Consider the following 56,323-nt stretch of genomic DNA (forward strand, 5'->3'; position numbering starts at 1 on the left):
CTGCGGCGTCGCGGCCGACGTCCATCAGGGCCACGACGTTTCCCTGGTCTCCGTCTGGACCAATCTCGTGGTCTGGACGGACGGGTTCGCCTACCGCTGGTGGACGGGGAAGATCTCAGCGAAGACGGGCCGCCGCTTGTACCGGGTCTACGGCGTGGACAACCCGATCACCGTCGCCCACCGCGTCGCTCAACGGTACGAAGAACTCCGCAAGGCTTCCCACTGGTCCAAGGGCGTCGCGGAGCGTACGTCGTGATTCTGCTCGACGAGTGCTTGAGTCCGCATGTGGCGATGCCGCAGCGAGATCACACCCGTCTGGACTGGCGAGAGCCGTACCCGACGCTCGAACGGGCACGCTCAGTGGCCTGGACCTGCTGGTGCCGTGCCACGGTCTACGAACTGTGCGAGGGCAGCGGCCGAGCATTCGTTCGGCGAACCCTCCAACTCGATGACGGCCATAAGGTCCACGAGACCTCCACCTGGCCGCTCAGCAAAGCGCGGGTGATATGGACGGCGTTGCTATCCGGAAGAGCCCGGTGAGACGGACATGGCGGCGCGAGATCTGGAGGGACCTACATCGCCACGCCTCCAGCAAACAGAAATATGACCGTTCGCTTTTCGAATGGACCGATTACCCTAGGCGGCCGATCGAGGCCGTGATGATGAATGTGTGGCCAGCCGACTCACCTTACATGCCTCAAGTGTCCTTATTTGTGCCACCTCGACTCTACTCAAGCCATGTGCGATGATACATATATTCGCTATACACAACTCTCGCTGACTATATCTGACCAAGAATCAGCACTCGGGACGATCAATAATGTCGATCATGAGATCACGGGCGATCACTCCGATGCCATCACGGGAATCAACGTAGCCAACTTTGCCGCAACGCTGCTAGAACGCAGCCGTCGACTGCGGGTCTTGGTGTGCTGCCAGTAGGCGTAGCGGTAGACGCCCATACGGCCTCGGCGCACGCTCAGAACGTCGGCCTTGCTGCCCTCGATGGTCATGAACAGTGCCGAGTTGGGAGTGACGCGGCCTGCGGTGCGTTCGGCTTCGCTGGCGACAGTGACGTATTCCCATCCCTGCTTGGCAGGGTTGTACGTGGGGCTGAGCAGGTCTTCGCGCTCTGAGCCGCCCATGAGGATGAGGCGCCGATCCGGAGTGGGGCGAACGAAGGTGCCCCGGCCGTGGGCGACGGTGAGCAGTCCTTCCCCGATGAGCTGGGCGACGGCCTTGCGGATCGTCGGGCGTGAGGTGGCGTACTCGTTGGCGAGGAACGCTTCGCCGGGGAGTGCCTATCCTGGCTGGTAGTGGTCTTGAACCACGTCTGAACGCAAGAGGTCGGCGATGATTCGCCACCGGGCGGCGCCCTTGCCATCGGTCATGCCGAGTTCCCCTCGGGCTCCAGCGTTCCGGGCCCGATCGTGGTCGCTGTCACTCAGAACTCGCGCTCTTTACGCGTCTCGTCATCGGCACTGGTTTTGGTGACCACCACGGCACCTGGCCAGCGAACGGGAACCCGCACACCAAATCACAGGTGTCCGTCGGTCAGGCGGCGTGTGGCTCGAAGCAGACCGAACCCAGATCATGACCGGAGGTGAGACGGACGTCGGCGTTCAGTGCCTCGGCCAGATGCCGCAGCAAGGCGATCGTCGGCGCGGTCCCACCTTCCTCGATGCACTCGATCTCGTCCTCGCTCATGCCCGCACGCTCAGCCAGCTCCGCCACGGTCAGCCCAAGCGCGCTACGCCGGTCGTACAACGCCTTACCAAACGCCAGCGCTTCACGAATCATGATCCGTTCGGGATCCTCGGCCTGAGATTCGGGCCGCACCCAGCGGGTGTGATAACCAGTCATCACGCCTGCCTCTCATAGATCTCGGCTGCCGGCCCATGATGGTCGTGTTCGCAGGTCTTCTGTGCCCGGACCGCCCTGTCGATCTGCCGCTGATCATGCTGCTTCGTCTTATGGAAAACTGTGAGCAACACAATCGTCCTACCCGGAGTACACCAGTACGTCACCCGAGCCGCAACATCACGCAGGCGGACACGTAGCTCCCAGACCGGCCCTGGCCGGGACGTACGGTCCACGATCATCCACCGTCGTCCGCCCCCGTCCGACGTCGCTGTCACCCAGTTGGTTACCCAGAACTGGCACTCTCCGCAGGCCTGCGCGGCTCCTCCGCCCAGACATCCCGCCCGTTGCTCCACAGTTCGGAGGCGTGGTAGCCGAACCGGTCGAACAGCCCCTCGTCCTGGTAGCGGCGTGGGTGAACCATCGGCGATGATCCCCGTGTTTACGGCGCAAGCGGACTAATCAATCTTGTGAAGAGGTTTTCCAACCCGACTGAAGCTCAGTCCCAGATATGAGCCAGGAGTTATATTCTGAAGATGACCTGGGAGATCGTCCTGCTGGAACCCGTGGAGTCCTGGTTCCTCAAACTCTGTGAGAGTGATCCGGGCTCGGCGGCCCTCGTCGAGAAGGCGATCGACCGGCTCGCCGAGGTCGGCCCCGCCCTCAGACGCCCCTTGGTGGACACGTTGGAGGACGACGACCTGAACAACCTGAAGGAGCTTCGTCCAGGGTCACGAAGGCGGTCAGAGATTAGAATCATCTTCATCTTCGATCCCGACAGAGAAGCGGTCTTCCTCGTGGCCGGAGACAAGGCAGGCAAGTGGTCGCGCTGGTATGACGAAGCGATCCCGCTGGCCAAGTCCCGCTACACGGAGTACCGCGCGGAGAAGAAGGCCGAGCAGACCAAGGAGGACAGGCGATGAGCCCTGCGCGCCGCTGGCAGGAGGTCAAGGCTGAGGCCCACCGGCTCCACCCCGAGCTGGCCACTCCCGAGCGACAGGCTGCCGCTGAAGCCGAACTGGATGCGTACGTGGCGGGGTATCACCTGAAAGAGCTGCGTAAGTCGCTGGGCAAAACCCAGGTCGAGGTCGCTGCCGCGCTCGGCATCTCCCAGTCACGGGTCTCCCAGATCGAAAACGGCGACCTCGACGCCATGGAGCTGGAAACTCTCCGGGCCTACGCGGCCGCGCTGGGCGGACACGTCGAGGTGACGATCAGTGTCGGCCCACACTCCGTCAAGGTCGCCTGAGATTGGCCGAGCCCATTCGAGACAGCTGCCCAGCAGGGACATCCCGCGTATGAAGGCGACATCTGTCCAACCGACGTTGCGATGCGCATAGCGGGCAAAAAGAGAACCCCTGACCTATCAACGCAGGTCAAGGGCTTGTGGTGGGCACTACTGGGTTCGAACCAGTGACATCTCGCTTGTAAGGCGAGCGCTCTACCGCTGAGCTAAGCGCCCGGGGAAATCCCGTTGGACAGACGGGATAACACTTTACGGCACCCGGGGGGACTTCAGTACATCGAGAGACCACGTGGTTCCCGCGTCGGCGAAGCCCGCGGCGCGCCAGCCGAGGAGGGCGGCGCCGAGCATGCCGGCGGACATGCCGAGGGCGGCCTGGCGCAGGGGTGGGGCCTGGCGGAAGGCGAGGCGTTTCTGGAGGCGTTCGGCCAGGGGGTCGGAGAGAAGGGTGCCCGCTTCGGCGAGGCCGCCGCCGAGGACGATGGCGGAGGGGTCGAGGAGAAGCGTGTAGGAGGCCAGGGCGAGGGAGAGCGCCTCGACCGCTTCTCCCCAGATCTCCGTGGCGAGAGGGTCACCGGAGGCGGTCAGGGTGGCGACCCGCTCGGCGGTGACGGAGACGGCGCCGGAAGAGGAGGCGGCACGGGTGGAGTAGCGGCGGGCCACGGCGGAGGCGGAGGCGTAGGTCTCCAGGCAGCCGATCTGGCCGCAGGCGCACGGCTCGCCCTCCGGGAAGACCGGGATGTGGCCGATCTCGCCGCCCCAGCCCGCACTCCCGCCGTACGGCTCGCCGTGCAGGATCGTGGCGCCCGCGATGCCGGTGCCGATGGGCAGGAACAGGAAGTCGGAGAGTTCGCGGCCGGCGCCGAGGACACTCTCGGCGAGGCCGCCGGTGCGGACGTCGTGCCCGAGCATGACGGGGACGTCCAGCGGGACGAGGTCCGTCGCCGGGACGTCGCGCCAGCCGATGTTGGCGGAGTAGAGGGCCGCCTCGGCGGTGACCAGGCCGGGTACGGCGAGGCCGACCCCCTCAGGGGTGCCGCCCCCCGCGGTGGCGAGGTCGTCGATGAAGGACCTGATCGTCGCGATGACGGCCGCCGGTCCCCTGTCGCGCGGGGTGGCGCGCCGGTCGGTGCGGACGATCTCGCCGGAACGGGTGACGAGGCCGCCCTTCATCGATGTTCCACCGACGTCAAGGGCAACAACGAAGGAGCTCATGCACCTGTCCAGCGGCTCGAAGGGGCGGGGCCGAGCCCGACCCTAGCGCACGCCGGAAACGCCGGAACGGAGGGATCTCCCCCAGCGGAAAAGGGATACGTGGGCGGTACCGGCAGGCCGCGCGTCACCCGGAGGAATCGCCCGGGAAGCCTGCCTCATCTGGCGGCCGGGACACGTGGGCGGTATCGGCAGGCCGCGGATCGCCCGAGGGGGCCGCCCCATCTGACCGGGACACCGCCCCCGGGATGGACTCAGAGCGGCGGCGACGTCGAGCCGGTCGACGGCGATGTTCGATGCCCAGACAGCCAAGGGCCTCAGGGAACCCGGCGCAGGACCCTGGCCAGGGCGGCCTCCACCTCGTCGGCCAGGCCGGGCGCGTAGGAGGCGGCCAGCCTGCCGTCGCCCCGCGCCGGGCGTACCGAGCCGCAGGAACGGCACTCCACCTCGCCCAACCGGCAGATGAGCGCGACGGAGCCGCACGTCGAGCAGGTGTCGAGGTCGGCTTCGTGGGTGCGCCGGCAGTCCGGGCAGACCAGCACCAGCGTCTCGTCGCGCACTCCGCGCGTCCACGGACTGGCACCACGGATCGGGTCGGTCTGCCTGGCCCCGCAGGAGAAGCAGGGCATGATCGCCTCCGAGAGGTCGGACCGGCAGGCGCCTCGCGAGCGGGCGTCGGCCGGATCACCGCTTAGGGAAGTTCGGCGAGCGCCTTGTGGTACTCGGCGATGTCGCGGGCCCGTGAGACCGGGTTCACGACGCGCCAGCGAACCACACCCTCGCCGTCGATGATGAAGGTCCCGCGTCCCGCGTAGCCCTTCTCGTCGTCGAATACACCGTATGCCCGCGCGACCTGTCCGTGCGGCCAAAAATCGGAGAGCAGCGAGAAGGTGTAGCCCTTCTGATCCGCCCACGCGCGCTGAGCGAAGATTGAATCAACTGAGATCGTGAGAATTTTAACTTCTTCCGGCATGTCGGGGCCGAACTCGTCGCGGAGGGCGTCGAGTTCGTTGCCGCAGACGCCGCTGAAGGCGAGAGGGTAGAAGATCAGCACGATCTTTTTGCCCCGAAGCCCGGAAAGCTTGACCGGGGTGCCGTGCTGGTCCCTCAGCTCGAAGTCGGGGGCCTGGTCACCCACCTCGATCACCATGATCGGGGATCCTTTCCTCGGCTGACGGCAGGCGTCATCATCCTGCCGTACGGCCCGCGCGAGCCGTACGGCAGGGCGGACCCTTAGCGGCGCGCCTTGGGCGTCGCCAGACGCGTCCCCGACCAGTCGGGAGCGGCACTGATGCTGCTGGTCTGCGAAAGACCCGCAGTGGTCGCGTCTTCCCCGATGTCGCTCGGCTCCACGTGCCCGTCCCGGCCGGCTTTGGGAGTGAGCAGCCAGATCTGGCCGCCGTCGGTGAGGTTGGTCACCACGCTGCTCAGGGCGTCGAACAGATCGCCGTCACCGTCACGCCACCAGAGCAGCACGACGTCGACGACGTCCTCGAAGTCTTCATCGACCAGCTCGTTACCGGTCAGCTCCTCGATGGAGTCGCGCAGATCGTCGTCGGTGTCCTCATCCCATCCGACCTCCTGCACCACCTGACCCGGCTTGAGGCCGAGTCGTTCGGCCAGGCCGCGTTCGCCCTGCGCCTGACCCGCGGTCGCGCTCACGTTTGTCCCTCCTGCTTGAATGGCCCCGCAATCACACGGTGCTCAGAGTGCTTCGGCACAGTCCACACGCTGTGACCCTCAGTCGTCAACGGTCGCCACGGCAACGACTGGGCTACGTATGAATTAGTCCGACAAAAATGACAAACGGACCTGGCGTTCCAGATTGTCGACGTTGAGATCCACCACGGCGATGGACTGCCAGGTTCCCAGTGCGAGCCGCCCGGAAAGAACCGGGACGGTGGCGTACGGCGGAATGAGGGCGGGCATGACATGCGACCGTCCATGCCCTCGTGATCCGTGCGCATGCCTCCATCTGTCGTCGGCCGGAAGCAGACCCTCCAGGGCCGCGAGCAGATCGTCGTCACTGCCTGAGCCCAGCTCCAGCAGCGCGACCCCCGCGGTCGCGTGGGGCACGAAGACGTTCAACAGGCCGTCGCCCCCACATGACCGGACGAAGCTCTCGCACTCGGAGGTGATGTCGTGCACCCGCTCTCGGGAACCCGTTACCACCTCGATCGTCTGAGATCTCACATAACCGATCCTACGATCCATCGTGAGCTGCGATGACGACCGCACCCGGTCCCGGGGACGGCGGGCGCTCCCCGCCGCCATCCGATCTTCGTCGGCGCGGAGACAAGATCGCCATGTCCGGTTCCTGGAATGTCCGCGTCTGGACCGTTCCCCCGGCGGAAGAACCCGAGGTGTGGTTTCCGGACACCCCGGCCGGATGGGGCATGTCCCGGTCATCGGGGCGGACGACGGCCCGGTACGTGCCGGCCGCCGGCCGCTCCCGACCGGTGGACGAATCGTTACCAGTTCGGCACGGAACATCACCGCCCCGGGCGCTCACCCCTGCCTCCACCCCCCGTTCCTTCCGCCACCCCTGCCTCCTTCCGCACCCCCTTCTCTCCGCGCTTCCACCGTGAGAGGAAGGACGGAGGGCGATCCCGTCGCCGCCGATCTTCCATCGAAGGCCGTGGCCGACCCTCCACCTGAGGCCACAGTCGATCTTCCACCGGAAGAGGTAACAGAAAAATAGTGAGAAACAGGGCGAAAGCCGGGGCGGGAGGCGCTCTCCGCGCTTCGGAGAAGCCTCGCGAGGCCCTCGTGAGCCCTCGTGAGCCCTCGTGAGGTCCTCGCGGGACTCCCGCGGGGTTCTTGCAGAGATCCTTCAAGGACCTCACAGCGGTTCTCCAGAGGACCCTCGTAGAGTCCCTCGAAGGATCTCGTGGAGCCCCGGGAGACCCCACGAAACAGGCGGCAGGGCGGGCCCGGCGGCGGGTCCCGGATTCCTAGGGGGTGGGAGCCTGTAAAAAAGGGGGAACCTCGATGTAACCTTTGGTGGCGATTCGTCCTACCATCGGTGGTCTAGGCCACTTTCGTATCACTGCCAGCAGGGATCTCCTGGTTACCGGTAAGTAGAGATGCACTTTCCGGGGTAAGCGACCAGGATGGAAGACGACCTACACCAGACAAAAGTCCATCCTCGGAAGGCGAGACCCAGTGGCTTCCGGACGCCAGCGTTTCTCGATCATCAGCGACGGCCTACCCAGCCAGCTTCCTGATGTCGACCCCAGCGAGACCCAGGAGTGGCTCGAGTCGCTCGACAACGTCATAAAGACGGAAGGTCGCACTCGGGCCCGTTATCTGATGCTCCGGCTCTTGGAGCGCGCCCGTGAACACCAGGTCGGGGTGCCCGGCCTGCGCAGCACCGACTACATCAACACCATCCCGCCGGAGCGCGAGCCCTGGTTCCCCGGCGACGAGTACGTCGAGCGCCGGATCCGCGCCTACACGCGCTGGAACGCGGCCGTGATGGTGACCCGGGCCAACGCCCGCACCAACGTCGGTGGGCACATCGCCACCTACGCCTCCGCCGCGTCCCTCTACGAGGTGGGCTTCAACCACTTCTTCCGGGGCAAGGACCACGGCGAGTCCGGCGACCAGGTCTTCTTCCAGGGCCACGCCGCGCCGGGCATCTACGCACGCGCCTTCCTTGAGGGCCGCCTCAACGAGGGTCAGCTCGACGCCTTCCGCCAGGAGCTCTCGCACGGGTTCAAGGGGCTGCCCTCCTACCCCCATCCGCGCCTGATGCCCGACTTCTGGGAGTTCCCCACGGTCTCCATGGGCCTCGGCCCGATCGGGGCGATCTACCAGGCCCGGTTCAACCGCTACCTGCTGAACCGGAAGATCAAGGACACCAGCCGCAGCCACGTATGGTGCTACCTCGGCGACGGCGAGATGGACGAGCCCGAGTCGCTCGGCGCGATCGGCCTGGCGGCCCGTGAGGAGCTCGACAACCTCACCTTCGTCATCAACTGCAACCTGCAGCGGCTCGACGGCCCGGTGCGCGGCAACGGCAAGATCATCCAGGAGCTGGAGTCCTACTTCAGGGGCGCCGGCTGGAACGTCATCAAGGTCGTCTGGGGTCGCGACTGGGACCCGCTGCTCGCGGCCGACGTCGACGGCGTGCTGGTCAACAAGATGAACACCGTCCCCGACGGCCAGTTCCAGACGTACTCCGTCGAGACCGGCGGATACATCCGCGAGAACTTCTTCGGTGACGACCCGCGCCTGCGCAAGATGGTCGAGCACCTGTCGGACGAGGACATCCGCAAGCTGTCGCGCGGCGGCCACGACTACCGCAAGGTGTACGCGGCCTACAAGGCGGCCCGCGAGCACGTCGGCCAGCCGACGGTCATCCTCGCCCAGACCATCAAGGGCTGGACCCTCGGCAAGGACTTCGAGGCGCGCAACGCGACGCACCAGATGAAGAAGATGTCGAAGGCCGACCTGAAGGAGTTCCGCGACCGGCTCTACCTGCCGATCCCCGACTCCGCCCTCGAAGGCGACCTCCCCCCGTACTTCCACCCGGGCGAGAACGACCCCGAGATCCAGTACATGAAGGAGCGGCGCGCGGCCCTGGGCGGTTTCCTGCCCAAGCGCGTGATGCGCGCCAAGCCGGTCAAGCTTCCCGGCGACGCCGCGTACGCGCAGCTGAAGAAGGGCTCCGGCAAGCAGAACGTCGCCACCACCATGGCGTTCGTCCGCCTGCTCAAGGACCTCATGCGCGACAAGGAGATCGGCCACCGGTTCGTGCCGATCATCCCGGACGAGGCGCGCACCTTCGGTCTCGACGCGATCTTCCCGACGGCGAAGATCTACTCGCCGCACGGCCAGACGTACGAGGCGGTCGACCGCGAGCTGCTGCTGTCGTACAAGGAGTCGACCGAGGGCCAGATCCTGCACGAGGGCATCAGCGAGTCGGGCTCGATGGCGTCCACGATCGCGGTCGGCTCGTCGTACGCCACGCACGGCGAGCACATGATCCCGATCTACATCTTCTACTCGATGTTCGGCTGGCAGCGCACCGCCGACCAGATGTGGCAGCTCGCCGACCAGATGGGCCGGGGCTTCCTGCTCGGCGCCACCGCCGGCCGCACCACGCTGAACGGCGAGGGCCTGCAGCACGAGGACGGCCACACCCCGCTGATCGCCTCGACGAACCCGGCGGCGATCTCGTACGACCCCTCGTGGGGGTTCGAGGTGGCCCACATCGTCAAGGACGGCCTGCGGAGGATGTACGGCGAGCAACCGGAGAACGTCTTCTACTACCTGACCGTCTACAACGAGCCCTACCTCCAGCCCGCCGAGCCCTCGGACCTGGACGTGACGGGCCTGCTCAAGGGTCTGTACAGGTTCGCCGCGGCTCCGACCGTGTCCGGGCCGAAGGCCAACATCCTGGCGTCCGGCGTGGCCGGGCCGTGGGCCGTGGAGGCCCAGCGGATGCTGGCCGAGGACTGGGGCGTGGCGGCCGAGGTGTGGTCGGCCACCTCCTGGGCGGAGCTGCGCCGCGACGCGCTCGCCGCCGAGGAGCACAACATGCTCAACCCCGAGGCCGAGAAGCGCGTGCCGTACGTCACGCAGGCGCTCTCGGCGGCCCAGGGGCCGTTCGTGGGCGTGAGCGACTACATGCGGGCGGTCCAGGACCAGATCGCCCAGTGGGTTCCCGGTGACTGGAGCTCGCTCGGCACCGACGGCTTCGGCCTGTCGGACACCCGGTCGGCGCTGCGCCGCCACTTCCACGTGGACGCGGCCTCGATCACCCTGGCGGTGCTCACCCAGCTGGTCAACCGGGGCGAGCTCGACCAGGAGGTGCTGGGCGACGCCATCTCCATGTACCACCTGAAGAACGGCGTCACCGAGGCCGCGGGCGCCGAGAGCAACGACACCCAGTCCATGGGAGTTTGATCGTCCCCGGGCGGGTTCTCCTTTTCCATGGAGGGCCCGCCCGGTTAGTGTTGAACGCTCCCCCCGGCGAACGATTCCAGGGGAGAGCTGTTTCATGGCAAGAATCCTTAGAGCGGCAGCGGCGGTCACGGCCCTGTCAACCGTGCTCTCCGCCTGCGGTGGCGGTTCCGGCGGGGACGGTGCCGGCAGGGGCGGTTCCGTCGAGGGCGGTGTGGTCTCGGACACCTCGGGACCGGTCGCCACCCCGACGACAACGGCGACAACGGCGACAACGACAGCCACCCCCGCGGAGACGATCGCCTGGGGCCCGTGCACCGACATCAAGCGGCCCGGCGGTGAGACCCCCGCGAAGCCGGACCCCGCGCAGCAGTGCGGGAAGATCAAGGTCCCGCTCGACTACGCCAAACCGGACGGCGAGTCCATCGAGATCGCCGTCATCCGCGTCAAGGCCACGAATCCCGGCAAGCGGATCGGCTCGCTGGTCTTCAACTTCGGCGGCCCCGGCGCCTCGGGCGTCGACACCATGGCCCAGGCCGCCAAGGCCTTCACCACCCTGAACGGCCGCTACGACCTGGTCAGCTTCGACCCACGCGGGGTCGGCCGCAGCTCCGGTGTCCAGTGCGGGGACAGCGCGGTGATAGAGCGGTTCACCGCGATGGACACCCTGCCCGCCAACGAGACCGAGCGCGCCAGGAGCCGGGAGACCACCAAGGAGTTCGTGACGGCCTGCCAGCGGACCTCGGGCCGGCTGCTGCCCTACATCGGCACCGTGAACGCCGCCGCGGACATGGACCGCCTCCGCGCGGCCCTGGGCGAGAGGCGGCTGAACTACTTCGGCATCTCGTACGGGACGCAGCTCGGCGCGGTCTACGCGACCAGGTTCCCGAAGAACGTGGGCCGGTTCGTGCTGGACGCCCCGCTGGACCCGAGCGTGACCCTGGCGGCGCGCACGATGGTCCAGACGAAGGGGTTCCAGCACGCCTACGACGCCTTCCTGAAGGACTGCGCGAAGCAGCCCCGCGAGTGCGAGATCGGCGGCGACGCGACCATCGCCGACAAGAACGTCATGAAGCTCATGGACGAGCTGAACGACAAGCCGCTCAAGGTCGGCAAGCGCCTCCTGACGCAGGGGCTGGCGGGCACCGGCATCGCCGCCGCGCTGTACTCGCGGATGACCTGGCCGCTGCTGGACCAGGCGCTGGGCCAGGCGATGAAGGGCGACGGGCGGATCCTGCTGGCGCTGGCCGACAGCTACAGCGGCCGCCAGCCCGACGGGAGCTACACGACACTCATGAGCAGCTTCCCCGCGATCAGCTGCGCGGACACCGCGGAGCGGCCCACCCCCGCGCAGCTGACCGCGCTGGAGGACGAGACGCTGAAGGTCTCCCCGCTGTTCGGCGGCGCGGGGATGGGCCTGATCTGCTCGATGTGGCCGACCCCCGGCAACGACGAGGCCAGGCGGATCAACGCCACGGGCTCGGCGCCGATCCTGGTGGTCGGCGGCACCGGCGACCCCGCCACGCCGTACGAGTGGGCTCCGAAACTGACGGCGGAGCTTCGGACCGGCGTGCTGGTGACCTACAAGGGCGAGGGGCACGGCGCCTACCTGTCCGGCAACGCGTGCATCAAGAAGATCATCGACGCCTACCTGATCGACGGGAAGGTCCCGGACCGGGGGATCGTCTGCACCGGCTCGTGACGCCGCCTCTCCCGCGACGCGGCCGCCGCTGAGACGCGACCCGCCGCCGAGACGCCCGGCGGATCCTCGCCGGGCGTCTCGGCGGGCCTCCGTACGGGGTGTACGGGGTGCCCCGGCCTCGGAACAGAGCCCGGACCAGCGCCCGGTCCCGAACCAGGCCTCCTGGCGGGACGACCCGGCCCCGAAGCGGAGGAACCCCAGCCGGCCTCCGGGCGGGACGGCCCGGCCGCGGAACGGGCGGATCTCAGCAGATCTCCAGGCGGGGCAGCTTGGTCTCGAAGCGGAAGCCGACCCTGCCCAGGTGTTTTTCGAGCAGGCCCTTCATGGTCCCGTCCGCGTACATCGCGGTGATCGCTTCGTTGATCCTCCGGCAGGCCACCGGGTCTCCGGACCTGAGCGCGACGCCGTACCTCTCGGTGGTGAGCCTGAGCCCGGCGATCTCGAACCTGACGTCGCGCAGCCGGGCACCGAAGCCGGCGATCAGCAGGTCGTCGCCGACCATGGCGTCGGCGCGCCCGTCGGCCACCTGGGACGCGCACTCCGCGGAGTCCGGCCCCCGCACGTCGACGAAGTCGACGCCCTTCTCGCGGATCATCGTGCCGGTGGTCTGGCCGGGTGACAGGCAGATCCTCTTGCCGCGCAGGTCCTTCAGCGTGTCGATCCTCGCGCTGGCGCGGGCGAGCACGTCGCGGTGGGCGATGTAGTACGGGCCCGCGAAGGCGACACGGCCACGGTCGGCGCCGTCGATCGAGAAGTTGGCGATCACGAGGTCGACCCTGCCCTTCTCCACGTCCCTCTCGCGCTCACCGAACCCGACGGGAACGAACCTGAGCCCGCCGTCGGGCACCTCCAGAGCGGTGGCGAGGTGGGCGGCCACGTCGGCCTCGAACCCCCGGGGCGGGTCCTCGCCCAGCGAGATCCCCGGCAGGCCCTTCCTGAACCCCACCCGGAGCCTGCCGGTGTCCCTGACCCGGTCGAGCAGGGGCGAGCCGGTGGAGACCTTCGCGGTCGGCGTCGGTGAGGACGTGGACGGAGCCGCCGACGGCTGGGCGACCGGCGGGCGGGTGGGCCCGGCCCCCTGCGCGACGCCGAACCTGGCGGCCAGCAGGGCGCCCGCCACCCCGAGGACCGCGATCCCGGCGGCGATCGCGGCGACGGTCGCGGACCGGCGCCGCGTGGGCCGGGCCGGCCTCTCCTGCCTCTCCGGCCTCTCCGCCCGCGTCAGGTCCCCGGTGGCGGCCTGCGCGCCCTCGGCCAGCTCCTCCTGCGAGGCCTCCGGGGTCTCCGTCTCGTCCACCTGGTGGCCGAGCAGGCGTTTCAGCAGCACGTCCGAGGTGGGCCTGAGCCTCTGGTCCTTGTTCAGGCAGGCGGCGACGACGTCGCGCAGCCCGTCGGGCAGGCCGCTCAGGTCGGCCTCGTGGTTGATGACCCGGTTGAGCGTCGCCACGATCGTGTCGCTCCCGAAGGGGGCCCTGCCGGTGGCGGTGAAGACGATGGTCGAGCCCCAGGCGAACACGTCGGCGGGGAACCCCACCCGCTCCCCGGCGATCTGCTCGGGCGCCATGTAGGCGGGGGTGCCGACCGCGCGGGTGGTGATCGTCCCGCTCTCGTCGATGATCTTCGCGATGCCGAAGTCGACGACGCGGGGGCCGTCGGTGGCGAGCATGACGTTGTCGGGCTTGAAGTCGCGGTGCGCGATGCCCGCGTGGTGGATGGCCGTCAGGGCCGTGGCGGTGCCGACGGCGAGGCGGTCGAGCGCCTCCCCGGCCAGCGGCCCGTCGCGCTCGACGATCTCGCGCAGCGAGGGACCCTCGATCAGCTCGCTCGCGATGTAGGGCGCCTCGCCGTCGAGCTCGGCGGCGAGCACCCGGGCGGTGCAGAAGGCGGCCACCCTGCGGGCCGCCGCCAGCTCGCGGGCGAAGCGGGAGCGCGCGTGGGTCTCCTCGGTGAAGCGCACGTGCAGCAGCTTGACGGCGGCGCGCTCGCCGTCCTCGGACTCGCCGAGGTAGACGACCCCCTGCCCGCCCTCCCCCAGCCTGCCCCTGAGCTCGTACGCCCCCAGTCGCGGCGGGTCCCCCGGCCGCAACGGTCTGATCTCCGGCACCGCGGACCCCTCGTTCCCTGTGCTTTGCCAGAACATTACACACCAGGACGGCGGCGATCGCCCTCCCCACCGGACGGCGGACGTAAAGACGAGTTAAGCGAATTCGCTTAAGGAGTGTTTAATAGGGTCTTCGTTATACCTGTTCCCACACGAAGGGAATGGCGATGAACAAATACGTGACAGTGGCGGCGGTCATCTCTTTCACGGTGCTGGCCGGGTGCGGGGGGACGGAGGGCGCGAAGGTCGCCTCCGCCGGGGAAGCGGCCACCACGGCCGCCCCCTCCGCCTCGGCCTCCGCGTCGTCGCAGGCCGACGGGCTGAAATTCGCCCAGTGCATGCGGGAGAACGGGGTCGACATGCCCGATCCCGAACCGGGCGCCGGCAACGTGATGCTGCGCGGCAAGACCGACGACGCGACCCTGAAAAAGGCGTCGGAAGCCTGCCGGAAATACAATCCGATCGGTTCCGGAAAGAAACTGATGAGCGACCCGAAAGCCCAGGACGCCGTCCTGAGGTTCGCCCGGTGCATGCGGGAGAACGGGGTCGACATGAAGGACCCCGACTTCTCGGGGGGCGCGGTCCGCATGGGGGGCGAGGGGATGGACCCGGAGTCGCCGCTGACGAAGAAGGCCATGGAGGCCTGCCAGAAGCACCTGCCCGGCGGTCTCGGGAAGCGGCCGTGAGGCGGGGCGAGGTCCTCGCCGGGACGGCCGCGGCGGTCCTCCTCGGCGCGGGGGGCGTGGCGGCGGTCGCGCTGACCGGCCAGGACGACGTCCCCGCCGCCGCCTCGGCGGCCCCGGCCACGGTGGCGGAGATCACCCGCTCGGACCTGGTGGACACCAAGGCGGTGGACGGTGTGCTCGGTTACGCGGGCCGCAGGGAGCTGCCCAACCACGCCCCCGGAACGGTGACCCGGGTCAGGAAGGAGGGCGCCGTCGTGCGCCGGGGCGGCTGGCTCTACCGGGTGGACGGCAGGCCGGTGATCCTCATGTACGGCGACATACCGATGTATCGCACCCTGTCCTCCGGGATCGGCGGCAGGGACGTCGAGCAGCTGGAACGCAACCTCAAGGCCCTCGGCCACGACCCCGGGACCGTAGACGGCGACTTCTCCTGGCGGACCGAGCGGGCCGTACGGGAGTGGCAGGAGGAGGCGGGCCTGGCCGAGACCGGCACGGTCGGCGCGGCGCAGGTCGCGGTCGCCTCGGGCCCGGTCAGGGTCGCCGAGGTGGTCGCGGAGGCCGGGGCCCCGGCCGGGCGGTCCGTGGTGACCACGACGAGCACGCGCAGGGTCGTCCACGTCGACCTCGACTCCGGCGACCAGCGGCTCGCCAGGATCGGCGCCCGGGTGACGGTGGACCTGCCGGGCGGCGGCGAGGGCAGGGGGCGGATCACCTCGGTCGGCACGGTCGCCGAGCCCGCGCGGCAGAACGGGCAGCCGACCGGCGAGTCCACCGTCGACCTCGACGTCACCCTGGACGACCCCGGCGACCTCGGCCGCCTCGATCAGGCCCCCGTGACGGTGAACCTCCGCAGCGAGCGGCACGCGGACGTGCTCTCGGTGCCGGTCGAGGCCCTGCTCGCCCTGCGCGAGGGCGGGTACGGCCTGCGCCTGGCGGACGGCCGGATCGTCCCGGTCGAGACCGGCCTGTTCGCGGCGGGCCGCGTCGAGGTCTCGGGGAGCGGTCTCGCCGAGGGGATGAAGGTCGAGGTCCCGCAGTCATGAGCCGGAACCTCGACCGACCGTCTCACCTCACCGCGGGGAACTCCGCCGCACAGAGCCCCGCCGTGCAGGAACCCGGCACACAGAACCCCGTCGCGCAGCACTCCAGCGCGCGGGACCCCGTCGCGCAGGAACCCGGCGCACGGGACCCCGGCGCACGGGACCCCGGCGCGTGGGACCCCGGCGCGTGGGAACCCGCCTCCCGGGCTCCTGCCGTACGGGCCGGGCGACGGCCGGTGATCGAGCTGTCGGGGGCGGAGAAGAGCTACCCGGGCGGGGTGCGCGCCCTGCGGGGGGTGGACCTGCGCGTGGAAGCGGGCGAGCTCGTCGCCATCGTCGGCCCCTCGGGATCGGGAAAGTCGACCATGCTCCACCTGATCGGCACCCTCGACCGTCCCTCGGCCGGAACCGTCCGCATCGCCGGGCACGACGCGGGAACGCTCCCCGACAGGGAGCTGTCCGCGCTGCGCGCCCGGCACATCGGCTTCGTCTTCCAGCGGTTCCACCTGGCCGCCGGGGTCAGCGCGCTCGACAACGTCGCCGACGGGATGCTGTACGGCGGCACCCCGCGCCGGGAACGCCGGGAGCGGGCCGCCGAGGCGCTCGGGCGCGTCGGTCTCGGGCACCGGCTGGCCCACCGGCCGCACGAGCTGTCCGGCGGCGAGTGCCAGCGGGTCGCGGTGGCCAGGGCGGTGGCCGGAGGACCGTCGCTGCTGCTGGCCGACGAGCCGACGGGGAATCTCGACAGCTCCTCGGGCCGGGACGTGCTGGCGATCCTGCGCGAGCTCAACGCCTCCGGCACCACCGTGGCGATCATCACCCACGACGAGGAGGTGGCCGCCGCCGCCCCGCGCCGCGTCAGGCTGCGCGACGGCGTGATCGTCGCCGACGAACGGCCTCTCGGCGCGACCCGCGCGCCCCGTACGGAGAACGCGAGGGACGCGGGAAGCACAGAGGGCACGGGAAGCACGGGGAGCACGGGGAGCACGGCATGAGCGCCGGGACCGGGCGTGACCTGGTGCCGGGGCGGCTCGGCTGGGCGGACCTGCTGCGGGTCGGAGCGTCAGGGTTGCGGACCCGGACGGGGCGGGTGGTGCTGTCGGCGCTCGGCATCGCGCTCGGCATCGCCACCATGGTCTCGGTCGTCGGGATCTCCTCCTCCGGCAAGGCCAGGCTCCTCGACGAGCTCGACCGGCTCGGTACGAACCTGCTCACCGTCACCCCAGGCCAGACCCTCTTCGGCGACAAGGCCGCGCTGCCGGAGAGCTCGGTCGCCATGGCCGCCGGGATCGGCCCCGTGACGAGCGCGAGCGCCACGGGCGACACCGGCGAGAGCGTGCGGCGAAGTCCCGCGATCCCCCGGGAGCGCACCGGCGGGATCGCCGTCCGGGCGGCCTCGCCGGACCTGCCGGCCACGCTCCAGACCCGGGTCGAGCGAGGTGTCTGGCTCAACCGGGCGACGGGGGAGCAGCGGGCGGTGGTGCTCGGAGCGGTGGCGGCCTCGCGGCTGGGCCTGCGCGAGGTGGGCGACCAGGTCTGGATCGGCAGGCAGTGGTGGACGGTCGTCGGCGTCCTGGCTCCCTCGCCGCTCGCCCCGGAGATCGACCGGTCCGTGCTGACCGGGTTCGAGGCCGCCCGTACCCACCTGGGCTTCGACGGTCACCCGACCACGCTCTACACCCGCTCGGCCGACGAGGCCGTCGGCGACGTACGGGAGGTGCTGCCCAGGACCGTCAACCCGGAGAACCCCGAGGAGGTGGAGGTCAGCCGGCCGTCCGACGCGCTGGTGGCGAAGGCGGCGGCCGACGGGGCCCTCACCGGCCTGCTGCTCGGCCTCGGCGGGGTGGCGCTGCTGGTCGGCGGGGTGGGGGTGGCCAACACCATGGTCATCTCGGTGCTGGAGCGCCGGGGGGAGATCGGGCTGCGGCGCTCGCTCGGCGCCACCAGGGGCCAGGTGCGCGCCCAGTTCCTGGCCGAGTCGCTGTTGCTGTCCGGCGCGGGCGGCGCCGCGGGGGCGGTGCTGGGGACGCTGGTGACGGTCGGGTACGCGGCCGTGGGCGGCCTGCCCGCCGTGGTTCCCCCCTGGGCCCTGGCGGGCGGTGTCGGGGCGACCCTGCTGGTCGGGACCGTCGCGGGGATCTACCCCGCGATGCGCGCGGCCCGCATGTCGCCGACCCTCGCCCTCAGCACCGCCTGAACGCCCCGCCCTCTCTCCCGGGTCCCTTTCCCTCGTTTTCCCTCGTTCCCTCCCCCGCGCCCCACGGCCGCGTCCCAGATCGGGCAGGAGGTCGGGGAGCGGGGCGCGGGGAGGGGGCGGGGACGGACGCAGGCTGGGGAGAAGGGACCACGGGAGCGCGGAGAGCGGTCGGGGGCGGACGAAAGCCGAGGAGAAGGGAGCGGTCAGGGACGGAGGACCAAGGCCGAGGAGAAAGGACCGTGGGAGCGGCTGGGACGAGCAGGTGCGGGCGGCCCTGACCGAAGACCCCGGGCCCTTTATCCGATGTTTAGCCGCAGGAAAGCAGGATGACGCCATGCGAGTGCTCATTGCGGAGGACGAGCGGGTGCTCGCCGACATCGTGGCGACCGGCCTGCGCCGGGAGACCATGGCGGTGGACGTCGTCTACGACGGCGACGCGGCGCTGGAGCGGGCCGCGGTCAACGACTACGACGTGATCGTGCTGGACCGGGACCTGCCGGTGCTGCACGGGGACGAGGTCTGCCGCCGCCTCGTGGCCGGCCGGGTCCCCGCCAGGATCATCATGCTGACCGCCGCCGGTGACCTGGGCTCGAAGGTGGAGGGCCTGTCGATCGGCGCCGACGACTATCTCACCAAGCCGTTCGACTTCCCCGAACTGGTCGCCCGGCTGCGCGCGCTGGCCCGCCGGTCCTCCCGGTCGGTGCCGCCGGTGCTGAGCAGGGCGGGCATCACCCTGGACCCCGGCCGCCGCGAGGTCTTCCGCGACGGCCGGTACGTGGCGCTGAGCCCCAAGGAGTTCGCGGTGCTGGAAATCCTGATGCGCGCCGACGGCGGCCTGGTCAGCGCCGAGGACCTCCTGGAGAAGGCATGGGACGAGAACATCAGCTACTTCACCAACTCGGTCAGGGTCACCGTGATGACCCTGCGCAAGAAGCTCGGCGCCCCGCCGGTGGTGGAGACGGTGACCGGGTCGGGATACCGGCTTTGACCTCGCGGCGCGTCTCGGTGCGGCTGCGCCTGACCATGGTCTACGGCAGCCTGTTCTTCGGGGCGGGGGTCGTGCTCGTCGGGGTCAACTACCTGTTCGTGCGGGACGTGCTCTCGCGGCCCGTGAAGATGACCTTCCAGGGGATCCCGGAGGCACTGACCTCCCTGAACCCGTCGAAGCCGTCCGTGGCGGTGCCGATCCCCAAGGACACGCTCTTCCTGCGGGCCATCAGCGACGTGCGGGCCCAGTACCGCGAGGACGTGATGGGGCCGATGCTCCAGTGGTCCCTGCTGGCGGTCGCCGTCGTCGGGGTGGCCGGGCTCGCGATCGGCTGGATCGTGGCCCGCCGGGCGATGGCCCCGCTGCAGACGATGACCGAGGCGGCCCGCCGCCTGTCGGAGAGCACCCTGCACGAGCGGATCGCCCTGGGAGGTCCCCGCGACGAGATCCGGGACCTGGCCGACACCTTCGACTCGATGCTGGAACGCCTCGGCCACGCGTTCGACAGCCAGCGCAGGTTCGTCGCCAACGCCTCCCACGAGCTGCGCACCCCCCTGGCGATCAACCGGGCGCTGCTCCAGGTCTCCATGACCGACCCCGAGCTGCCCCGGCAGGTCAGGACGGTCGGCACCGAGCTGCTGAACGCCAACGCCCGCCAGGAACGGCTGATCGAGGGGCTGCTCCTGCTCGCGCAGAGCGAGCGCGAGCCCGCGGAACGCCTGCCCGTGGACCTCGCCGAGCTCGCGGGAAGCGCGATGACCTCCGTTCCCGAGACGACCGCCGACCTGCGCCCGGCTCCGGCGGAGGGCGACCCGGTGCTCCTGGAACGGATGATCGGCAACCTGCTGGACAACGCCGTGAAGTACAACGACGAACGCGCCCTGGTCGTCCTGCGCACCCACACCGACCGCTGGGGAAGCGTCGTCACCGTGGAGAACACCGGCCGCGTCGTCCCCTCGGGCCGGATCGAGGGCCTCTTCGAGCCGTTCCGCCGCCTCGACCGCGACCGCACCGGCTCCGCCGGGGGCGCCGGCCTCGGCCTGTCCATCGTCCGCGCGATCGCCCGGGCCCACCGCGGCTCCGCCGAGGCCCGCCCCCGCCCCGGCGGGGGGCTGGTGGTCACCGTACGGCTGTGATCCCCGGCACCGGCGATTTCCGGTTAAAGATCCGGCGATGGTTGAACAGACAAAACCACCTCGATAACCTGTGGCGACGCATCTCATTGGAGCTCGATGGCCGCACGACCACAACACCCACTGGCCTCACCTCAGAACCCCTCGGGCAAGACGCCCCCGAAGTCCTCGGGTTTCAAGGCCTCAAAAGCGGTCACCATCACCGGGATCGGTGTCGTCTCCCTGCTCCTGATCGGTTACTGCTCCGCGCAGGAGGACTACGAGGAGGTGGGCGCCGAGTGCGTCGACCTCAACAGCCGCCAGCCGGACGGCACCTACGCGGTCGTGGACGAGGACCACTGCGACGACGACAGGCACTACTACGGGTCACGGGGCGCCTACGGCTGGTACTACGGTGGCCTCAGGTCCGGCACCCACATCCGGCAGGGCACCACCGTGCGGCCCTCGGACGTCCACATCACCAGCCGTAAGGGCACGGTGATCCAGCGGGGTGGCTTCGGCGGGCGCGGCGGGTCGGGCGGCGGAAGCTGATCCGGTCCGATGAGCAGCAGGTGAGCAGGAGATGAGACGCGAGACCTCGCTCCCCCGCGACGACTGGGAGAGCGTCATCGAGGGCCACGGCCTGGCCTACCACCGCTCGGCCCATCCCGCGGGCCTCGACCGCCCGTACTGGGACGAGGCCGTCCAGTACGTCTTCTCCATGGACGAGGTCCTCGACCTGGAGAACCAGGTCGAGGAACTGCACAGGATGTGCCTGCACGCCGTGGAGCACGTCGTCGCCAAGGGCCGCTACGCCGACTTCGCGATCCCCGAGTGGCTCGCCCCGGAGGTCGCCGCCTCCTGGGAGCGGAACGACCCGCACCTGTTCGGCCGTTTCGACCTGCGCTACGACGGGACCGGCCCCGCCAAGATGCTGGAGTACAACGCCGACACCCCCACCAGCCTCCTGGAGAGCTCGGTGGTGCAGTGGTTCTGGCTGCGCGACCGCTACCCGGACGACGACCAGTGGAACTCCATCCACGAGCGGCTGATCGCCAGGTGGCAGCAGATCTCGACCGGCCTGCCCACCGGGCCCACGCACTTCGCCTGGACCAACATGGACGAGTCGGGCGAGGAGGTGATGACCCTCGCCTACCTGCAGGAGACCGCGGACCAGGCGGGGCTCAAGACCGTCGCGGTGGCCATGGAGGACATCGGCTGGGACGACCTCAACCTCCGCTTCGTCGACGTGGAGCGCAGGGTGATCCGCTCGCTCTGCAAGCTGTATCCGTGGGAGTGGGCCGTCGCCGACCCGTTCGGGACGCGGGCGGTGCGCCAGCAGGTCTCGACGACCTGGATCGAGCCGCTGTGGAAGATGCTGCTGTCCAACAAGGCGCTGCTCGCGGTGCTCTGGGAGCTGTACCCGCAGCACCCGAACCTGCTGCCCGCCTACCTCGACGGTCCCCGCGACATGTCCTCGTACATAGTGAAGCCGCTGCTCGGCCGCGAGGGCGCCAGCATGCGGATCGTCACCCCCGGCGAGCACGTCGAGACCCCCGGCGGCTACGGCGCCGAGGGATACGTCTACCAGGAGTTCCAGGCGCTGCCCGTCTTCGAGGGCTGGCGCCCCGTGCTCGGCGCCTGGGTCGTCCACGACGAGGCGGCGGGTGTCGGCATCCGCGAGACCTCGGGGTTCATCACCGACGACACGTCGTCATTCGTCCCGCACCGCATCGAACTCTGAGTCCCGAAAAGAGAGACGACACATGAGTCCCACCCCCGTGCCGGCCACGCCGCCCGCGCTGCCCGACGTGACGGTCTCGCTCGCCGAGACCCTCGGGCGCGGCGCGCTCGCGATCGTCTCGTACGCCGCGCTCGGCGTGATCCTGCTGATCATCGGTTTCTACGTGATCGACCTGGTCATCCCCGGCAAGCTCAGCAGGCTCATCAAGGAGGAGCGCAACCCCAACGCCACCCTGCTCACCGGCTCGGGGCTGGCGGCCGTCGGGCTGATCGTGGCGGCCTCCATCTGGTCCTCGGGCGGCGCCCTGCACGAGGGCCTGCTCGCGACGTTCGTCTTCGGCCTGGTCGGCATCGCCGTGCAGACCGTGGCGATGGTCGCGTTCGACAAGGTGGCCGGCATCTCGGTGCGCGAGCTGGTCACGGAGACGGACCTCCAGCCGGGCGCCCGGCTGCTGGCGGTCACCCACCTGGCCATCGGCCTGATCACCGCCGTCGCGGTCATCTGAGCCCCGCGCCCCTCGTTCCGTACGCTCGCGCCCCGAGGGTGTACGGAACGGGATCGCGGCGACGCGCGTGACCCCGCTCGTGCGGGACGTACAAGATCGGGGAGCGCACGCTGTCCGTAACCGCGGCTGGCGCATCTCGCGCGACCTGGCACTCTTAGTGGCGTGAGGGAGCGGAGCGAGCGAGGGTTCAGGCACAGTCACGTCGCGACCGGGGAGGACGGGAGTGATCTCGACTCCGACCGGGTCAGGGAGGACACCACCCGCCGGCTGGAGCGGGCCATGGGCACACTGGGCACGGCGGCGATGTCCCGGATGGACGACCGGCTCATGTGGTTCCGCGCCCTGTCGGCCGAGGACAGGTCCTGGGTCGGGCTGGTGGCCCAGGCCGGGATCGCCGCGTTCGTGGAGTGGTTCCAGCACGCCGGCGAGGGCCGCCCGACGCCCAGCATCGAGTTCTTCGGCACCGCGCCCCGGGAGCTGAAGCGGTCCATCTCGCTGCAGCAGACCGTCGACATCGTGCGGGTCGTGGTCGAGGTGGTCGAGGCGCAGACCGGGGAGCTGGCCGCGCCAGGCGGGGAGGACCAGCTCCAGCAGGCGATGCTCCGCTACACCCGCGACGTCGCGTTCGCCGCCGCGCAGGTGTACGCGCGGGAGGCCGAGGCCCGCGGGGCCTGGGACGCGCGGCTGGAGGCGCTGATCGTGGACGCCCTGGTCAGGGGTGAGGTCGACGACGGCCTGCACTCGTGGGCCGCCGCGCTCGGCTGGACCTCGGCCCCCGTCGTGGTGCTGGCCGGGCAGACACCCGACGACGACCCTCAGGCGGTCATCGACGCGCTGCGCGACCGGGGCCGCAGGTCGGGCCTGGACATGCTGGCCGGGGTGCAGGGCGACCGGCTGATCGTGATCGTGGGCGGGGCCGACAGCGTCGCCGCGGCGGCCAGGCACGTGGTGCCGCGCTTCGGCGCCGGCCCGATCGTGATCGGGCCCGAGGTGGCCGACCTGCACTCGGCCGCCAGCTCGGCGCGGGCGGCGATGGCCGGGCTGCGGGCCGCCGCGGGGTGGCCGGACGCGCCCAGGCCGGTCCACGCCGAGGACCTGCTGGCCGAACGGGCCATCGACGGCGACGGCGACGCCAGGGCACAATTGATCGAGAACGTCTACCTGCCGCTGATCGGCACACCGCTCCTCGACACCCTCGCGACCTACCTGGAGCAGGGCACCTCCCTGGAGGCGACGGCCCGGCTGCTGTTCGTCCATCCGAACACGGTGCGCTACCGTCTTCGTAAAATCACGGAGTTGACCGGCTACCAGCCGACCGAGGGGCGGTCCGCCTTCACCCTCCAGGTGGGGCTGATCCTCGGGCGTCTGTCCGAAACGCCGGTAACCTAGAGCTCTTTACTTAACCTTTGTGAAACTCTCGCTGTAGCTTCCCTACAAAGAAGTAGGGACAAACTTCGTCTGGATCTCTATCCATGTAGTGAACCTCTACAGGGCAGGCTGGATTTTGTGCTCGTCATCGTCGCTCCGGGCCAGGGTGCCCAGACTCCAGGCTTTCTCAGTCCATGGCTCGAACTCCCGGGCGTGGCCGATCGGCTGACCGCTTGGTCGGAGCTGGCCGGCCTCGATCTGATCGCCTACGGGACCACCGCCGACGCGGACGAGATCCGTGACACCGCCGTCGCGCAGCCACTCCTCGTGGCCGCCGGGCTGGCCGTCGCCGAGGTTCTCGGGGCCTCCCCCGACATCGTCGCCGGGCACAGCGTGGGCGAGTTCACCGCGGCCGCCCTCGCCGGAGTGATCACCCCCGAGCAGGCCGTCGACCTCGTCCGCGAGCGCGGCCAGGCCATGGCCAAGGCCTCGACGATCACCGAGACCGGCATGTCCGCCGTCCTCGGCGGCGTCGAGGAGGAGGTCCTCGCGGCCGTCGCCGACAAGGGGCTCACCCCCGCCAACATCAACGGCGCCGGGCAGATCGTGATCGGCGGCACGCTGGAGCAGCTGGCCGCCTTCAAGGCCGAGCCGCCCGCCCGCGCCCGGGTGATCGCGCTGTCGGTCGCCGGCGCGTTCCACACCGAGCACATGGCCTCCGCGGCGAGCCGCCTGCGCGAGGCCACCGCGGGTCTCACTCCGGCCGACCCCTCCGTCACGCTGCTGTCCAACAGCGACGGCGCGGTGGTCACGAGCGGCGCCGAGTTCATGGAGCGCCTGGTCACCCAGGTCGCCAACCCGGTGCGCTGGGACGCCTGCATGGCCACGATGACCGAGCGCGGCGTCACCACGATGATCGAACTTGTCCCCGGCGGCACGCTCACCGGCCTGGCCAAGCGTGCCCTGCGCGGGGTGACTACCGTCGCCCTGAAGACCCCCGACGACCTGGCGGCCGCGAGAGCGGCCCTTGAGTCGCATGAGGAACGGTGATCGACGCATGAAGATCTCACAGGGCGCGCCGGGCGCGAAGATCCTGGCCTTCGGTCACTACCAGCCCTCCAACGTGGTCACCAACGACGACCTGTCGGCGACCATGGAGACCGACGACGCCTGGATCCAGAGCCGCGTCGGCATCAAGGAGCGCCGGATCGCCCCGGACAGCGAGTCCGAGATCGACCTCGCCGTGCAGGCGGGCGGCAAGGCCCTCGCCGCGAGCGGCCTGGCGGCCTCCGACATCGACCTGGTGATCGTCGCCACCTGCACGCTGGAGACGCAGATCCCCAACGCCGCGGGCCGGGTGGCCACGCGGCTCGGCATCGACGCCCCCGGCGCGTTCGACGTCAACACCGCCTGCTCGGGCTTCTGCTACGCGCTCGCGGTCGCCAACGACGCGATCCGCGCGGGCTCGGCCACGCACGTGCTCGTCGTCGGCACCGAGAAGCTCTCCCAGTGGATCGACTGGACCGACCGGGCCACCGCGGTGATCTTCGCCGACGGCGCGGGCGCCGCGGTCGTCGGCCCCTCCGACACGCCGGGCATCGGTCCCGTCGTGTGGGGCAGCGCCGGCGACAAGTTCGACGCGATCATCATCAAGGACCGCGACTCCTTCCTGCACCAGGAGGGCCAGACCGTGTTCCGCTGGGCGACCACCGCGCTTCACCCCATCGCCAAGGAGATCTGCGAGCGTGCCGGGGTGGACCCGGCCGACCTCGCCGCCTTCGTACCCCACCAGGCGAACCTCCGCATCATCGAGTCGATCGCCCGCAAGCTCGGCGCGGACAACGCCGTCGTCGCCAAGGACATCGTCCTGGCGGGCAACACCTCCGCCGCCTCGATCCCGCTGGCCCTGTCCCGGATGATCGAGCGCGGCGAGGTGCGGTCGGGCGGCCTCGCCCTGCTGCTGGGCTTCGGCGCGGGCCTGACCTACGCGGGCCAGGTCATCGAGATCCCCTGAGGCCCCCCGAAAAAGCTTCCGCGCGGCCCCGCCGTACGGGAAACCAGAAGAAACCGATCGCAAGGAGAACACGCGACATGGCTCTGACCGAGCAGGAGATCCTCGCCGGCATCGGCAAGATCGTCAATGAGATCACCGGGATCCCGGCCACCGAGGTCACCCCGGAGAAGAGCTTCGTCGACGACCTCGACATCGACTCGCTGTCCATGGTCGAGATCGCCGTCGCCGCTCAGGACGAGTTCGGCGTCGAGATCCCGGACGACCAGCTCAAGCACCTCAAGACCGTCAAGGACGTCATCAACTTCATCCAGAACTAAGACGTCCCGGCTTCTCCCTCCGACCATTTTGACCAGCGATTCACAAGGAGCGCAGCAGTGAGTACAGACCAGGTACGCGTCGTCGTCACCGGGCTCGGCGCGACCACGCCCCTCGGTGGAGACGTCGCCTCGACCTGGTCGGCGCTCCTCGCCGGTCAGTCGGGGGTAAGCACCATCACCGCCGACTGGGTCGACTCCGTCCCGGTGAAGTTCGCCGCCATCGCAGCCGTGGACCCGACCGAGGTCCTGCCCCGGCCGGAGTCGCGGCGGCTTGACCGGGCCGAGCAGTTCGCTCTGGTCGCGGCCCGCGAGGCGTGGGCGCACGCCGCGATCGACAAGGTCGACCCCGAGCGGCTCGGCGTCGTCGTGGGCAGCGGTATCGGGGGCATCACCACGATCCTCGCCGCCTACGACACCTTCAAGGAGAAGGGCTGGCAGCGGCTCTCACCGTTCACCGTCCCCATGCTGATGCCGAACGGCTCGGCGGGCTGGATCGGCATCGAGGTCGGCGCGCGCGCCGGTGTCCACGCCACGGTGAGCGCCTGCGCCACCGGCGCCGAGTCGATCGGGTACGCCATCGAGATGATCCGCTCCGGCCGGGCCGACGTGGTCGTGGCCGGCGGCACCGAGGCGGCCATCCACCCGCTGAACATCGGCTCCTTCGCCGCCATGCGCGCCATGTCCACCCGCAACGACGAGCCGCAGCGCGCATCCAGGCCGTGGGACAAGGGCCGCGACGGCTTCGTCCTCGGCGAGGGCGCGGGCATCCTGGTGCTGGAGTCCGAGGAGCACGCCCTCGCGCGCGGCGCCACGATCTACGCCGTGGCCGCCGGCGTCGGCTACTCGGCCGACGCCCACCACATCGCGCAGCCCGAGCCCACCGGCGCCGGGGTCATGCTGGCCATGCGCCGCGTCCTGGAGGACGCCGGCATCACGGGCCAGGACATCAAGCACGTGAACGCGCACGCCACCTCCACCCCGGCGGGCGACGTGGTGGAGACGATGGCGATCAAGGAGGTCATCGGCGACCACCCCCTGGTCAGCGGCACCAAGTCGATGACCGGTCACCTGCTCGGCGGCGCCGGCGGCATCGAGTCCGTCTTCACCGTCCTCGCGCTGCACGAGCGCCGCGCGCCCGGAACGATCAACGTGGACGACCTCGACGACGGCGTGGAGGTCGACATCGTTCGCGACGAGCCGCGCGCGCTGCCCGACGGCCAGATCGCCGCGATCAACAACTCCTTCGGCTTCGGCGGGCACGACGTCGCCGTCGCCTTCACCACCCTCTGACAGGTTCACCATCCTCTGACAGGGAGCCCTTGCCGGCCTCCCTTCCGCGACGCGAGCCGGGGAGCGCCGGCCCTCACGGGCCGGGCCTTCCCGCTTCGCGGACGGCCGCTGTCCCGGTCGTCGTCCCGTTCGCCGTTCCGGTGGCGGCGGGGGACGGGGAACCGGCCGGCGGTCTCACCCGGCCTCCACAGGCTTCACATCCCGCCGGCCCAGCGGCAGGTACGGCGGCCCGGCCCTCGACGCCGGGCGGCCGCGACCCTGCCACCATCGTGCGGCGACGCGCCGCGTTTCCCGCCCGGGAGCGACATCCGGGGTCTCCACGCTGGAGGTAGCTGATGACCGCGCTCGACAACAGGACGGTGAGCGAGGAGTCCGGGCAGGATCCTCTCGATCCCCGTGACCCCCAGGTGCGTCTCTCCGCCCTGCTCGACGAGGGCTCGGTTCGCCTGATCTCGCCGGTCGACCGCAGCGGCGTCCTCGCCGCGACGGGCCGCGTGGAGGGTGTGCCGGTCGTCGCGTTCGTCAGCGACGCCCGCGTCCAGGGCGGCGCGATGGGCAGCGAGGGGTGCGAGCACATCATGCACGCGTACGACGTCGCGGTCCGCGAGCGGGTCCCCGTCATCGGCGTCTGGCACTCCGGCGGCGCCCGCCTCGCCGAGGGCGTGGAGTCGCTGCACGCGGTCGGCCGCGTCTTCGCGGCGATGACCCGCGCCTCCGGCGTGGTGCCGCAGCTGTCCGTGGTCGTCGGTCCCGCAGCCGGCGGCGCCGCGTACGGCCCGGCGCTGACCGACATCGTGATCCTGGCCGACGAGGGGCGCATCTTCGTCACCGGTCCCGACGTGGTCCGCAGTGTCACCGGCGAGCGGATCGACATGGCCGGCCTGGGTGGTCCCGAGCCGCACAGCAGGCGAAGCGGTGTCGTCCACGTGGTCACCAGGACCGAGACGGACGCCTACGCGCAGGCCCGCCGCCTGGCGGTGCTCCTCGGTCACCAGGGCCGGGTGCGCGCCGAGGTCGAGGAGGTCGACTTCTCCGGCCTGCTGCCCGAGAACGTGCGCCGCGCCTACGACGTGAAGCCGCTCGTCACGGGCCTGCTCGACGAGCCGGGTGTGGAGCTGCACGCCAAGTGGGCGCCCAACGTCGTCACCACCCTGGGCCGCCTCGGCGGCCGGACCGTGGGCGTGGTGGCCAACAACCCGCTGCGCCTGGGCGGCTGCCTCGACTCCGCCTCGGCGGAGAAGGCCGCGCGGTTCGTCCGGATGTGCGATGCCTTCGGGGTGCCGCTGGTCGTCCTGGTGGACGTCCCCGGCTACCTGCCGGGCGTCGGCCAGGAGCACGACGGCGTGGTCCGCCGGGGCGCCAAGCTCCTGCACGCCTTCGCCGAGGCCTCCGTGCCGCGGATCACCCTGGTGACCAGGAAGGCGTACGGCGGCGCCTACATCGCGATGAACTCCCGCTCGCTGGGCGCGACCAGGGTGTTCGGCTGGCCGACGACCCAGATCGCGGTCATGGGCGCGGTCGCCGCGGTCCGCGTCCTCAAGCGCCGCGAGCTCGCCGCCGCCCCCGAGGAGGAGCGCGCCGCCCTGGAGGCCAGGCTCGCCGAGGAGCACGAGATCCTCGCCGGCGGCCTCGACCGGGCCGTCGAGCTCGGCGTGATCGACGAGGTCATCAAGCCCGGGGAGACCCGGGGCGCCATCGCCAGGGTCCTGGCCCAGGCGACCCCCGCCAGGGGCGCCCACGGCAACATCCCCCTCTGACGGCCGTTCGACGAGCCCTCGCCGGTCCCGCCGGCGGGGGCTCGCCCGTTTCCCGCCGCCCTTCCCCCGCGGCGGGAGACGCCTCCGCGCGGTGACACCGCCCCCGGAACAGGACGACCGTGGCCGGACGGCCCGCGAGAGCCGTCCGGCCAATTCCGTTCAAGTCCATTCAAGTCCGTTCAAGGGGTCACGAACGGCCACGCGGGGCCGCGAGGATGTCCCCACCGGACCGCCGGAGACGGCCGCCGGGCACGTTCCAAACCCGTGTCCGGGGCGGCCGTCCTCCGCGAGAGAGCGGACCGTGTCGGCGGGACGGGCCCGGTCAGACGGCGGCGTGCAGCCAGCGGACCGGAGCGCCCTCGCCCGCGTAGCGGAACGACTCCAGCTCGGCGTCCCACTGTTTGCCCAGCAGGCGGTCGAGCTCCTCCTCCAGCACCACGCGGCCCTGGCGGGCCATCAGCATCGCGGAGCGCAGCCGGTCCTCAGGGATCAGGATGTCGCCGGTGGCCCCGACCACGGCCGTGAAGGCGCCGAGGGAGGGGGTGTAGGCGTGTCTGGTCCCGTCGGCACCCGGTGAGGCGTCCTCGGTGATCTCGAAGCGGATCCGCTGCCAGCCCATCAGCGACGAGGTGATGGCCGCCGCGGTACCGACACGGGCCTCCCACTCGGCCTGCGCGCGCACATGACCGGGCGCGGCGGGCTGCGCCGTCCAGGTCAGGTCTACGGGCACGCCAAGGACACCTGCGACCGCCCATTCAATATGAGGGCACAGCGCAGGTTGAGCCGAGTGGACGTAAAGCACGCCACGAGCAGACACCGGACCTCCCGTTTCGTACGAGGTGCGCCTTCCCCAACGGCCTCATACCAGGATGATCACAAGTGACTGAAGGAGAGACTACCGTCGGTTGTGACGCCGCACCAGAGGGGGGTCATACCGAGATGTTGCGGCGCGGGCACTTGGCCGGGGCATCCTCGGGCATGAAGAAAACCCTACGAACTGGTGATCGCCCCCGGAGGACCAGATGAATACCGGTATCGAACGGGTCGAACCCATCCCCGGTTCGCCGGCCCTGATCAAGAAGGGCCAGCTGCTGACCGACGCCTCGGGCCTCGCGGCCACCGCCCGCTGGGCCGACGCCGTCACCGAGACCGGGGGAATCTACCGGGTGCGGCTCTCACCGGGCGTGGACGTCTGCGACCTGGTGGCGTCGGTACGGGCACGGGGCGTCCCGGCCTCCCCCAACCACGTCCTGACGGGCCAGCCGCTCTACTTCGGGGGACCGGCCTCCCGCCCCTTCCCCCGCGCCGCCCTCCCGGCGCCCGAACCCGTCCCGGCCGGGCCCTCGGCGGGCGCCGTGACGGTGGCGCTGGCCGACACCGGCCTGGCCGAGCACCCCTGGTGGCAGGAGAGGCCGTGGTTCCTGGAACGGGGACGGGAGGCCGCCGAGACACCCGACTCCGACGGCGACGGCGAGCTGGACCTCCAGGCGGGGCACGGCACGTTCGTCGCCGGGCTGATCCTGCGCTCGGCCCCGCTGGCACACCTGCGGCCGATCCGGGTGCTGGACGGCCACGGCGTCGGGGACGAGGCCGGGCTGCTGCACGTCCTGGGACGGCTGCGGGCCGAACCGCCGCGGGTGCTCAACCTGTCCTTCGGCGGGCACACCTTCGACGACCTGCCCTCCCCGCTCGTGGAGACCGCCCTGGAGGGGCTGGCCGGTACGGTCACGGTGGCCTGCGCGGGCAACACCGCCTCCGACCGCCCCTTCTGGCCCGCCGCCTCACCCGGGGTGATCGCCGTCGGGGCACTGGACGCCGTCGGGGAGGAGAGGGCCCCGTTCTCGGCGTACGGCCCGTGGGTGGACGCGTGCGCCCGCGGCGAGTGGCTGTCCAGCACCTTCCTGGAGCACGGGGCGTTCCAGGGCTACGCGCGCTGGAGCGGGACCTCCTTCGCCACCGCCCTGGTGAGCGGGGCGATCGCCGCGGCGTGCGCGGACCGGCCCTCCCAGGAGGCCGTGAAGCACGTCCTCGACCCGTCGGGAACCAGGCGGATCCCCGATTTGGGAGTCGTCGTGCTCACGCCGGGCTAAAGTCTCACCCAAAGTCTTCACGCGAACACCCAGAGTGTTCTACGCGGTCATGGAGGTGCCGGTGGGCGACCAGCACACGCTTGACGCCATCCTGGTGGACGACCAGGCGGCCTGGGACGAGCTGGTCACCCGTTTCCAGGGATTGCTGTGGTCGGCCGCGCGCGCCTACGACCTGAGCCCGGCGGACGCCGCCGACGCGGTGCAGGGCACCTGGCTGCGGCTGCTGGAGAGCCTGCACACCATCCGCGATCCCGACAGGATCGGCCCCTGGCTGTTCACCACGGCCAAGCGTGAGGCGTCCCTGCTGAGCAGGCGGCACCGGGGCGAGCGGCTGGTCGCCGACCCCGCGGACGCCGAGCACGCGCACCTCGCCCCGGCCGGCATCGGGCAGGCCCACGCCGATCCCGCGCTGGCCGTGCTGAGCGCCGACGAGGGCCGCCGCCTCTGGCAGGCCGTCGACGAGATGCAGGAGCCGTGCCGCTCGCTGTTCCGGCTGATGGCCACGGCCCCCGACGCGGGCGTCCACCAGCTGGCCGGGCGCCTGGGCATGCCCAGCGGCAGTTACGGCCCCACCCGGGGCCGCTGCCTGAACCGACTCCGCACCCTGCTCACCGCCCGGGAGGCGACACCGTGACACGGCATCCGACGGCGATCGACGACGAGTCCCTGATAGCCGCGCTGCGCCTGGCCTCGGGGAGTGACCCGGTGCCCGCGCGGGTGACGACCGCCGCCCGCGCGGCCTTCGGCCTGCGGCTGCCCGACGCCACCACGGCCCGCCCCGTGGTCACCCCCGTGCCGCGAGGCGTCCGTTCCGCCGAGGAGCCCCGGCTGCTGAGGTTCACCGCCGGCGGGCTCACGGTGGAGCTGGAGGTCACCTCCCTGGACGGCCTGGTCGACCTGGCGGGCCAGATCTCCCCCTGCCCCGAGGCGGGCACGCTGGTCGAGATCCGCACCCTGCACCTCACCGAGTCGCGCGCGCTGTCCCCGACGGGCCAGTTCGCCGTCACCGGCCTGCCGCCTGGCTGGTTCAGCGTGGTGTGCCACCGGCCCGGGGGCTCCCCCGTGGTCACCAGCTGGACCCGGATCCGCCCGTAGGTGACCGCCGACGAGGCGCTCGCCGCCGCCGAGCACGCGGTCGACCTCTCGGGCAGCGATCCGGCCCGCGCCCTCGCTCTCGCCCGCACCGTGCTCGCCGCGCTTCCCGCGTCCTGCCGGGAGGCGACCGGCCGGATCGGCCCGGCGGGGGGCCCGGGCGGCGCCCGGGACGGTGGCGTCTCGGCCGACGGTGCCACGAAGCACGATTCCGAGGACGGCATACCGGCCGACGGTGCTCCGGAGTGGGGCCCGGAGGATGGTTCGTCGGCCGGTGACGCCCCGGAGCATGGTGCGGAGGGTTACATACCGGTCGGCGACGCTCTGGGGCGCGACTCCGGGGGTGGTCCCGACGTTGGCGTGATCGCGGGCCGGGTCGCGGGGTGCGGGCACTGCGAGGCCGAGGCGGTGGCGCACCGGGCGCTGGCGGTGGCGGCGCGCGAGCTGGGCGACCTGCCGTTCGCCGAGGAGCGGCTGCGCCGGGCGGTGCGGATCGCGCTCTCTGCGGGGTTGCCGCACCGGGCGGCGCAGGCGCGGCTGTCGCTGGTCCACGTCCGTACGGAGCTGGGACACCCGGAGCAGGCGCTGGACGTCGCCCGCGACGCCGAGCCCGGCCTGACCCCGGCCGAGGTGGGCAAGCTCGGCGTGCACCGGGCCGTGGCGCTGGCGCGGCTCGGCCGCTACCGCGAGGCCGTCGACCACTGCGACCGGGCCGTTCCCGTCCTCGGCGGCGACGTCAGGTTCCTCGCCGGTGCGATGCTGAACCGCGGGCTCGCCCGGGTGTTCCTCGGGGAGTTCGGGGCGGCGGAGGCCGACCTGAGCCGGTGCGCGGAGCTGGCGAGGGACGCGGGCCTGGAACACGTTCTCGCGCTCGCCGAGGGCAACCTGCCGTTCCTGGCCGCGCGGCGCGGTGACCTGCCCGCCGCGTTCGGCGCCTACCGGCGCGCGGAGAGCGTCCTGGTCGGCTACCCGGAACGACTGGCGACGGTGCGCTGCGACCTGGCCGAGGCCCTGGTCGGCGCCCATCTGCCCGGCGAGGCGCGGGTGCTGCTGGAGATGGCCGTTCCCGAGCTGGCGGCGGCGGGCGCCGGCACGGCCCTGGCCGAGGCCCTCCTCCTGCTCGCCAGGGTCGAGCTGCGCACCGGTGATCCGCGCCGTGCCCGGGAGAGCGCGGAGCTGGCGGCCCGCGAGCTGGCCGCGCAGGGACGGACGGTGCTGGCTCCGGTCGCCGAAGAGATCGTCCTGCGGGCACGGCTCGCACTCGGCCCGCCCTCGCCGGAGCTGCCCGCCGCGATGCTCTCGTGCGCCGACGCCCTCGACGCCGCCGGGCACGGGGACACCTCGGCGGCGCTCAGGTTCACCGCCGCCGAGGTGTCCCTCGGGCTGGGCGACCGGCCGTCCGCCGAGGACCAGCTCGCCCTCCTGGCCCGCTCGGGCCGCGGGGTGGTCGCCCTCCAGGCGACGGCGCTGCGACGATCCCTGGCGGGAGACCGCAGGGGGGCGTTCGCCGCGGTGCTGGCCGGGCTGGCGGAGGTGGGCGCGGGGACGAGGACGTTCGAGGATCCGGCGGTACGCGCGCACGCGGCCAGGGCCGGTGAGCCGCTGGCCGGGTTCGGGCTGGCCCTGGCCATGCGGACCGGGCGGGGCCGCGCGGTCCTGGCCTGGGCCGAGCGGTGGCGCGCGGTCACCGGGGGCGCCGGCCGGCCGCTCGCGCCCGGTCTGGCCGCGCTGCGGGCGGCGCTCGGGGAGTCGGTCCTGGTGGAGTTCGTCCGCCACGAAGGTGATCTGGCCGCCGTCGTGGTCGCCCGGGACCGCGTGACGCTGCGCCGCCTCGGCCCGTTCCAGGCCGTCGCCGAGGCCATCGTCCGTCTCCGGTACGGGCTGCGCAGGACGCACCTGCTCGACGGGAGCGCCCCCGACCCCGGCGCGGAGGCCGCGGAGCTGGAGCGGCTCCTCTTCGGCTCGCTGCGCGACCGGCTGGGCGACCGGCCGCTGGTGGTCGTGCCGACGGGGACGTTGCACACCCTGCCCTGGCCGCTGCTGCCGATGAACGCCGACCGGCCGGTGACCGTGGCGGCCAGCGCCGCCGCCTGGCTGGCCGGGTGGCGGGTGCCGGCCGTACGGGAGGGCAGGCGGGCGGCGATGCCGGTGGTGGTGGCGGGTCCGGGGCTGCGGTACGCGGAGGCCGAGGCCCGCATGGTCGGCGAGTGCCATCCCGGGACCGAGCGGGTGGCGGCGCGGCGGGCGGAGGTGATGTCGGCGCTGGAGCGGGCCGACATGGTCCACCTGGCCGCGCACGGGATGTTCTCCCCGCGCAGCCCGCTGCTGTCGAGCATCGACCTCGACGACGGCCCGCTGATGGCGTACGACCTGCTGCGGCTGCGCACCCCGCCCGCGCTGGTGGTGCTGTCGGCGTGCGACGCGGGGATGGCGCACGCCCCCGCGGACGGGGCGCCCCTGGGACTGGCGGGCACGTTCCTGTCGCTGGGGACGCGGTGCGTGGTGGCCAGCCTGGTGCCGGTGCGCGACGAGGAGACGCTGACGCTGATGACCGCCTTCCACGGGGCGCTGGCCGCCGGTGACCCGCCCGCGCGGGCGCTGGCCGTCGCGAGCGGGAAGACCGGCGTGGCGGGCTTCGTCTGCTTCGGATGCGGCGACCGGCCGGTGGCGAACGGCCCGGAGGAGCCGGTCGCCACGAACGGTCGGTAAGCGGCGATCGGCCTGGGTGAGCCGGTCACCCAGGACGGCCGGTAGGTGGCGGCCAGCCGGGAGGAGCGGGTCACTCGGAGCGGCCGGTGAGTGACGACCGATCCGAAGGGACCGGTCACCCGGGACGATCGGTAAGCGGCGATCAGCCGGTGGCGACCGGCCGGGAGGGGTCGGTCACCCAGTCGGACCACGATCCGACGTAGAGCGCGGCCGGGATGCCCGCCACCTCCAGGGCCAGCACCTCGTGCGCGGCCGTCACACCGGATCCGCAGTAGGCGCCCACCTCCACCCCGGGGACGACGCCCAGCGTGTTGAAGCGTTCGCGCAGGAAGTCTGGCAGGTGGAAGCGGCCCGAGGGGTCGACGTTCTCGCCGGTGGGGGCGCTGACCGCGCCCGGGACGTGCCCGGCGACCGGGTCGATCGGCTCGACCTCGCCCCGGTAGCGCTCGGCGGCGCGGGCGTCGAGCAGCACGCCGTCGGCGGCGAGCTCGCCGGCCCGCGCGGCGTCGAGCACCGGCATCCCGCCCGGCCGCGCCTCGAAGTCGCCGGGCTCGGGGCTGCCCTCCTCGACGGAGACCGGCAGGCCGCCGGAGACCCAGGCGCGCAGGCCGCCGTCGAGGACCCGCACGTCGGGGTGGCCGAAGTAGCGCAGGAGCCACCAGGCGCGGGCGGCGGCCGCGGTGGAGTCGGCCCCGTCGTAGACGACGACGGCCCGGGATCCGGACACGCCGAGCCGGCGCATCGCCTCCTGGAACGTCTCGGCGGAGGGCAGCGGGTGGCGGCCCCCCTCGCCCCCCGGCCCGGGGTGGGCCGCGAGGTCGGTCTCCAGGTCACAGAAGACCGCGCCGGGGATGTGCCCCTCGCGGTAGGAGTCGATCCCGGCCGGTCCCGTGGGCAGGACGGCGAGCTTCCAGCGCACGTCGAGGACGCTCGCCCCGGTCAGGCCCGCCAGCTCGGCGGGGGTGATCAGCGGGCTCATCGAATACCTCCAGCGTGAAGATCCCGGCTTGGGCTGTGGGGGGATGTCAACGGGTGCTGACCTCAAGAAGGGGGACGTACTGCTCGGCGGGCGTCAGCGAGCCGTGGCAGCCGAGGAACCCCGCCTCGTGCGGCTCGGCGACCGAGGCGACGATGGCGCAGTCGGTGTGCGGCACCGCGAGGACGTCGCCGATCCTGGGCAGCCACTCCGGGCGCGTCTCCGGCCCGAACCAGCCGGACTCGACCGCCTCCTCCCGGGACACCACCCACGCCTTTCCGGCGAGGACGTCGCGCCAGGTGTCGAGGACCGCCGCCGAGGCGCCCGGGGCCGTGTAGAGGTGGCGGGCCCTGGCCTCCCCGCCGAGCAGGGTGACGCCCTCGCGCAGCCCGGGGACGGTGTCGACGTCGACGCGGTCGGCGACGTTGATCATGCCGTGGTCGGCGGTGACGTACATCGCCGAGTTCGGGGGGAGCGTCTCGGCCAGCCGTTCGGCCATCCGGTCGACCAGGGCGAGCTGGCCGAGCCAGGCCGGGGAGCCCCAGCCGGTGAGGTGGCCGGTGGAGTCGAGGTCTCCGTAGTAGACCGAGACGTGGGCCCGGGGCCCGGCGGCCAGCGCGTGGCGGACCCCCTCGATCCGGTCGTCGACCTCGTCGGCGCCGACGAAGCGCACGCCCCGGTAGACGGCCCTGTTGAAGCCGGTGGTCTCGAACTTGGCCGGGCCGACGTAGCTGACCGGGACCCCGGCCGCCGCCGCGCGCTCGTAGACGGTCGGGGCGGGCTGCCACTCGCCGGGCTCGACGAGGGGGCCGGGGGCGGTCCAGCGCAGGCAGTTGAGCAGGTATCCGGCGCCGGGCACGGCGAGCTGGTAGCCGAGCATGCCGTGCTCGCCCGGTGGCATGCCGGTGCCGAGGGTGCCCAGGCTGGTCACGGTCGTGGCGGGGAAACCCGCGGTGAGCACCCCGCCTGACGCGGCGCCGGACACCCCGCCGGACATCCCGCCGGACAGGGAGGACAGGAACGGCGCGACGCCGGGGTGGGCGCGGAGCAGCTCGGCGCCCATGCCGTCGACGAGGAACAGCAGGACCCGCCCGGCCGGGGCGAGGTCCAGCGGGTTGTCGCCGTCCACCCCGACCGCGGCGAGCAGCGAGGAGGACAGGTCCGCGAGCGAGGCCGTCCCGTACGCGGGGACCAGGGGGTTCACGACGCGGTGCGGGCGGTGGCCTCCGACAGTGCCTTGGCGAAGGCCAGCACGTGGGAGACGGCCTCCGGCCCGTCGGCCGCCTCGCTCACCCGCAGGGAGAGGTCGTCGGCCGTGATGGCGCCGGTGTATCCGTGGTCGGCGTCGCAGTTCTCGTCGCCGCAGGTGGCCGGCTCCAGGTCGACGTGGGAGATGGCCCCCCAGCCGATGGTGAGCGTGACCTCCGTGGGCGGCACTCCCGGCACGTAGGAGGCGGGGTCGGGGACGACCCGGGTGACCGCGACCGACTGGATCCGGCTGAGGCGTACGGCCTCGGTGGTCGTGGAGGCGTGGGACGCCGACACCCCCTCCACCGGGGGGTGCTCGTCGGTGTGGCAGACGAGCAGCCGGGTCGGGGAGAGCACCAGCACGGTGACGTGCCTGCGCACCTCCATGGCCGGGTCGAAGGTGGCCTCGTGGTGCACGACGTAGGCGCCCACCTGCTCCTTGCCGAGCGCGGAATCGACCGCGTCGGCGACCAGGTCGGGATAGTAGCCACTGCGGTCGATGGCGTCGCGCAGGCCGGCGGACGAGAGTCGGGTTTCCCTCATGGGTCCATCCTGCCCTGTCCGGGGCAGCGCTTTCACCGGGAGCACGTGGGCTTCGTCCGGCGGTGCAAATCGTGATGCGGCCCGCCATCGGCTTCTTCCGGCCGGGAAAGCGTCATCGGGGGTGGTCCCGGGGCCGTCGAAAGCCCGTTCCGGCCCGCGGTTTTACCCTCCGATCGGTTTGGCGTGATCGCATCGGGGTTACCGGGAGCAGTAGCGGTGGCGTGCGCGTGCCGTCCCGGGCAGCGGTAACGGGCGATTCTCCGCATTCCCCGCCTTGTTTGAAATATCCGGGAATGCTTCTCGCCGTGCCGGAAAACCATCTCGGAAACGGTGATTCCCTACCGAAAATCGGGGGCGAGGGAATATGGCCGGTGAAGGCACGGATTCAGCGGGACGAGGCGGGGCGGCACAGCCGGATTCGGTGGAGCAGTACGAAGTGACACGGCCGGATTCAGCGGGGCGAGGCGGGGCGGCGCGGCCGGATTCAGCGGAGCGAGACGGAGCGACCCGGCCGGATTCGGCGGAGCGAGGCCGGGTGGCGCGGCCGGATTCGCCACGGCGGGCCCGGTCCGCGTGGCGGACCGGGCTCTCGCGCCTCGCGGCGGCCCTCCCGGTGACCGTCGTGACGGCCGTCGTGACGACCGCGACGGCGACCGCCGTGGGCCCGCCCACCCTGGGGACGCATCTTCCCCGCGACCTGATCCTCACCACGGTTCACGACGGCCCGTTCGAGGCGGGTGGCGCCGGCACGTTCTCCATCGACGTCACCGCGGCCCCCGGCTACGCCGGGATCACCGGCCCGACCGAGGTCACCTATCTCTTCCCGTCCGGCCTGACCCCGGTGAGCGCCTCGGGAACGGGCTGGAGGTGCCGGATCACGGCCGGGATCGTCGGCTGCGGTACGCGTGCCCTGGCCGCCCCCGGCTTCCAGCTTCCCCGGATCACGGTCGGCGTGGCCGTGTCGCGGAACGCCTCGGGGACGCTGACCGCGTCCGGCAGGGCCGTCCACGCCGCCCGGGATCGCGCGGACAGGGCCGGACCCGGCGCGGAGAGCGCGATGGAGACCGGCCCCGCGCCCGCCACCGTCGCCAGTTCGGTCCAGATCGTCCCCGCGCCCCCGGGGCCGGGTTAGAAGGTTCCGTCCGGACCGTCGGGCGGAGGTCGCGGGCGGTCCCCGCCACGGCACGGCATGGGAGACGCACCTCAAATCCCTCACGTCACATCCCGCCGAGCCGTTCTGTCAGATCTCTCGGAGAGACAGAGCCACCAAAACGAACAAGGAGCGCACCATGGATGCCCGTTTGGACCTCCTCGGCAGCCCGGTCGCCGCCAAGGCCCTGAAATACCTCATCTCCGCGAACAAGGCGGTCGTGGACTCGACGCTGCCGGCCGCGACGCGGGAACTGGTGAAGATCCGCGCCAGCCAGATCAACGGCTGCGGCTTCTGCACCGACATGCACACCAAGGACGCCGCGCACGCCGGGGAGACCCAGACGCGCCTCAACCTGATCGCGGCCTGGCGGGAGGCCAGGGTGTTCACCGAGGCCGAGCGCGCCGCCCTGGAGCTGGCGGAGCAGGGTACCCGCATCGCCGACGCGGCCGGTGGTGTCACGGAGGAGGCGTGGGCGAACGCCGCCGAGCACTACGACGAGGACCAGCTCGCCGCCCTGGTGTCGCTCATCGCCGTCATCAACGCCTTCAACCGCGTGAACGTCATCGTCCAGCAGCCCGCCGGCGACTACCGGCCCGGCCAGTTCGGGTGACGGAGCCGCCAGGGACGGCCTAGCCGAGGCGCCGGGGACCGCCGTCGGGGCGCGGGCCCTCGTGGCTGCGGAGCACGGCGCGGGCGCCCAGCACGATCACCCCGGACTCCCCCACCAGCACCGGGTCGAGGGTGAGCCGCGCCACCTCGGGGAGGTCGTCGGCCAGCCGCCCGAGCCGGATCAGCAGGTCCTCCAGGGCCTCGACGGCGACCGGCGGATAGCCGTACTCGCCCAGGAGAAGGGGCGCGGCCCGTGGCGACCTCACCAGTGCCGCGGCGTCCTCGCGGGTCAGCGGGGCCAGCCGGTACGCCTCGTCGCGCAGCAGCCGGGCGGTGATCTCGCCGAGCCCGAAGGAGACCACCGCGCCGAAGGCCGGGTCGTCCATCGCCCCGGCCACGGTCGGCACCGCGGGCTGCGGGGCCATCCGCTGCACCGTGAGCACGGCCTCCGGTTCGAGCTGGCGCGTCAGGTCGGCGTAGGCGTCGCGCACCCCGTCGGGACCGGACAGCCCGAGGCGCACGGTCCCGGCGCGCATGGCCGCCTCGGGGCCCGCCGCCTTCAGCACGACCGGCCAGCCGAGCCTCGACGCCGCCTTGACGGCCTCCTCCGGCGACTCCACCGTCTCCGACGGCCAGACCTCCACCCCGTAGCGGGCGAGCAGCTCCGAGGCGTCGATCTCGGCCGGGGCGTCTCCGAGCGTCGCGAGGACGAGGTCGCGGGCGGCTCCGGCGTCGACGCCCTCGATCTCCTCGGGCAGTCCCGCGGGCCGCTCCAGCCAGCGCGCGTGCCGTACGACGTGGGCGAGCGCGCGGACCGCCTCCTCGGGCGCCGCGTACGAGGGGATGGAGCCCCGCCCCGGCGCGGCGCCGACCCGCAGCTCGTCGAGCATGCCGATCCTGCCCTCGAAGGTGGCCAGCACCGGCTTGCCGCAGTCGCGGGAGGCGCGCAGCAGCTCGGCGGCGACCTTCGCGCCGTCGCCGGGGATGGGCGGCATGTAGATCGCGACCACGGCGTCCACGTCCGGGATCACCGAGGTGAGGGCCTCGCCGAACTCCTCGGGGCAGGCCCGCGCGCCGAGGTTGACCGGCGGCCGGGGCTCCAGGCCCACCCGTACGCAGGCGTCGGCCGCGAGGAGCGCCATCGCGTCGGAGTTGCTGACCAGGCCGACCCTGGACCCGGCGGGCAGCGGCTGGTAGGCCAGCAGCTGCGCCACGTCGAACTGCTGGATCAGGTCGTCGACCCTGATCACCCCCGCCTGTTCGAACAGCGCGCTGAGCGCGGTGTCGGGCAGGCCGAGCACGGGCGCGGCGTGGCCGGTGGGCACGTCCTGGGTGGTGCCGCCGCTCTTGACGACCACGATCGGCTTGCGGCGCGAGATGCGCCGCGCGAGGCGGGCGAACTTGCGGGGGTTTCCCAGCGACTCCAGGTAGAGCAGGATCACGTCGGTCCGCGGGTCCTCCTCCCAGTACTGCAGCAGGTCGTTGCCCGACACGTCGGCGCGGTTGCCCGCCGAGACGAACGAGGAGATGCCCATCCCGCGCTGGGCCACCCGCTGCAGCAGCGCGGTGCCCAGGGCGCCCGACTGGCTGAAGAAGCCGACCCGGCCGAGCCCCGGGAGGGTCGCGGCGAGGGTGGCGTTCAGCCGTACCGCTGGGTCGGTGTTGGCGATGCCGAGGCAGTTGGGGCCGACGACGCGCAGGCCGTACGCGCGGGCGATGCGTGCCAGCTCGTCCTGCCTGGCCCGGCCCTCGGGGCCGGTCTCGCCGAACCCGGAGGAGACCACGATCAGCCCGCGCACGCCCTTCTCCGCGCACTCCTTGACCACCTCGATCACCCCGTCGGCGGGTACGGCGAGCACGGCGAGGTCCACCTCTCCGTCGATGGCCGTCACGCTCGGGTAGGCCCGCACCCCCGCGAGGGCCCGCGCCTCGCGGTGCACGGGGTAGACGGGGCCGGCGAAGTCGGCGCCGAGCAGGTTGCGCAGCACGGTCTGGCCGATGCCGCCCGGCTCGCGGCCCGCTCCCACGACCGCCACCGAACCCGGGGAGAGCAGCCGTTCGATGGAACGGGACTCGGCGCGGTGCTCGCGGGAGGCGGTCACCTCCTGGGCGGTCTCGGTCGGGGTGAGGTCGAGGGTCATCCTGACCACGCCGTCGGCGAAGCGGCTCTGCGCGGTGTAGCCGACCTGCTTGAGCACCGCCATCATCTTCTGGTTGGCGGGCAGCACGTCGGCGACGAAGCGGGCGATGCCCTTCTCCCTGGCGGTGGCGGCCAGGTGTTCGAGGAGCACCGAGGCGACCCCGCGGCCCTGGTGGGCGTCCTCGACGAGGAAGGCGACCTCGGCCTCACCGGGCTCGATCCGGTCGTAGCGGATCACCGCCACCATCTCGGTGCCGATCGTGGCGATCAGCGCCACGCGGCCCTCGTAGTCGACGTTGGTGAACCAGGTGATCTCCCGCTCCGACAGCCTCGGCCGGGGACCGAAGAAGCGGAAGTAGATCGACTCGTCGGACAGCCGGCCGTAGAAGGAACGCAACCGGTCGGCGTCGGCGGGCCGAATCGGGCGTACGTGAGCGGTGCCGCCGTCCGACAGGACGACGTCCGCCTCCCAGTGAGCGGGATACTGAGCAGCCTCCACAGTCCCGAGAGTAGACGCGAATCTCATCTGACAGACCACCCGGACGGATTCACGCAACGCTTGTGCATCGACTGTGGTCCGGTGTCCGGTCAAGACCCCATACGCTGGCCGGAAGCTGTTAAGTTTTTCGCGGTTAGAGGCACGACCAGAGGTATGGCTTGAAGCATGTCTAGAGGCACGTCGGCATCGAAGGCAGCAAGGTGGTGACATCATGACGCGGGTGGTCGTGGTGGGCGATCTCATGACCGACGCGGTCGCCCGGGCTCGCTACCCGCTGGCCAGGGCCAGCGACACACCGGCGATCGTCACCATGCACGGCGGTGGTTCGGGTGCCAACATCGCCTCCTGGCTCGCCGTCGAGGGCACCGAGGTCGCCTTCATCGGGCGGCGCGGCGCCGACATCACGGGCCGTAACCGCGACATGGAGCTGATGGGCTACGGCGTCGACGCCCGCCTCGTGATGGACCCCGAGCGCCCGACCGGCACCTGCGTGGTGCTCGTCACCCACAAGGGCGAGCGCACCATGCTGTCCGACCCCGGCGCGAACGCGGCCCTGTCCCCCGAGGACCTGCCCCGCGACCTGTTCTCCCAGGGCGGGCACCTGCACCTGTCCGGCTACACCTTGATCAACGAGGGCTCCCGCGACGCCGGCATGGCCGCCCTGGAGATGGCCCGCCGCTCGGGGATGTCCGTCTCGGTCGACTGCTCCTCCTCCGCCCCGCTGGAGCGCACCGGCGCCGAACCCTTCCTGGAGTGGACGCAGAGCGCCAAGCTGCTGTTCGCCAACGCCGACCAGGCCAAGGTCCTCACCGGCCGCGACGACCCCGCCGCCGCGGCCAAGGTCCTCACCGCCTGGTTCCCGCAGGTCGTCGTGAAGCTCCGCGACGAGGGCGCGCTCTGGTACGCCAACAACCGCCCCGACCCGATCCGGGTCCCCGCCGAGCCCGTGGAGCGCGTGGTCGACGGCACCGGTGCCGGTGACGCCTTCACCGCCGGCTTCCTGCCCGCCTGGCTCGGCGGCAAGCCGCCGGCCGAGGCCCTCGCCTCCGGCTGCCACCTCGCCTCCCGGGCCATCTCGCACCTGGGCGCCCGTCCCCGCCTCTGAACCGGCCCCCGTCCCAGGACCTCCCGGGGATCCAATACTGTGGCCGGACCATGTTCGCGGCGACCCCCTGGAGTGACGCATGCCGGAGCCCCGCCCCCTGCGGCCGGGTGACCCGGAGCGGATCGGCCCGCACCGGCTGGTCGGGTTCCTCGGCGAGGGCGGCCAGGGCGTGGTCTACCTGGCGCGCACGCCCGAGGGAGAACGCGTCGCGCTCAAGGTGCTGCACGCCAGGCTCTCCGACGACGCGCAGGCCAAGCGGCGCTTCCGCCGGGAAGCCGACGCCGCCCGGCGGGTCGCCCCGTTCTGCACCGCCCGGGTGCTGCGGGCCGACGTCACCGGCGACCGGCCGTACATCCTGAGCGAGTACGTCGACGGCGAGTCGCTGCAGCAGGTGGTGTCCAGGGAGGGGCCGCGCGACGAGTACGCGCTGTTCAGGCTGGCCGTCGCCACCGCCACCGCGCTGTCCGCGATCCACCGCGCCGGGATCGTGCACCGCGACCTCAAGCCCAGCAACGTCCTGCTAGGCCCCGACGGCCCCCGCGTCATCGACTTCGGCATCGCCAGGGCGCTGGACGCCGCGTACAGCCTGACCACGGACCTGGTCGGCACGCCCGCCTACATGGCGCCCGAGCAGTTCCACGAGCAGGAGGTCGGACCGGCGGGCGACGTGTTCGCCTGGGCCGGGACAATGGTGTTCGCGGCGACCGGGCGGCCGCCGTTCGGGCTGGGCAACCTCGCCGTGGTGATGCGCCGCATCCTCCTCGCCGAACCTGACATGTCCGGCGTGCCGGAGTCGCTGCGCCCGCTGCTCGACGCGGCTCTCACGAAGGACCCCCGGTCGCGGCCCGGATCGGCCGACGTGCTGGACATGCTGCTGAACGCGGCCGGCGGTCCCGCGCCGGCCCCCGGAACGTTCCCTCCCCCCGCCCCGGGGTCCTCCGCCGATGGACCGGCACCGGGGCCTTCCGCCAGGAACCCGACACCGACGCCGAGGTCCTCCGCCGGGGGCACGGCACCGGCCTCCGCTCCCCCGCCGCCCCGCGCGCCGGGGTCCTCCGCCGCGTTCCCGGCACCCGCTCCCGCACCACATCACGCGTGGGGAACGGCCCCGGCCCCGTCCCGGGTGTCGTCTCCCGCGACGCCCTCCACCGGGTTCTCCTCGCCGCCACCCGGCCGGTTCGCCCGGCTTCCCCGGCTCCCTCAGGTCGCCCGTCTCGCCGGTGCGGCGGCGGGGCACCCCCGGATCCCGGCCGTCGTCTCCGCGCTGGCGGCCGCCTGCGTGCTGGGCGTCGCCACCTGGCTGGTCCTGCCGTCCGGCGAGCCCGCCGCCGTCCCGCGGGCGACGCCGAGACCCGCGCCGACCGGCTTCGACGCCGCCTCGGCCTCGGTCGTCAACCCGTCGGCGCGCAGGGGCGGGACGATGCGGTTCGGCGCGGGCTTCGTCGCCGACTCCTTCGACCCGGGCAACACCTACTACCCGTCGATGTGGAACGTCGCGCGGCTCTACGGACGCTCGCTGACGATGTACCGGCCCGCACCCGGCGCCGGGGGCCGGGAACTCGTGGGCGACCTGGCGGAGGGCCTCGGCGTGCCCAGCGACGGGGGCAGGACGTGGACGTACCGGCTCAGGGAGGGCCTGAAGTACGAGAACGGCACGCCGATCGTCGCCGCGGACGTCAAGCACGCGGTGCTCCGCGCGATCGGCAAGGACACGCTCAGCCGGGGCCCGTACCACTTCGAGCAGCTGCTGAACCTGCCCTCGGGCTACCGGGGCTACTTCGCGTCGCCGAAGGCCGACACCAACGGGGCGATCAGGACCCCGGACGACCGGACCGTCGTGTTCCACCTCAAGAAGCCCCACGGGGCGTTCGACCACGTCGCCCAGGTCCCCCAGACCATGCCGGTCCCCGAGGCGAAGGACACCGGCGCGGCGTACGAGAAGCACGTGCTCTCCTCGGGCCCCTACAGGTTCGAGAGCGCGCGGCGGGACAAGCGGCTCGTCCTGGTCCGCAACCCCCACTGGTCGGCGGCGACCGACCCGAACCGCCGGGCGCTGCCCGACCGCTACGAGATCACCTTCGACATGGACCAGAGCGCGGTCGACAAGGGCCTCGTCGCGGGCGACCTCGACCTGGACCTCGACTCGGGCGCGAGCGCCAACCTGCCCGAGCGGATCGCGGCCGACCCCGCGCTCAGGGCGCGTGCCGACGCGCCCACGATCGGCTGGCTGCGGTACGTCGCGATCAACCCGCAGGTGCTGCCCTTCGACAACGTGGCCTGCCGCAGGGCCGTGTTCGCCGCGGCGGACCGGGAGGGCCTGCGCGACGCCTACGGCCGCGGCCTGCGCGCGGGCACCATCGCCACCGGGCTGCTCCCGCCGACCATCTCCGGGCACCGCCCGCTGAGCCTGTACCAGACCGGCAAGGGCGACGTGGCCGGGGCCCGCGGGCAGCTGGCCGCGTGCGGGCGGCCCGGCGGCTTCGCGGCCACGATCGTCTTCCGGGCCGAGCAGGCCAGGGAGCGGGAGGCCGCCGAGGCCCTGAAGACGGCCCTGGGACGCGTCGGGATCCGGCTCACGCTCAGGGGCCTGTCCCAGGACGACAACGCGACCCACCGTGGCGGCAGCCCCTCCTACCTGCGGAAGGAGAAGATCGGCCTGGCCATACGGGCCTGGACCGCCGACTGGCCGGAGGGCGCCAGCTACCTGCCCTATCTGACGGACAGCCGGAAGATCCTGGAGGACGCCCTGTCCTCCAACGTGAGCGTGCGCCTGCCCCAGGCCGACCACCTCATCGACCAGGCCGAGGCCGAGCTCGACACCGCCCGGCGCGAGGAGCTGTGGGCGCGGGTCGACCGCACGGTCATGGAGCAGGCCCTCGTGCTGCCCGTGCAGTGGGACACCCGCGTCCTGCTCCGTGGCGCGCGCCTGACGAACGTGCACGTCAGCCACGCCTTCTCCGACTACGACTACGTCGACCTCGGGCTCTCCTGAGAGGCGCCTTCCCGGGAGCCTGCCGCCTTCTCCCGGTCAGGCACCTCCCTGCCGGGTGCTCCGGGTGCCTCCCCGCCGGGCTCCCGGCCGGCTCCTAGCTGGTGACGGCGAGGGCGAGGGGCAGCACGGCGGGGGCTCCGGCGTGGCGGAGCATCGCGGCTCCCAGCGTCATCGTCCAGCCGGTGTCGACCAGGTCGTCGACCAGCAGGACCGGGCCTCCGGCCCCGGCGACGGCCGGACCCAGGGCGGCGGGCATGGCGAGGGTGCCCCTGATCGCCTGGACGCGCTGCGCGCTGTTGAACTGCCGTCCCGGCGAGCCCGACCGGTAGCCGAGGTCGCCCAGGTAGGACAGGCGCCCCACCTGGGCCAGCCGCTCGGACAGGCTGCGGACGAGCTGGGGGCGGCCGGCCGAGGGCACCGCGACGACGCCGACCGGGCGCTGGGCCCACTCCCAGGACGACAGCACCTTGATCACGGCGGCGAAGACGTCGTCGGGGACCGGCCCGTCGGGGGCGCCGTCGGCGAGGAGGCCGCGCAGGCGGTTTCCCCAGCCGATGTCGGTGAGCCTGCCCAGCACCCTCCCCGGCTCGGCGCCCAGCTCCGGCTTGATCCGGCCCTTGAGGTCGGCCAGCCCGGTCGGCCACTGCTTGCGGGCCTCGATGTCCACCCCGGGCCGCTGGAGCCGGTCGGCGGCCGACCGTACGGCCCGCTCGTCCACCTCGGGCGAGCGGTGGACGCCGGTGCAGTTGTCGCAGCGCCCGCAGGGGGAGGCGGTGTCGTCGTCGAGGCGGCGGCGCAGGAACTCCTCGCGGCAGCCGGTGGTGTCGAGGTAGTCGAGCATCGCCCGCTGCTCGGCCTCGCGCTCGGCGGCGACCCTGGCGTAGCGCGGGGCGTCGTACGCCCAGGGCTCGCCGGTGGACTCCCAGCCGCCCTTGACCCGGTGCACCGCGCCGTCGACGTCGAGGACCTTCAGCATGGTCTCCAGGCGGCTCCGGCTGAGGTCCACCCGGTTCTCCAGGGCGGCCGTGGACATCACTCCGCCCTCCTCAAGCGCGGCCAGCACGGCGCGCACGACGGGCTCGGGCGGGAAGGCCAGCGAGGCGAAGTAGGCCCAGATGTCGCGGTCCTCGGCGCCGGGCAGCAGGATCACCTCGGCCCGCTCGACCCCTCGGCCCGCGCGGCCGACCTGCTGGTAGTAGGCCACCGGAGACTGGGGGGCGCCGACGTGCACCACGAAGCCGAGGTCGGGCTTGTCGTAGCCCATCCCCAGCGCCGAGGTCGCGACCAGTGCCTTGATCTTGTTGTCGAGCAGCGCCTGCTCGGCGGCGAGCCGCTCCGCCTGCTCGGTCTGCCCGGAGTAGGCGACCACCTCGTGGCCCTGCTCGCGCAGGTAGGCGGCGATCTCCTGGGCGGCGGCCACGGTGAGCGTGTAGACGATGCCGGAACCGGGGAGCTCGTGCAGCGTCCGGGCGAGCCAGGCCAGCCGCTGCTCGGCGCCGCGCAGGCGCACGACCCCGAGATGGAGGCTGTCGCGCTCCAGCGCGCCGCGCAGCACGAGCGTCTCCTCGCCCATCTGCTCGGCGACGTCGCGGGTGACCCTGGCGTTGGCCGTGGCGGTGGTCGCGAGGATCGGCACGCCCTCGGTGAGCTCCTCGAACATCGTGCGCAGCCGCCGGTAGTCGGGGCGGAAGTCGTGGCCCCAGTCGGAGATGCAGTGCGCCTCGTCGACCACGATCAGGCCCGCGCTCTCGGCGAGCTCGGGCAGCACGTGGTCGCGGAAGTCGGGGTTGTTGAGCCGCTCGGGACTGACGAGCAGCACGTCGACCTCGCCCTCGGCGACCTGGTTGTAGACCTGCTCCCACTCCTCGGGGTTGGCCGAGTTGACCGTGACCGCGTTGATCCCGGCGCGCTCGGCGGCGGCGATCTGGTTGCGCATCAGGGCCAGCAGCGGGGACACGATCACGGTCGGCCCCTCGCCCAGCTCGCGCAGGAGCGCGGTGGCGATGAAGTAAACAGCCGACTTGCCCCAGCCGGTGCGCTGCACCACGAGCACCCGGCGCCGGTCCATGACCAGCGCCTTGATGGCCGCCCACTGGTCCTCGCGCAACCGGGCGTGCTCCCCGGCGAGCGCCCGCAGCCGCTCCTCGGCCTCTTCGCGCAGCATCAGCTCTTCGCTCACCCGGTCATTGGTACCAGGTCTCGCCGACTGTTTTTCCCCGGTACGGCATACACGGGCGGCACACGCCGTACCCGAGAGGGATACGGGGCCCCGCGTACGCCGTACCGGACGGGAATCGAGAGGAATCGCCGACGGGCCTCCCCGCGCCCGGCGGGTGCCGTACCGGACGGGAGACGAGAGGAGTGATCGGCGGGCCTCCCGGCACCCGGCGGGTGCGCGGCGGGGGCCGCGGCCCGTTCCCGCGGCGTCACCGGAGCCGTGGCGCCGGGAGCTGCGGACCTGACGGGCTCCGAGCCGTGATTTGATGCATCCACTATGGACGTCACCACCTGGTACCTCGAACAGACCTCACGCTCGGACCTGCTGCCCGCCAAGCCGCCGTCGGTCGAGGTCGACGTCGTGCGCGCCGAGCTGCCCTCGCCCGAGTTCAGCCGGTTCCTCACCACGGCCGTCGGCGGAGACTGGCACTGGACCAACAAGCTGCCGTGGACGTGGGACGAGTGGGCGGACTGGCTGTCCGGCGGCGTGGAGACCTGGGTGGCCTACCACCGCGGCACCCCCGCGGGCTACGTCGAGCTCGTCCCGCAGGACGGCGGGGCCGTCGAGATCAACTCCTTCGGTCTCCTGGCGTGGGCGATCGGCAAGGGCGTCGGCGGTCACCTGCTGGAGATCGGCGTCGCCAGGGCCTGGGACCTGGCCGACCGGCAGCCGGAGCGGGAGCCGACCCGGCGGGTGTGGCTGCACACCTGCTCCCTCGACAGCCCGGTGGCGCTCGCCAACTACAAGGCGCGCGGCTTCAGGGTCTACGACACCAAGGTGAACGTTCCCGGGGACGAGCACGAGGGCGAGACCCCGGGGCCCTGGCCGGGAGCGGGCCCCCGGACCCGCGCCCTCCCCGGTGCCCCCGCCGTCCCGGGCACCCCGGCCGCCCCCGGCGCCGCGCCGGAACGGCCCTAGCACCCCCGGGCAGGCCGGGGAAGGCCCGGAAGTGTCGGATGGGCTGGGTATGGTATCGAGTCTCGGTATGATGCCCGGTCGCCCCCGTCACCGGTCTCCCGCCGGACATCCCGGCCACGGCTCCCCGGGGAGCCCGCGCCAACGGTTGGACCACGAAGACAGAAGGAGGATGCGCCTCCCCCCGGCCTGACGGCCGGGCGCGCGCGCAGGAAATCAGATGGCTCGACGGACGACCACACCCCCGACCGACGAGGGCTTCGAGGAGCGGATCGTCGACATCGACGTTTCCACCGAGATGCGCACCAGCTTCCTCGAATACGCATATTCGGTGATCTACCAGCGTGCGCTGCCGGACGCCAGGGACGGCCTCAAGCCGGTCCAGCGCCGCATCCTCTACTCGATGAGCGAGATGGGCCTGCGGCCCGACCGGGGCCACGTCAAGTCGTCGCGCGTCGTCGGCGACGTGATGGGCAAGCTCCACCCGCACGGCGACACCGCCATCTACGACGCGCTGGTCCGCATGGCCCAGCCGTTCTCGATGCGCCTGCCGCTCATCGACGGGCACGGCAACTTCGGCTCCCCCGACGACCTGCCCGCCGCGATGCGTTACACCGAGGCCCGGCTCGCCTCGGCGGCGATGGCCGTGGTCCAGTCGATCGACGAGGACACGGTCGACTTCAAGCCCAACTACGACGGCCAGGAGACCGAGCCCACGGTCATGCCGTCGGCCTTCCCCAACCTGCTGGTCAACGGTGCCACCGGCATCGCGGTCGGGATGGCCACCAACATGGCGCCGCACAACCTCGTCGAGGTCGTCGCCGCCGCCCGCCATCTGATCAAGAAGCCCGACGCGACGCTCGACGACCTGATGCGGTTCGTCCCCGGCCCCGACCTGCCCACCGGCGGCACGATCATCGGCCTCGACGGCATCCGCGACGCGTACGCCAAGGGCCGGGGCACCTTCCGGATGCGCGCCAAGTGCGCCGTCGAGCAGGTCAGCCCCCGCCGCAAGGGCATCGTCGTCACCGAGCTGCCCTTCAACGTCGGCCCCGAGCGCGTGGTCACCAAGATCCGGGAGCTGGTCACCGCCAAGAAGCTCCAGGGCATCTCCGACCTCAAGGACCTCAGCGACCGCCACAAGGGCCTCAGCCTGGTCATCGAGATCAAGAACGGCTTCATCCCCGAGGCCGTGCTGGAGGAGCTCTACCGGCTCACGCCGATGGAGGAGACCTTCGGCATCAACAACGTCGCCCTGGTCGACGGCGAGCCGCGCACGCTGGGCCTGCGCGAGCTGCTCCAGGTCTACGTCGACCACCGCGTCGACGTGGTCCGCCGCCGCTCGCTGTACCGCAGGCGCAGGCGCGAGGAGCGGCTGCACCTCGTCGAGGGCCTCGTCGTCGCCCTCCTCAACATCGACGAGGTCATCCAGGTCATCCGCTCCTCGGAGAACTCCGCCCAGGCCCGCGAGCGCCTGACGGAGGTCTTCGAGCTGACGGAGACCCAGGCCAACTACATCCTCGACACGCCGCTGCGCCGCCTGACCCGCTTCGACAAGCTGGAGCTCGACCGCGAGAGCGAGACCCTGCGCCAGGAGATCGCGGAGCTGACCGCGATCCTGTCCTCCGACGACAGGCTCCGCAAGGTCGTCTCCGACGAGCTCGCCCAGGTCTCCAAGACCTTCGGCACCCCGCGCCGTACGGTGCTGCTGGAGTCCTCGGGGGTCGCGAGAAACGTCTCGGTCCCCTTGGAGGTGGCCGACGACCCCTGCCTGGTGCTGTTCTCCTCCACCGGCCTGCTGGCCCGCACGTTCGACGCCTCGCCGCTGGCCGGTGACGGCGACCGCTCGGCCCACGACGTGCTGGTCTCCGCCGTGCGGAGCACGGTCAGGGGCGAGGTGGGCGTGGTCACCAACCAGGGGCGGATGATCCGGGTCCAGGTGGTCGACCTGCCCACGCTGCCCCGCTCGGCCAACCCGCCGTCGCTGTCGGGCGGCCATCCGGTCGCGGAGTACGTCACGTTCAACCCGGGCGAGACGGTCGTCGGCATCGGCTCGCTCGATCCCGACGGGCCCGGCCTGGCGCTGGGCACGGCGCAGGGGGTGGTCAAGCGGGTCGTCCCCGACTACCCGGCCAACCGCGACGACTTCGAGGTGATCACTCTCAAGGAGGGCGACACGGTGGTGGGCGCGGTGGAGCTGGAGAGCGAGGAGCACGACCTCGTCTTCATCACCTCCGAGGCCCAGCTGCTGCGTTACTCCGCCTCCGTCGTCCGCCCGCAGGGCCGTCCCGCGGGCGGCATGGCCGGTGTGCGGCTCGACGGCGACGCCGTGGTGATCTGGTTCGGCGTGGTCGACCCGGCCCGTGAGTCGCAGGTCGTGACCATCGCCGGTTCCTCGACGGCGCTGCCCGGCACCCAGGTCGGCGGCGCCAAGCTCTCCGACTTCGCCGAATACCCGCCGAAGGGCCGGGGCACCGGCGGGGTCCGCGTCCAGCGGTTCCTGAAGGGCGAGGACGTCCTGCTGCTCGCCTGGGCGGGCCCGGGACCGGCCCGCGCGGTCTCGGCGGTCGGCAAGCCCGTGCCCCTGCCCGAGGAGCTTGGCCGCCGCGACGGCTCCGGCGTACGGCTCACCCACACCGTGTCGGCCGTGGGCGGCGCCCTCGGCGCCGGAGGCGGCGGGGAGGTCTCCGCGGCGGCTCCCGCCCCCGAGGAGTGACACTCGTCCGCGACAGGGCCCGGGGCTCCCGCCAGGACGGCGGGGGCCCCGGGCCCTTTTCCGGCATCACAGTTCTGACATCACGCGAGACACCCGGCCGGCACGAAGCCCGGGGACCGTCCAGGACGCCCGATCAGGCCCGGAGGCTCTGAGATCACTCAGGAGGGTCAGTCGGCGCACAGGCAGAACGGGTGCCCGGCGGGGTCGAGAAAGACCCGGAAACCCTCGTTCTCGCCCGGCTGGTACGGATGTTTGGACGCGCCCAGCGCCAGCGCCTCCTTCTCGGCCTCGTCGAGGTTCTCGACCGTCAGGTCGAGATGGAACTGCTGGGGCCGCTCGGTGCTCGGCCACTCCGGCGGCCGGTAGCCGGGGACCAGCTGGAAGCAGAGCCGCCCGGGCCTGCCCCCGGTGACCACCACCCAGTCGTCCTCGACGCTGGCGACCTGCCAGCCCAGGAGCGCGCTGTAGAAGTCGGCCAGCTGCTTGGGGTCTGGACAGTCGAGGACGATCGACCTCAGCTGCGCGATTCCCATGCTTCCTCCCAAACTCGGCACCGACGAAGATCCTACGGCGGTGTCACGGAGAGCCTCAACGGCTGACGCGCCGATCGTCCCGGGTGACGCGAGGCGCCTCCGGCCTGGTGCCACGGCCCCGGTCCGCCTTTCCCCGGCGGACGGGCCGAAACCCGGCATCTCAGGTGAGCGCGCCCTGGAGCGCGAACCGGATCGCCATCAGCAGCTGCCAGGGCTCACCCGACTCCCAGAAGCGGACGACCTTGGCGACCCGGTCCGTCGGCTCGAACTCACCGGTCCCCTGGGGACCGAAACATCCCGCCTCCGCGAGAACGGCCACGAACGGGTCGTCGTCCTTGAGGGACCGCGTGTAGACCGCCGCGTCGAGCAGGGCCAGCGCCGAGCGCGCGTTGCGCCCCCCGTCCCTGACCTCGACCCGGTCCAGCTTTCGCCTACCCTGGTCGCGAAGATAGTCGGCCAGCGATTCGGTCCTGCTCATCAGCCTCTCCACACTTCCGGACGTTGGGTGACGACATCATGACCCAGAGCGAGCGGCGGTGGCGGGATCTTGGTGAAGTCGTCACCAGGTGCGCCCCCGGCAACGCTCTGGAAACGGGCATGAAGCATCATTAGCCCGTTGATCGCACCGACCGAGGGATGCGCACGTGAGTGCTTTTGACGATCTGCTGACCGCCAACGAGAAGTTCTCCGCCACGTTCACCAACGCGGGACTGACCGGCAGGGCCGCCTGCGGCCTCGCCCTGGTCACCTGCATGGATTCACGGATCGACCCGCTGGGGCTCCTCGGCCTCAAGCCGGGCGACGCCAAGATCCTCCGCAACGCCGGTGCCCGGGTCACCGACGACGTCCTGCGTACGCTCGTCCTGGCGGTCAACCTGCTGGGAGTGGAGCGGGTGCTGGTCATGCCGCACACCGACTGCGGGGTGACCAAGGTGACCGACGAGGAGGTGCACGCGATCGCCGCCCGGCGCGGCGTCGACACCCGCAGCCTGGACTTCCACACCGTCCCCGACCAGGACGCGGCACTGCGCCATGATCTCGTACGGATCAGGACGAGCCCGTTCCTGCCCCCGGGCATGCCGGTCGGCGGGGCCATCTACGACGTACGCACCGGCAAGCTGATGCCGGTCGAGACCTGAGCCTCGTGATCCGGTCCCGGCGGGGCCGGATCACGGGTCCGCGACCGGCCGTGTCCGCCGACGCCCGAGAGCATCGGGCACGGCGGACGCCCCGGGGGGCGCACTTGAGGCCCGGGGCGGCCGGTGCCGTGGAGCTCGCCGTCAGCCGTCCCGCCGGGGAGAGTCACCCGGCGGGGACGGGAGGGTCACGCGTCGATGTGGTCGCGGTCGATCTCGGCCGCGCTGCTCACGATGAACTCCCGGCGCGGGGCCACGTCGCTGCCCATCAGGAGGGCGAAGATGCGCTCGGCCTCCTCGATGTCCTCGATGCGGACCCTGCGCAGGGTACGGTGCCGGGGCTCCATGGTCGTCTCGGCCAGCTGGTCGGCGTCCATCTCTCCCAGGCCCTTGTAACGCTGGATCGGGTCCTTCCAGCGCTTGCCCCGGCGCTCCAGGTCGCGCATCACCCGGTGCAGCTCGGCGTCGGAGTAGCAGTAGACGTACTTGCCGTGACCGCGCGTGGGGTTGACGACCTCGATGCGGTGCAGCGGCGGCACGGCGGCGAAGACGCGCCCGGCCTCGACCATCGGCTTCATGTAGCGGTGGAACAGGGTGAGCAGGAGGCAGCGGATGTGGGCCCCGTCGACGTCGGCGTCGGCCATCAGGATGACCTTGCCGTAGCGGGCGGCCTCGATGTCGAAGGAACGGCCCGAGCCCGCGCCGATGACCTGGATGATCGCGGCGCACTCGGCGTTCTTGAGCATGTCGGCGACGGACGCCTTCTGCACGTTCAGGATCTTGCCCCGGATCGGCAGCAGCGCCTGGAACTCCGAGTTTCGGGCCGCGCGGGCGGTGCCCAGCGCCGAGTCGCCCTCGACGATGAACAGCTCGCTGCGGTCGACCTCGTCGCTGCGGCAGTCGACCAGCTTGGCGGGGAGCGCCGAGTTCTCCAGGGCGGTCTTGCGGCGCTGGTTGTCGCGGTGCTCCCGGGCGGCGATGCGGGCCTTGGCGGCCGCGACGATCTTCTCCAGGACCGCGCGGAGCTGCGCCTTGGCGTTGCGCGACGGGTTGGCGAGCAGCTCCTTGAGCTCTCGCGAGACGACGTGGGCGACGATCCTGGAGGCCGCGGAGGTGCCCAGGACCTCCTTGGTCTGGCCCTCGAACTGTGGCTCGGGCACCCGGACGGTCACCACCGCGGTGAGACCCTCCATGATGTCCTCGCGGGTCACGGGGGCGTCGCCGTTCTTGAGCAGGCGGGTCTCGCGCAGCTGTTCGTTCAGGGTGCGGACGAGGGCGCGCTCGAAGCCGTTGACGTGGGTGCCGCCCTTGGGGGTGGCGATCACGTTGACGAAGGAGCGGACGGTGCTGTCGTAGCCCTTGCCCCAGCGCACCGCCACGTCGACGGTGAGCTCCCGCTGGACCTCGGTCGGGGTCATGTGCCCCAGGTCGTCGAGGACCGGGACGGTCTCGTGGAAGTGGCCGGCGCCCTGCAGGCGCAGCACCTCGCAGACGGCCTCGTCGCGGGCGAGGAACTCGGTGAACTCCGAGATGCCGCCGTCGAAGTGGAACTCCTCCTCGACGGCCTCCTCGCCTCGGCTGTCGCGCACGGCCAGGGTGAGGCCGGGGACCAGGAACGCGGTCTGGCGGAGGCGGACGTGGATCTCGTCGAGGGAGACCTCGGCCTCGGGGAGGAAGATCTGGTGGTCGACCCAGAAGCGCACGCGGGTGCCGGTGACGTTCTTCGCGACGGCGCCGCCGTCGCGCAGCCCGGACTTCTTCTTGAACTTGGCCTTGGGGCCGTCGCCGTCGAAGATCCCGGGGACGCCCCTGCGGAAGCTGATCTCGTGGATCCGGCCGCCGCGGTCGACCTCGACGTCCAGCCGGGAGGACAGGGCGTTGACGACGGAGGCGCCGACGCCGTGCAGGCCGCCCGAGGCGCCGTAGGAGCCGCCGCCGAACTTCCCGCCCGCGTGGAGCTTGGTGTAGACGAGCTCGACGCCCGCCAGGCCGCTCTTGGGCTCGACGTCGACCGGGATGCCCCGCCCGTCGTCGCGGACCTCGATGGAGCCGTCGGGGTGGAGCTCGACCTCGATGCGGCCGCAGTATCCCGCCAGGGCCTCGTCGACCCCGTTGTCCACGATCTCCCAGAGGCAGTGCATGAGACCGCGGCTGTCGGTCGACCCGATGTACATGCCGGGACGCTTGCGGACGGCTTCGAGACCCTCCAGCACCGACAGGTGGCGGGCCGTATAACCCGTCTCCGCGCTAACTGCGGTCACGCCCACTCCCACTCTGTCGAACACGTGTGCGCAGCTTACCGTTCTTCCCACCACGACGCGTACAAGCTTGCCATCCGGTGGGCACAGGCGTTACATCCGGCGTGATCATCATTACTTTCGGACACTTTCCGCTCTGGGCGTAGCAGGGGGTCGGTTGGGAACGTTCGTATCGGGTTAGATGTTCTCTCAAGTGACTGACGCCAGATCCTCCACCTCAGGGGATGACCTGAAAGGCGATACGTGACTGGAACCCTCGCCCCCGCCAAGCAGCTCACAGCTGCTGACCGCTGTGACCGGTGCGGCGCCCAGGCTTACATCCGCGCGACCCTGCCCGTAGGTGGG

52 protein-coding genes, 1 tRNA gene and 1 pseudogene (2 of these 54 cut by a window edge) are annotated in these 56,323 nt (G+C 71.7%); 32 read left to right on the forward strand and 22 right to left on the reverse strand.

What is annotated here, in order from left to right; genetic code table 11:
* Nucleotides 1-256 carry the 3' portion of a hypothetical protein gene (locus ACSC1Q_RS29195; protein WP_436761898.1) on the forward strand. 47 nt of this gene lie to the left of the window's left edge, so 256 of the gene's 303 nt are visible here — the last part of the coding sequence; the start codon falls outside the window, past its left edge; the stop codon is at nt 254-256.
* A gap of 589 nt (nt 257-845) precedes the next feature.
* On the opposite strand, the gene ACSC1Q_RS29200 is transcribed toward ACSC1Q_RS29195, so the two are convergent.
* The 5 genes and pseudogenes from ACSC1Q_RS29200 to ACSC1Q_RS29220 all read right to left on the reverse strand — a co-directional run bounded on the left by ACSC1Q_RS29200 (nt 846) and on the right by ACSC1Q_RS29220 (nt 2,284).
* Nucleotides 846-1,145 (reverse strand): hypothetical protein, encoded by a 300-nt coding sequence (locus ACSC1Q_RS29200; protein WP_436761899.1) that lies wholly within the window; start codon nt 1,143-1,145, stop codon nt 846-848.
* A gap of 42 nt (nt 1,146-1,187) precedes the next feature.
* A pseudogene (locus ACSC1Q_RS29205) lies at nt 1,188-1,286 on the reverse strand (GntR family transcriptional regulator); the annotation flags it as partial.
* A 268-nt stretch (nt 1,287-1,554) separates the two neighbouring features.
* Nucleotides 1,555-1,863 (reverse strand): helix-turn-helix domain-containing protein, encoded by a 309-nt coding sequence (locus ACSC1Q_RS29210; protein ID WP_436761900.1) that lies wholly within the window; start codon nt 1,861-1,863, stop codon nt 1,555-1,557.
* Nucleotides 1,863-2,102 (reverse strand): type II toxin-antitoxin system RelE/ParE family toxin, encoded by a 240-nt coding sequence (locus ACSC1Q_RS29215; protein WP_436761901.1) that lies wholly within the window; start codon nt 2,100-2,102, stop codon nt 1,863-1,865. Before ACSC1Q_RS29215 ends, ACSC1Q_RS29210 begins: the two co-directional genes overlap by 1 nt.
* Nucleotides 2,103-2,146: 44 nt before the next feature.
* Entirely contained in the window at nt 2,147-2,284 is a 138-nt protein-coding gene (locus tag ACSC1Q_RS29220; protein WP_436761902.1) for a hypothetical protein, read from the reverse strand.
* Between the two features lie 112 nt (nt 2,285-2,396).
* Here ACSC1Q_RS29220 and ACSC1Q_RS29225 point away from each other — a divergent pair, with 112 nt between their 5' ends.
* A complete protein-coding gene (locus ACSC1Q_RS29225; protein ID WP_436761903.1) occupies nt 2,397-2,783 on the forward strand; it encodes a type II toxin-antitoxin system RelE/ParE family toxin in 387 nt (128 codons plus the stop codon).
* Nucleotides 2,780-3,109 (forward strand): helix-turn-helix domain-containing protein, encoded by a 330-nt coding sequence (locus tag ACSC1Q_RS29230; protein WP_344918385.1) that lies wholly within the window; start codon nt 2,780-2,782, stop codon nt 3,107-3,109. The genes ACSC1Q_RS29225 and ACSC1Q_RS29230 overlap by 4 nt, the downstream gene beginning before the upstream one ends.
* Nucleotides 3,110-3,247: 138 nt before the next feature.
* Here the strand turns inward: ACSC1Q_RS29230 and ACSC1Q_RS29235 are convergent.
* From ACSC1Q_RS29235 to ACSC1Q_RS29260, 6 genes are all read right to left on the reverse strand, one after another.
* Nucleotides 3,248-3,322 (reverse strand) — tRNA-Val (locus ACSC1Q_RS29235).
* A 33-nt stretch (nt 3,323-3,355) separates the two neighbouring features.
* Nucleotides 3,356-4,318: an ROK family protein gene (locus ACSC1Q_RS29240; RefSeq protein WP_436761904.1), complete on the reverse strand. Its 963-nt coding sequence runs from the start codon at nt 4,316-4,318 to the stop codon at nt 3,356-3,358.
* A 314-nt stretch (nt 4,319-4,632) separates the two neighbouring features.
* A complete protein-coding gene (locus tag ACSC1Q_RS29245) occupies nt 4,633-4,944 on the reverse strand; it encodes a hypothetical protein (protein ID WP_436761905.1) in 312 nt (103 codons plus the stop codon).
* Nucleotides 4,945-5,006: 62 nt separating this feature from the next.
* A complete protein-coding gene (locus ACSC1Q_RS29250; protein ID WP_436761906.1) occupies nt 5,007-5,465 on the reverse strand; it encodes a peroxiredoxin in 459 nt (152 codons plus the stop codon).
* An 83-nt stretch (nt 5,466-5,548) separates the two neighbouring features.
* Nucleotides 5,549-5,977: a DUF3052 domain-containing protein gene (locus ACSC1Q_RS29255; RefSeq protein ID WP_329084203.1), complete on the reverse strand. Its 429-nt coding sequence runs from the start codon at nt 5,975-5,977 to the stop codon at nt 5,549-5,551.
* A 123-nt stretch (nt 5,978-6,100) separates the two neighbouring features.
* A complete protein-coding gene (locus ACSC1Q_RS29260; protein WP_329084204.1) occupies nt 6,101-6,508 on the reverse strand; it encodes a secondary thiamine-phosphate synthase enzyme YjbQ in 408 nt (135 codons plus the stop codon).
* Nucleotides 6,509-7,480: 972 nt separating this feature from the next.
* On the opposite strand from ACSC1Q_RS29260, the gene aceE reads away from it, so the two are divergent.
* Together aceE and ACSC1Q_RS29270 are read left to right on the forward strand one after the other, a co-directional pair.
* A complete protein-coding gene (gene aceE, locus ACSC1Q_RS29265) occupies nt 7,481-10,228 on the forward strand; it encodes a pyruvate dehydrogenase (acetyl-transferring), homodimeric type (protein ID WP_436761907.1) in 2,748 nt (915 codons plus the stop codon).
* Between the two features lie 94 nt (nt 10,229-10,322).
* The gene (locus tag ACSC1Q_RS29270; RefSeq protein WP_436761908.1) at nt 10,323-11,927 is read left to right on the forward strand and encodes an alpha/beta hydrolase; all 1,605 of its coding nucleotides are present in this window, start codon (nt 10,323-10,325) and stop codon (nt 11,925-11,927) included.
* Between the two features lie 244 nt (nt 11,928-12,171).
* Here the strand turns inward: ACSC1Q_RS29270 and ACSC1Q_RS29275 are convergent, their stop codons facing one another.
* Both ACSC1Q_RS29275 and ACSC1Q_RS29280 read right to left on the reverse strand, forming a co-directional pair.
* Complete coding sequence (locus ACSC1Q_RS29275) at nt 12,172-14,031, reverse strand: serine/threonine-protein kinase (RefSeq protein ID WP_436761909.1); 1,860 nt, start codon at nt 14,029-14,031, stop codon at nt 12,172-12,174.
* Between the two features lie 133 nt (nt 14,032-14,164).
* On the reverse strand, nt 14,165-14,389 hold the full coding sequence (locus ACSC1Q_RS29280) for a hypothetical protein (protein WP_436761910.1): 225 nt from the start codon (nt 14,387-14,389) through the stop codon (nt 14,165-14,167).
* Here ACSC1Q_RS29280 and ACSC1Q_RS29285 point away from each other — a divergent pair.
* The 15 genes from ACSC1Q_RS29285 to ACSC1Q_RS29355 all read left to right on the forward strand — a co-directional run bounded on the left by ACSC1Q_RS29285 (nt 14,388) and on the right by ACSC1Q_RS29355 (nt 29,046).
* A complete protein-coding gene (locus ACSC1Q_RS29285) occupies nt 14,388-14,714 on the forward strand; it encodes a hypothetical protein (protein ID WP_436761911.1) in 327 nt (108 codons plus the stop codon). The genes ACSC1Q_RS29280 and ACSC1Q_RS29285 overlap by 2 nt on opposite strands.
* Entirely contained in the window at nt 14,711-15,757 is a 1,047-nt protein-coding gene (locus tag ACSC1Q_RS29290; RefSeq protein ID WP_436761912.1) for a peptidoglycan-binding protein, read from the forward strand. The genes ACSC1Q_RS29285 and ACSC1Q_RS29290 overlap by 4 nt, the downstream gene beginning before the upstream one ends.
* A 62-nt stretch (nt 15,758-15,819) precedes the next feature.
* Nucleotides 15,820-16,749 carry an ABC transporter ATP-binding protein gene (locus ACSC1Q_RS29295; RefSeq protein ID WP_436761913.1) on the forward strand — a complete coding sequence of 310 codons (930 nt, stop codon included), beginning with the start codon at nt 15,820-15,822 and terminating at the stop codon, nt 16,747-16,749.
* Nucleotides 16,746-17,951: an ABC transporter permease gene (locus tag ACSC1Q_RS29300; protein ID WP_436761914.1), complete on the forward strand. Its 1,206-nt coding sequence runs from the start codon at nt 16,746-16,748 to the stop codon at nt 17,949-17,951. Before ACSC1Q_RS29295 ends, ACSC1Q_RS29300 begins: the two co-directional genes overlap by 4 nt.
* A gap of 334 nt (nt 17,952-18,285) precedes the next feature.
* The gene (locus tag ACSC1Q_RS29305) at nt 18,286-18,939 is read left to right on the forward strand and encodes a response regulator transcription factor (RefSeq protein WP_436761915.1); all 654 of its coding nucleotides are present in this window, start codon (nt 18,286-18,288) and stop codon (nt 18,937-18,939) included.
* A complete protein-coding gene (locus tag ACSC1Q_RS29310; RefSeq protein ID WP_436761916.1) occupies nt 18,936-20,075 on the forward strand; it encodes a sensor histidine kinase in 1,140 nt (379 codons plus the stop codon). The genes ACSC1Q_RS29305 and ACSC1Q_RS29310 overlap by 4 nt, the downstream gene beginning before the upstream one ends.
* A gap of 96 nt (nt 20,076-20,171) precedes the next feature.
* The gene (locus ACSC1Q_RS29315) at nt 20,172-20,603 is read left to right on the forward strand and encodes a hypothetical protein (RefSeq protein ID WP_436761917.1); all 432 of its coding nucleotides are present in this window, start codon (nt 20,172-20,174) and stop codon (nt 20,601-20,603) included.
* Nucleotides 20,604-20,634: 31 nt separating this feature from the next.
* Nucleotides 20,635-21,795 (forward strand): glutathionylspermidine synthase family protein, encoded by a 1,161-nt coding sequence (locus tag ACSC1Q_RS29320; RefSeq protein ID WP_436761918.1) that lies wholly within the window; start codon nt 20,635-20,637, stop codon nt 21,793-21,795.
* A gap of 22 nt (nt 21,796-21,817) precedes the next feature.
* Complete coding sequence (locus ACSC1Q_RS29325; RefSeq protein ID WP_436761919.1) at nt 21,818-22,300, forward strand: DUF350 domain-containing protein; 483 nt, start codon at nt 21,818-21,820, stop codon at nt 22,298-22,300.
* A 279-nt stretch (nt 22,301-22,579) separates the two neighbouring features.
* Nucleotides 22,580-23,689: a PucR family transcriptional regulator gene (locus tag ACSC1Q_RS29330; RefSeq protein ID WP_329094158.1), complete on the forward strand. Its 1,110-nt coding sequence runs from the start codon at nt 22,580-22,582 to the stop codon at nt 23,687-23,689.
* Nucleotides 23,690-23,806: 117 nt separating this feature from the next.
* On the forward strand, nt 23,807-24,718 hold the full coding sequence (locus tag ACSC1Q_RS29335; protein WP_436761920.1) for an ACP S-malonyltransferase: 912 nt from the start codon (nt 23,807-23,809) through the stop codon (nt 24,716-24,718).
* A gap of 7 nt (nt 24,719-24,725) precedes the next feature.
* Nucleotides 24,726-25,682, forward strand: coding sequence for a beta-ketoacyl-ACP synthase III (locus ACSC1Q_RS29340; RefSeq protein WP_436761921.1), 957 nt, complete (start codon nt 24,726-24,728; stop codon nt 25,680-25,682).
* 77 nt (nt 25,683-25,759) lie between these two features.
* Entirely contained in the window at nt 25,760-25,999 is a 240-nt protein-coding gene (locus tag ACSC1Q_RS29345; RefSeq protein ID WP_344896124.1) for an acyl carrier protein, read from the forward strand.
* A gap of 57 nt (nt 26,000-26,056) precedes the next feature.
* Nucleotides 26,057-27,289, forward strand: coding sequence for a beta-ketoacyl-ACP synthase II (gene fabF / locus ACSC1Q_RS29350; protein ID WP_436761922.1), 1,233 nt, complete (start codon nt 26,057-26,059; stop codon nt 27,287-27,289).
* 335 nt (nt 27,290-27,624) lie between these two features.
* Nucleotides 27,625-29,046: an acyl-CoA carboxylase subunit beta gene (locus tag ACSC1Q_RS29355; RefSeq protein ID WP_436761923.1), complete on the forward strand. Its 1,422-nt coding sequence runs from the start codon at nt 27,625-27,627 to the stop codon at nt 29,044-29,046.
* A gap of 322 nt (nt 29,047-29,368) precedes the next feature.
* Here the strand turns inward: ACSC1Q_RS29355 and ACSC1Q_RS29360 are convergent, their stop codons facing one another.
* On the reverse strand, nt 29,369-29,863 hold the full coding sequence (locus ACSC1Q_RS29360) for a DUF3145 domain-containing protein (RefSeq protein WP_436761924.1): 495 nt from the start codon (nt 29,861-29,863) through the stop codon (nt 29,369-29,371).
* Between the two features lie 205 nt (nt 29,864-30,068).
* On the opposite strand from ACSC1Q_RS29360, the gene ACSC1Q_RS29365 reads away from it, so the two are divergent.
* The 4 genes from ACSC1Q_RS29365 (at nt 30,069) to ACSC1Q_RS29380 (ending at nt 34,937) form a co-directional block, all read left to right on the forward strand.
* Nucleotides 30,069-31,136, forward strand: a complete 1,068-nt coding sequence (locus ACSC1Q_RS29365; protein ID WP_436761925.1) for a S8 family peptidase — start codon at nt 30,069-30,071, stop codon at nt 31,134-31,136.
* A gap of 61 nt (nt 31,137-31,197) precedes the next feature.
* Complete coding sequence (locus ACSC1Q_RS29370) at nt 31,198-31,770, forward strand: RNA polymerase sigma factor (protein ID WP_436761926.1); 573 nt, start codon at nt 31,198-31,200, stop codon at nt 31,768-31,770.
* Nucleotides 31,767-32,231 (forward strand): hypothetical protein, encoded by a 465-nt coding sequence (locus ACSC1Q_RS29375; protein ID WP_436761927.1) that lies wholly within the window; start codon nt 31,767-31,769, stop codon nt 32,229-32,231. Before ACSC1Q_RS29370 ends, ACSC1Q_RS29375 begins: the two co-directional genes overlap by 4 nt.
* Complete coding sequence (locus ACSC1Q_RS29380) at nt 32,232-34,937, forward strand: CHAT domain-containing protein (protein ID WP_436761928.1); 2,706 nt, start codon at nt 32,232-32,234, stop codon at nt 34,935-34,937.
* Between the two features lie 142 nt (nt 34,938-35,079).
* On the opposite strand, the gene ACSC1Q_RS29385 is transcribed toward ACSC1Q_RS29380, so the two are convergent.
* The 3 genes from ACSC1Q_RS29385 to ACSC1Q_RS29395 are packed head-to-tail and all read right to left on the reverse strand — an operon-like array spanning nt 35,080 to nt 37,704.
* On the reverse strand, nt 35,080-35,916 hold the full coding sequence (locus ACSC1Q_RS29385) for a sulfurtransferase (RefSeq protein WP_436761929.1): 837 nt from the start codon (nt 35,914-35,916) through the stop codon (nt 35,080-35,082).
* A 46-nt stretch (nt 35,917-35,962) separates the two neighbouring features.
* On the reverse strand, nt 35,963-37,117 hold the full coding sequence (locus tag ACSC1Q_RS29390) for an alkaline phosphatase family protein (RefSeq protein WP_436761930.1): 1,155 nt from the start codon (nt 37,115-37,117) through the stop codon (nt 35,963-35,965).
* Nucleotides 37,114-37,704 carry a DUF5998 family protein gene (locus ACSC1Q_RS29395; RefSeq protein ID WP_344747908.1) on the reverse strand — a complete coding sequence of 197 codons (591 nt, stop codon included), beginning with the start codon at nt 37,702-37,704 and terminating at the stop codon, nt 37,114-37,116. The genes ACSC1Q_RS29390 and ACSC1Q_RS29395 overlap by 4 nt, the downstream gene beginning before the upstream one ends.
* 622 nt (nt 37,705-38,326) lie before the next feature.
* On the opposite strand from ACSC1Q_RS29395, the gene ACSC1Q_RS29400 reads away from it, so the two are divergent.
* Both ACSC1Q_RS29400 and ACSC1Q_RS29405 read left to right on the forward strand, forming a co-directional pair.
* Nucleotides 38,327-38,836, forward strand: coding sequence for a hypothetical protein (locus ACSC1Q_RS29400; protein ID WP_436761931.1), 510 nt, complete (start codon nt 38,327-38,329; stop codon nt 38,834-38,836).
* A 157-nt stretch (nt 38,837-38,993) separates the two neighbouring features.
* Nucleotides 38,994-39,467 carry a carboxymuconolactone decarboxylase family protein gene (locus ACSC1Q_RS29405; RefSeq protein ID WP_436761932.1) on the forward strand — a complete coding sequence of 158 codons (474 nt, stop codon included), beginning with the start codon at nt 38,994-38,996 and terminating at the stop codon, nt 39,465-39,467.
* A 19-nt stretch (nt 39,468-39,486) separates the two neighbouring features.
* On the opposite strand, the gene ACSC1Q_RS29410 is transcribed toward ACSC1Q_RS29405, so the two are convergent.
* The gene (locus ACSC1Q_RS29410; protein WP_436761933.1) at nt 39,487-42,132 is read right to left on the reverse strand and encodes a bifunctional acetate--CoA ligase family protein/GNAT family N-acetyltransferase; all 2,646 of its coding nucleotides are present in this window, start codon (nt 42,130-42,132) and stop codon (nt 39,487-39,489) included.
* 184 nt (nt 42,133-42,316) lie between these two features.
* Here ACSC1Q_RS29410 and ACSC1Q_RS29415 point away from each other — a divergent pair, with 184 nt between their 5' ends.
* Together ACSC1Q_RS29415 and ACSC1Q_RS29420 are read left to right on the forward strand one after the other, a co-directional pair.
* The gene (locus tag ACSC1Q_RS29415) at nt 42,317-43,210 is read left to right on the forward strand and encodes a carbohydrate kinase family protein (RefSeq protein ID WP_436761934.1); all 894 of its coding nucleotides are present in this window, start codon (nt 42,317-42,319) and stop codon (nt 43,208-43,210) included.
* Nucleotides 43,211-43,289: 79 nt separating this feature from the next.
* Nucleotides 43,290-46,202 carry an ABC transporter substrate-binding protein gene (locus ACSC1Q_RS29420; protein ID WP_436761935.1) on the forward strand — a complete coding sequence of 971 codons (2,913 nt, stop codon included), beginning with the start codon at nt 43,290-43,292 and terminating at the stop codon, nt 46,200-46,202.
* Nucleotides 46,203-46,296: 94 nt separating this feature from the next.
* Here ACSC1Q_RS29420 and ACSC1Q_RS29425 read toward each other — a convergent pair whose 3' ends face one another.
* The gene (locus ACSC1Q_RS29425) at nt 46,297-48,366 is read right to left on the reverse strand and encodes a RecQ family ATP-dependent DNA helicase (protein ID WP_436762003.1); all 2,070 of its coding nucleotides are present in this window, start codon (nt 48,364-48,366) and stop codon (nt 46,297-46,299) included.
* 330 nt (nt 48,367-48,696) lie between these two features.
* Here ACSC1Q_RS29425 and ACSC1Q_RS29430 point away from each other — a divergent pair, with 330 nt between their 5' ends.
* On the forward strand, nt 48,697-49,338 hold the full coding sequence (locus tag ACSC1Q_RS29430; protein ID WP_436761936.1) for a GNAT family N-acetyltransferase: 642 nt from the start codon (nt 48,697-48,699) through the stop codon (nt 49,336-49,338).
* Nucleotides 49,339-49,555: 217 nt separating this feature from the next.
* Complete coding sequence (locus ACSC1Q_RS29435) at nt 49,556-52,051, forward strand: DNA gyrase/topoisomerase IV subunit A (RefSeq protein WP_436761937.1); 2,496 nt, start codon at nt 49,556-49,558, stop codon at nt 52,049-52,051.
* 167 nt (nt 52,052-52,218) lie between these two features.
* Here ACSC1Q_RS29435 and ACSC1Q_RS29440 read toward each other — a convergent pair whose 3' ends face one another.
* Nucleotides 52,219-52,584 carry a VOC family protein gene (locus ACSC1Q_RS29440; protein ID WP_436761938.1) on the reverse strand — a complete coding sequence of 122 codons (366 nt, stop codon included), beginning with the start codon at nt 52,582-52,584 and terminating at the stop codon, nt 52,219-52,221.
* A 160-nt stretch (nt 52,585-52,744) separates the two neighbouring features.
* Nucleotides 52,745-53,062, reverse strand: a complete 318-nt coding sequence (locus tag ACSC1Q_RS29445) for a hypothetical protein (protein ID WP_435292936.1) — start codon at nt 53,060-53,062, stop codon at nt 52,745-52,747.
* Between the two features lie 166 nt (nt 53,063-53,228).
* Between ACSC1Q_RS29445 and ACSC1Q_RS29450 the strand changes: the two genes are divergently transcribed.
* Complete coding sequence (locus tag ACSC1Q_RS29450; protein WP_436761939.1) at nt 53,229-53,723, forward strand: beta-class carbonic anhydrase; 495 nt, start codon at nt 53,229-53,231, stop codon at nt 53,721-53,723.
* Between the two features lie 185 nt (nt 53,724-53,908).
* On the opposite strand, the gene ACSC1Q_RS29455 is transcribed toward ACSC1Q_RS29450, so the two are convergent.
* Entirely contained in the window at nt 53,909-55,981 is a 2,073-nt protein-coding gene (locus tag ACSC1Q_RS29455; RefSeq protein ID WP_436761940.1) for a DNA gyrase/topoisomerase IV subunit B, read from the reverse strand.
* Between the two features lie 240 nt (nt 55,982-56,221).
* On the opposite strand from ACSC1Q_RS29455, the gene ACSC1Q_RS29460 reads away from it, so the two are divergent.
* Nucleotides 56,222-56,323: the start of a DUF7455 domain-containing protein gene (locus ACSC1Q_RS29460; RefSeq protein WP_030920243.1), read on the forward strand. 129 nt of this gene lie beyond the right edge of the window; only the first 102 of its 231 coding nucleotides appear in the window; its start codon is at nt 56,222-56,224; its stop codon lies off the right edge, out of view.

The organism is Streptosporangium heterodermiicola, from assembly GCF_051390675.1.
GTDB lineage: Bacteria > Actinomycetota > Actinomycetes > Streptosporangiales > Streptosporangiaceae > Streptosporangium.

Bases quoted from the DNA above. Each gene is read 5' to 3' on its own strand.
- ACSC1Q_RS29395 (WP_344747908.1), bottom strand. From the start codon at position 37,704: ATGAGGGAAACCCGACTCTCGTCCGCCGGCCTGCGCGACGCCATCGAC.
- ACSC1Q_RS29420 (WP_436761935.1), top strand. From the start codon at position 43,290: ATGCCGGAGCCCCGCCCCCTGCGGCCGGGTGACCCGGAGCGGATCGGC.
- ACSC1Q_RS29225 (WP_436761903.1), top strand. From the start codon at position 2,397: ATGACCTGGGAGATCGTCCTGCTGGAACCCGTGGAGTCCTGGTTCCTC.
- ACSC1Q_RS29325 (WP_436761919.1), top strand. From the start codon at position 21,818: ATGAGTCCCACCCCCGTGCCGGCCACGCCGCCCGCGCTGCCCGACGTG.
- ACSC1Q_RS29320 (WP_436761918.1), top strand. From the start codon at position 20,635: ATGAGACGCGAGACCTCGCTCCCCCGCGACGACTGGGAGAGCGTCATC.
- ACSC1Q_RS29250 (WP_436761906.1), bottom strand. From the start codon at position 5,465: ATGGTGATCGAGGTGGGTGACCAGGCCCCCGACTTCGAGCTGAGGGAC.
- ACSC1Q_RS29330 (WP_329094158.1), top strand. From the start codon at position 22,580: ATGGGCACACTGGGCACGGCGGCGATGTCCCGGATGGACGACCGGCTC.
- ACSC1Q_RS29445 (WP_435292936.1), bottom strand. From the start codon at position 53,062: ATGAGCAGGACCGAATCGCTGGCCGACTATCTTCGCGACCAGGGTAGG.
- ACSC1Q_RS29340 (WP_436761921.1), top strand. From the start codon at position 24,726: ATGAAGATCTCACAGGGCGCGCCGGGCGCGAAGATCCTGGCCTTCGGT.
- ACSC1Q_RS29220 (WP_436761902.1), bottom strand. From the start codon at position 2,284: ATGGTTCACCCACGCCGCTACCAGGACGAGGGGCTGTTCGACCGGTTC.
- ACSC1Q_RS29435 (WP_436761937.1), top strand. From the start codon at position 49,556: ATGGCTCGACGGACGACCACACCCCCGACCGACGAGGGCTTCGAGGAG.
- ACSC1Q_RS29405 (WP_436761932.1), top strand. From the start codon at position 38,994: ATGGATGCCCGTTTGGACCTCCTCGGCAGCCCGGTCGCCGCCAAGGCC.
- ACSC1Q_RS29415 (WP_436761934.1), top strand. From the start codon at position 42,317: ATGACGCGGGTGGTCGTGGTGGGCGATCTCATGACCGACGCGGTCGCC.
- ACSC1Q_RS29215 (WP_436761901.1), bottom strand. From the start codon at position 2,102: ATGATCGTGGACCGTACGTCCCGGCCAGGGCCGGTCTGGGAGCTACGT.
- ACSC1Q_RS29270 (WP_436761908.1), top strand. From the start codon at position 10,323: ATGGCAAGAATCCTTAGAGCGGCAGCGGCGGTCACGGCCCTGTCAACC.
- ACSC1Q_RS29245 (WP_436761905.1), bottom strand. From the start codon at position 4,944: ATGCCCTGCTTCTCCTGCGGGGCCAGGCAGACCGACCCGATCCGTGGT.
- ACSC1Q_RS29430 (WP_436761936.1), top strand. From the start codon at position 48,697: ATGGACGTCACCACCTGGTACCTCGAACAGACCTCACGCTCGGACCTG.
- ACSC1Q_RS29280 (WP_436761910.1), bottom strand. From the start codon at position 14,389: ATGTCGACCCCGTTCTCCCGCATGCACTGGGCGAATTTCAGCCCGTCG.
- ACSC1Q_RS29200 (WP_436761899.1), bottom strand. From the start codon at position 1,145: ATGGGCGGCTCAGAGCGCGAAGACCTGCTCAGCCCCACGTACAACCCT.
- ACSC1Q_RS29285 (WP_436761911.1), top strand. From the start codon at position 14,388: ATGCCCGATCCCGAACCGGGCGCCGGCAACGTGATGCTGCGCGGCAAG.
- ACSC1Q_RS29440 (WP_436761938.1), bottom strand. From the start codon at position 52,584: ATGGGAATCGCGCAGCTGAGGTCGATCGTCCTCGACTGTCCAGACCCC.
- ACSC1Q_RS29210 (WP_436761900.1), bottom strand. From the start codon at position 1,863: ATGACTGGTTATCACACCCGCTGGGTGCGGCCCGAATCTCAGGCCGAG.
- ACSC1Q_RS29300 (WP_436761914.1), top strand. From the start codon at position 16,746: ATGAGCGCCGGGACCGGGCGTGACCTGGTGCCGGGGCGGCTCGGCTGG.
- ACSC1Q_RS29240 (WP_436761904.1), bottom strand. From the start codon at position 4,318: ATGAGCTCCTTCGTTGTTGCCCTTGACGTCGGTGGAACATCGATGAAG.
- ACSC1Q_RS29345 (WP_344896124.1), top strand. From the start codon at position 25,760: ATGGCTCTGACCGAGCAGGAGATCCTCGCCGGCATCGGCAAGATCGTC.
- ACSC1Q_RS29230 (WP_344918385.1), top strand. From the start codon at position 2,780: ATGAGCCCTGCGCGCCGCTGGCAGGAGGTCAAGGCTGAGGCCCACCGG.
- ACSC1Q_RS29355 (WP_436761923.1), top strand. From the start codon at position 27,625: ATGACCGCGCTCGACAACAGGACGGTGAGCGAGGAGTCCGGGCAGGAT.
- ACSC1Q_RS29425 (WP_436762003.1), bottom strand. From the start codon at position 48,366: ATGCTGCGCGAAGAGGCCGAGGAGCGGCTGCGGGCGCTCGCCGGGGAG.
- ACSC1Q_RS29385 (WP_436761929.1), bottom strand. From the start codon at position 35,916: ATGAGCCCGCTGATCACCCCCGCCGAGCTGGCGGGCCTGACCGGGGCG.
- ACSC1Q_RS29305 (WP_436761915.1), top strand. From the start codon at position 18,286: ATGCGAGTGCTCATTGCGGAGGACGAGCGGGTGCTCGCCGACATCGTG.
- ACSC1Q_RS29315 (WP_436761917.1), top strand. From the start codon at position 20,172: ATGGCCGCACGACCACAACACCCACTGGCCTCACCTCAGAACCCCTCG.
- ACSC1Q_RS29365 (WP_436761925.1), top strand. From the start codon at position 30,069: ATGAATACCGGTATCGAACGGGTCGAACCCATCCCCGGTTCGCCGGCC.
- ACSC1Q_RS29410 (WP_436761933.1), bottom strand. From the start codon at position 42,132: ATGAGATTCGCGTCTACTCTCGGGACTGTGGAGGCTGCTCAGTATCCC.